47 protein-coding genes (2 of these 47 running past the window's edge) are annotated in these 57671 nt (G+C 72.2%); 19 read left to right on the top strand and 28 right to left on the bottom strand.

All coding sequences use genetic code 11. The features are described from left to right. On the top strand, positions 1-350 hold the 3' portion of the coding sequence (locus tag ACQP00_RS16180) for a TetR/AcrR family transcriptional regulator (protein ID WP_433219788.1). It extends 259 nt beyond the left edge of the window; only the last 350 of its 609 coding nucleotides appear in the window; its start codon lies off the left edge, out of view; it ends in the stop codon at positions 348-350. On the opposite strand, the gene ACQP00_RS16175 is transcribed toward ACQP00_RS16180, so the two are convergent. After that, positions 347-1057, bottom strand: a complete 711-nt coding sequence (locus tag ACQP00_RS16175; protein WP_433219786.1) for a GntR family transcriptional regulator — start codon at positions 1055-1057, stop codon at positions 347-349. The genes ACQP00_RS16180 and ACQP00_RS16175 overlap by 4 nt on opposite strands. Positions 1058-1107: 50 nt before the next feature. Here ACQP00_RS16175 and ACQP00_RS16170 point away from each other — a divergent pair, with 50 nt between their 5' ends. Further along, positions 1108-1494 (top strand): NUDIX hydrolase, encoded by a 387-nt coding sequence (locus tag ACQP00_RS16170; protein ID WP_433219784.1) that lies wholly within the window; start codon positions 1108-1110, stop codon positions 1492-1494. Between the two features lie 7 nt (positions 1495-1501). On the opposite strand, the gene ACQP00_RS16165 is transcribed toward ACQP00_RS16170, so the two are convergent. Further along, the gene (locus tag ACQP00_RS16165) at positions 1502-2302 is read right to left on the bottom strand and encodes a hypothetical protein (RefSeq protein ID WP_433219782.1); all 801 of its coding nucleotides are present in this window, start codon (positions 2300-2302) and stop codon (positions 1502-1504) included. 92 nt (positions 2303-2394) lie between these two features. Further along, a complete protein-coding gene (locus tag ACQP00_RS16160) occupies positions 2395-4578 on the bottom strand; it encodes a CBM35 domain-containing protein (protein ID WP_433219780.1) in 2184 nt (727 codons plus the stop codon). Positions 4579-4707: 129 nt separating this feature from the next. Between ACQP00_RS16160 and ACQP00_RS16155 the strand changes: the two genes are divergently transcribed. Then, positions 4708-5883 (top strand): RICIN domain-containing protein, encoded by a 1176-nt coding sequence (locus ACQP00_RS16155; protein WP_433219779.1) that lies wholly within the window; start codon positions 4708-4710, stop codon positions 5881-5883. Positions 5884-5998: 115 nt separating this feature from the next. Here ACQP00_RS16155 and ACQP00_RS16150 read toward each other — a convergent pair whose 3' ends face one another. From ACQP00_RS16150 to ACQP00_RS16130, 5 genes are all read right to left on the bottom strand, one after another. After that, the gene (locus tag ACQP00_RS16150; RefSeq protein ID WP_433219777.1) at positions 5999-6913 is read right to left on the bottom strand and encodes a cation diffusion facilitator family transporter; all 915 of its coding nucleotides are present in this window, start codon (positions 6911-6913) and stop codon (positions 5999-6001) included. A gap of 55 nt (positions 6914-6968) precedes the next feature. Next, positions 6969-8786, bottom strand: coding sequence for a hypothetical protein (locus tag ACQP00_RS16145; RefSeq protein WP_433219775.1), 1818 nt, complete (start codon positions 8784-8786; stop codon positions 6969-6971). 73 nt (positions 8787-8859) lie between these two features. After that, entirely contained in the window at positions 8860-9558 is a 699-nt protein-coding gene (locus ACQP00_RS16140; protein ID WP_433219774.1) for a hypothetical protein, read from the bottom strand. A 9-nt stretch (positions 9559-9567) separates the two neighbouring features. Then, positions 9568-9948: a hypothetical protein gene (locus ACQP00_RS16135; protein WP_433219772.1), complete on the bottom strand. Its 381-nt coding sequence runs from the start codon at positions 9946-9948 to the stop codon at positions 9568-9570. A gap of 36 nt (positions 9949-9984) precedes the next feature. Continuing rightward, positions 9985-10470: a hypothetical protein gene (locus ACQP00_RS16130; protein ID WP_433219770.1), complete on the bottom strand. Its 486-nt coding sequence runs from the start codon at positions 10468-10470 to the stop codon at positions 9985-9987. An 89-nt stretch (positions 10471-10559) separates the two neighbouring features. Between ACQP00_RS16130 and ACQP00_RS16125 the strand changes: the two genes are divergently transcribed. Next, positions 10560-11357 carry an alpha/beta hydrolase fold domain-containing protein gene (locus ACQP00_RS16125; RefSeq protein ID WP_433219768.1) on the top strand — a complete coding sequence of 266 codons (798 nt, stop codon included), beginning with the start codon at positions 10560-10562 and terminating at the stop codon, positions 11355-11357. A gap of 113 nt (positions 11358-11470) precedes the next feature. Next, a complete protein-coding gene (locus tag ACQP00_RS16120) occupies positions 11471-11689 on the top strand; it encodes a hypothetical protein (protein ID WP_433219766.1) in 219 nt (72 codons plus the stop codon). A 7-nt stretch (positions 11690-11696) separates the two neighbouring features. On the opposite strand, the gene ACQP00_RS16115 is transcribed toward ACQP00_RS16120, so the two are convergent. Next, complete coding sequence (locus ACQP00_RS16115) at positions 11697-12662, bottom strand: LacI family DNA-binding transcriptional regulator (protein WP_433219764.1); 966 nt, start codon at positions 12660-12662, stop codon at positions 11697-11699. Positions 12663-12702: 40 nt separating this feature from the next. Continuing rightward, a complete protein-coding gene (locus tag ACQP00_RS16110) occupies positions 12703-16116 on the bottom strand; it encodes an Hsp70 family protein (protein ID WP_433219762.1) in 3414 nt (1137 codons plus the stop codon). Between the two features lie 159 nt (positions 16117-16275). On the opposite strand from ACQP00_RS16110, the gene ACQP00_RS16105 reads away from it, so the two are divergent. Together ACQP00_RS16105 and ACQP00_RS16100 are read left to right on the top strand one after the other, a co-directional pair. Continuing rightward, positions 16276-17400, top strand: coding sequence for a sensor histidine kinase (locus tag ACQP00_RS16105; RefSeq protein WP_433219760.1), 1125 nt, complete (start codon positions 16276-16278; stop codon positions 17398-17400). A gap of 248 nt (positions 17401-17648) precedes the next feature. Beyond that, a complete protein-coding gene (locus tag ACQP00_RS16100; RefSeq protein WP_433219758.1) occupies positions 17649-18653 on the top strand; it encodes an NAD(P)-dependent alcohol dehydrogenase in 1005 nt (334 codons plus the stop codon). Here the strand turns inward: ACQP00_RS16100 and ACQP00_RS16095 are convergent, their stop codons facing one another. Then, positions 18654-19145 (bottom strand): nucleoside deaminase, encoded by a 492-nt coding sequence (locus tag ACQP00_RS16095; protein WP_433219757.1) that lies wholly within the window; start codon positions 19143-19145, stop codon positions 18654-18656. A 100-nt stretch (positions 19146-19245) separates the two neighbouring features. Here ACQP00_RS16095 and ACQP00_RS16090 point away from each other — a divergent pair, with 100 nt between their 5' ends. Beyond that, positions 19246-20523: a multidrug effflux MFS transporter gene (locus ACQP00_RS16090; RefSeq protein WP_433223871.1), complete on the top strand. Its 1278-nt coding sequence runs from the start codon at positions 19246-19248 to the stop codon at positions 20521-20523. 18 nt (positions 20524-20541) lie between these two features. On the opposite strand, the gene ACQP00_RS16085 is transcribed toward ACQP00_RS16090, so the two are convergent. The 4 genes from ACQP00_RS16085 to ACQP00_RS16070 form a co-directional block, all read right to left on the bottom strand. Then, positions 20542-22899, bottom strand: coding sequence for a putative bifunctional diguanylate cyclase/phosphodiesterase (locus ACQP00_RS16085; protein WP_433219755.1), 2358 nt, complete (start codon positions 22897-22899; stop codon positions 20542-20544). Then, entirely contained in the window at positions 22899-23990 is a 1092-nt protein-coding gene (locus tag ACQP00_RS16080; protein WP_433219753.1) for a type III PLP-dependent enzyme, read from the bottom strand. The genes ACQP00_RS16085 and ACQP00_RS16080 overlap by 1 nt, the downstream gene beginning before the upstream one ends. After that, a complete protein-coding gene (locus ACQP00_RS16075; protein WP_433219751.1) occupies positions 23987-24625 on the bottom strand; it encodes a hypothetical protein in 639 nt (212 codons plus the stop codon). Before ACQP00_RS16075 ends, ACQP00_RS16080 begins: the two co-directional genes overlap by 4 nt. A gap of 304 nt (positions 24626-24929) precedes the next feature. Continuing rightward, positions 24930-26252: an acyltransferase family protein gene (locus ACQP00_RS16070; RefSeq protein WP_433219749.1), complete on the bottom strand. Its 1323-nt coding sequence runs from the start codon at positions 26250-26252 to the stop codon at positions 24930-24932. Positions 26253-26351: 99 nt separating this feature from the next. Between ACQP00_RS16070 and ACQP00_RS16065 the strand changes: the two genes are divergently transcribed. Together ACQP00_RS16065 and ACQP00_RS16060 are read left to right on the top strand one after the other, a co-directional pair. Then, positions 26352-26987 carry a HEAT repeat domain-containing protein gene (locus tag ACQP00_RS16065; protein WP_433219747.1) on the top strand — a complete coding sequence of 212 codons (636 nt, stop codon included), beginning with the start codon at positions 26352-26354 and terminating at the stop codon, positions 26985-26987. Positions 26988-27028: 41 nt separating this feature from the next. Then, a complete protein-coding gene (locus tag ACQP00_RS16060) occupies positions 27029-28015 on the top strand; it encodes a HEAT repeat domain-containing protein (protein WP_433219745.1) in 987 nt (328 codons plus the stop codon). Here the strand turns inward: ACQP00_RS16060 and ACQP00_RS16055 are convergent. Beyond that, positions 28009-28998, bottom strand: a complete 990-nt coding sequence (locus ACQP00_RS16055; RefSeq protein WP_433223869.1) for a S66 family peptidase — start codon at positions 28996-28998, stop codon at positions 28009-28011. The genes ACQP00_RS16060 and ACQP00_RS16055 overlap by 7 nt on opposite strands. 72 nt (positions 28999-29070) lie before the next feature. Here ACQP00_RS16055 and ACQP00_RS16050 point away from each other — a divergent pair, with 72 nt between their 5' ends. Continuing rightward, complete coding sequence (locus ACQP00_RS16050) at positions 29071-29784, top strand: DinB family protein (RefSeq protein ID WP_433219743.1); 714 nt, start codon at positions 29071-29073, stop codon at positions 29782-29784. Positions 29785-29820: 36 nt separating this feature from the next. On the opposite strand, the gene ACQP00_RS16045 is transcribed toward ACQP00_RS16050, so the two are convergent. Further along, on the bottom strand, positions 29821-32676 hold the full coding sequence (locus ACQP00_RS16045) for an Hsp70 family protein (RefSeq protein WP_433219741.1): 2856 nt from the start codon (positions 32674-32676) through the stop codon (positions 29821-29823). 129 nt (positions 32677-32805) lie between these two features. On the opposite strand from ACQP00_RS16045, the gene ACQP00_RS16040 reads away from it, so the two are divergent. Beyond that, positions 32806-33522 (top strand): SGNH/GDSL hydrolase family protein, encoded by a 717-nt coding sequence (locus ACQP00_RS16040; protein WP_433219739.1) that lies wholly within the window; start codon positions 32806-32808, stop codon positions 33520-33522. Between the two features lie 87 nt (positions 33523-33609). Continuing rightward, complete coding sequence (locus tag ACQP00_RS16035) at positions 33610-34467, top strand: ion transporter (RefSeq protein WP_433219737.1); 858 nt, start codon at positions 33610-33612, stop codon at positions 34465-34467. Here ACQP00_RS16035 and ACQP00_RS16030 read toward each other — a convergent pair whose 3' ends face one another. Continuing rightward, positions 34468-35904 carry a M28 family peptidase gene (locus ACQP00_RS16030; protein WP_433219735.1) on the bottom strand — a complete coding sequence of 479 codons (1437 nt, stop codon included), beginning with the start codon at positions 35902-35904 and terminating at the stop codon, positions 34468-34470. 224 nt (positions 35905-36128) lie between these two features. Here ACQP00_RS16030 and ACQP00_RS16025 point away from each other — a divergent pair, with 224 nt between their 5' ends. Further along, on the top strand, positions 36129-36707 hold the full coding sequence (locus ACQP00_RS16025) for an HD domain-containing protein (RefSeq protein ID WP_433219733.1): 579 nt from the start codon (positions 36129-36131) through the stop codon (positions 36705-36707). A 7-nt stretch (positions 36708-36714) separates the two neighbouring features. Here the strand turns inward: ACQP00_RS16025 and ACQP00_RS16020 are convergent, their stop codons facing one another. After that, the gene (locus tag ACQP00_RS16020) at positions 36715-37284 is read right to left on the bottom strand and encodes a GAF domain-containing protein (RefSeq protein WP_433219731.1); all 570 of its coding nucleotides are present in this window, start codon (positions 37282-37284) and stop codon (positions 36715-36717) included. 336 nt (positions 37285-37620) lie between these two features. Then, positions 37621-39273: a methyl-accepting chemotaxis protein gene (locus ACQP00_RS16015; protein ID WP_433219729.1), complete on the bottom strand. Its 1653-nt coding sequence runs from the start codon at positions 39271-39273 to the stop codon at positions 37621-37623. 171 nt (positions 39274-39444) lie between these two features. Here ACQP00_RS16015 and ACQP00_RS16010 point away from each other — a divergent pair, with 171 nt between their 5' ends. The 3 genes from ACQP00_RS16010 to ACQP00_RS16000 are packed head-to-tail and all read left to right on the top strand — an operon-like array spanning position 39445 to position 44486. After that, positions 39445-40812 (top strand): FAD-binding oxidoreductase, encoded by a 1368-nt coding sequence (locus ACQP00_RS16010; protein ID WP_433219727.1) that lies wholly within the window; start codon positions 39445-39447, stop codon positions 40810-40812. Positions 40813-40817: 5 nt separating this feature from the next. Further along, entirely contained in the window at positions 40818-44081 is a 3264-nt protein-coding gene (locus ACQP00_RS16005; protein WP_433219725.1) for a serine hydrolase, read from the top strand. Between the two features lie 21 nt (positions 44082-44102). Further along, a complete protein-coding gene (locus ACQP00_RS16000) occupies positions 44103-44486 on the top strand; it encodes a nuclear transport factor 2 family protein (RefSeq protein WP_433219723.1) in 384 nt (127 codons plus the stop codon). A gap of 144 nt (positions 44487-44630) precedes the next feature. Here the strand turns inward: ACQP00_RS16000 and ACQP00_RS15995 are convergent, their stop codons facing one another. Together ACQP00_RS15995 and ACQP00_RS15990 are read right to left on the bottom strand one after the other, a co-directional pair. Beyond that, positions 44631-46013, bottom strand: a complete 1383-nt coding sequence (locus tag ACQP00_RS15995; protein ID WP_433219721.1) for a hypothetical protein — start codon at positions 46011-46013, stop codon at positions 44631-44633. 101 nt (positions 46014-46114) lie between these two features. Next, positions 46115-49204 (bottom strand): BTAD domain-containing putative transcriptional regulator, encoded by a 3090-nt coding sequence (locus tag ACQP00_RS15990; protein WP_433219719.1) that lies wholly within the window; start codon positions 49202-49204, stop codon positions 46115-46117. Between the two features lie 130 nt (positions 49205-49334). On the opposite strand from ACQP00_RS15990, the gene ACQP00_RS15985 reads away from it, so the two are divergent. Beyond that, the gene (locus ACQP00_RS15985) at positions 49335-50366 is read left to right on the top strand and encodes an alpha/beta hydrolase (protein WP_433219717.1); all 1032 of its coding nucleotides are present in this window, start codon (positions 49335-49337) and stop codon (positions 50364-50366) included. Here the strand turns inward: ACQP00_RS15985 and ACQP00_RS15980 are convergent. From ACQP00_RS15980 to ACQP00_RS15965, 4 genes are all read right to left on the bottom strand, one after another. Further along, positions 50363-53722 (bottom strand): family 16 glycoside hydrolase, encoded by a 3360-nt coding sequence (locus tag ACQP00_RS15980; RefSeq protein WP_433219715.1) that lies wholly within the window; start codon positions 53720-53722, stop codon positions 50363-50365. The genes ACQP00_RS15985 and ACQP00_RS15980 overlap by 4 nt on opposite strands. 175 nt (positions 53723-53897) lie before the next feature. Beyond that, positions 53898-54485 carry a peptide chain release factor H gene (gene prfH, locus ACQP00_RS15975; RefSeq protein WP_433219713.1) on the bottom strand — a complete coding sequence of 196 codons (588 nt, stop codon included), beginning with the start codon at positions 54483-54485 and terminating at the stop codon, positions 53898-53900. After that, positions 54482-55546, bottom strand: a complete 1065-nt coding sequence (locus ACQP00_RS15970; RefSeq protein ID WP_433219712.1) for an RNA ligase RtcB family protein — start codon at positions 55544-55546, stop codon at positions 54482-54484. Before ACQP00_RS15970 ends, prfH begins: the two co-directional genes overlap by 4 nt. 125 nt (positions 55547-55671) lie before the next feature. Further along, the gene (locus ACQP00_RS15965) at positions 55672-56130 is read right to left on the bottom strand and encodes a hypothetical protein (RefSeq protein WP_433219710.1); all 459 of its coding nucleotides are present in this window, start codon (positions 56128-56130) and stop codon (positions 55672-55674) included. A 62-nt stretch (positions 56131-56192) separates the two neighbouring features. Here ACQP00_RS15965 and ACQP00_RS15960 point away from each other — a divergent pair, with 62 nt between their 5' ends. Further along, positions 56193-56894: an alpha/beta fold hydrolase gene (locus ACQP00_RS15960; RefSeq protein ID WP_433219708.1), complete on the top strand. Its 702-nt coding sequence runs from the start codon at positions 56193-56195 to the stop codon at positions 56892-56894. Here ACQP00_RS15960 and ACQP00_RS15955 read toward each other — a convergent pair. Both ACQP00_RS15955 and ACQP00_RS15950 read right to left on the bottom strand, forming a co-directional pair. Further along, positions 56843-57481, bottom strand: a complete 639-nt coding sequence (locus ACQP00_RS15955; RefSeq protein WP_433219706.1) for a hypothetical protein — start codon at positions 57479-57481, stop codon at positions 56843-56845. The two genes, ACQP00_RS15960 and ACQP00_RS15955, sit on opposite strands and share 52 nt — an antisense overlap. Next, positions 57481-57671 carry the 3' end of a hypothetical protein gene (locus ACQP00_RS15950; RefSeq protein WP_433219704.1) on the bottom strand. 712 nt of this gene lie beyond the right edge of the window, so the window shows 191 of its 903 coding nt (coding positions 713-903); its start codon lies off the right edge, out of view; the stop codon is at positions 57481-57483. Before ACQP00_RS15950 ends, ACQP00_RS15955 begins: the two co-directional genes overlap by 1 nt.

Here is a 57671-nt window from a genome sequence, read left to right as displayed (position 1 = left end):
TGGAGCAGCCCCTGGACGACCGCCTGCTCGAGGCGGCCGAGGCGCTGCAGGCCCACCTGGGCCGCATGGGCGCCGTGGTCGGCGCGCTGCACTCGACCGGCATGCACGCCCAGCGCACTCCCCCGGGCCCCGGCTCACCGGCCCCGGACCGCGCCCGCTCCCAGGCCGAGACGAAGGCCGCGGTGGCCGAACTGTTCGAGCCGGACAAGGACCGCCTGCGCCTGCCGGTTTCGGTGGCCACGGACGCGTTCCTGGGCTTCATGTTCGCCCGCGGCCGCTCCCCCCTGGCCCCGGAGGTGACGACGGCCGATCTCGTGGACCTGTTCCTGCACGGGGCCCTGGCCCGCTAGTCGCCGAACGCCTTCAGCAGCTGATCCTCGGCCGCGTCCAGATAGGCCGCCAGCGCCTTGTCGGCCGCCTTGGCATCGCCCCGCGCGAGCAGCTCGTAGATCTCCCGATTCGTCTTGAGATACGGCTCGTGAAACTCCCGCGGCGCCGACATCACCAGAAACACGAGCCGAAGCTCAGCCAACAGCCGGCGCACCGTCTCACTGACCCGGCGGCTGCCCGCCAGTCCGGCAACGGCCTGGTGGAAGCGCATGTTCGCGGTACCCACCGCAACCCAGGCACCCTGCTCCGCCGCCGCCTCGGCCGACTCCACCGCTTCCCGGACGCGATCGACCGCGCCGTCGGGCGCATCCTTGACCCCGCGAACGGCCGCACCCTCCAAAATGCGCCGGATACGGTAGAGGTCGCGTACGTCCTCGGCGGTCAGCTCGCGGACGAACACGCCCCGATTGAACTCGTGCGTGAGCAGTCCTTCGTGCGACAACAACCGAAACGCCTCACGGAGCGTGTTGCGCGAGACCCCGAGCGCCTCGCGCAACGCCTCCTCACTGAGCCGCGTACCGGGCGGAAAGACCCCTTGGGTGATCCGATCCCGCAGCACATCGGCGACGCGCTCCCCATAACCACCGCGATCAAGCTGCGCACGGTCATCGGCGAGCGCAAGGGCCCAGTCCTCGGGAGCAGCAGCACGCGTCACGCCCAGCAGCATCGCACAATGCCGGATCGTTGAACAATCCGTGCCAACGCTAGTCTCGTCGGGTGCCCGTGATCCGCATCGTCGCCGCCGTGGTCCGCGACTCCCAGGGCCGCTGGCTCCTCGTCCGCAAGCGCGGCACCACGGTGTTCATGCAGCCGGGCGGCAAGCTGGAGCGCGGGGAGACCCCGGCCGACGCCTTGGTTCGCGAACTGGCCGAGGAGCTTGGCTTGTCGGTCGACCCCGCGGCGTTGGGCCACCTCGGGCGGTTCGAGGCCCCGGCCGCGAACGAGGCCGGTTTCACCGTCGACGCGGACGTTTTCACCGCCCCGCTCACCGGCCCGGTGTCGGCGCAGGCCGAGATCGAGGAGTTGTACTGGCTCGACCCGGCCCACGCCGACGACGTACCACTGGCGCCGTTGTTGCGTGATCACCTTCTACCGGCCGCCTAGGGCACGCTCAGCCGATCAGCTCGTAGACCGAGTCGGGCGCCTCGATCGCGCCGGAGGGGACGGTGACCTTCTCGATCGAGCCGTACGACGTGAAGGTCAGCTCCATCGCCAGGTTCTCGTCCACCGAGGCGCCGTCGATGGTGAAGACGGTCAGGCGGTTCTGCTCGTCGACCGTGGCCGTGAAGGGCAGCGTCTTCGCGCCCGGCTTCTTCGCGGCCGCGTCGGTCGGGGCCATGATGCCCTCGGCGCCGGTGACGTCGATGGTGCCGGTGTAGTGGGTCTTGTCGGTGCGCTTGACGTCCGCGACGTCGGACAGCAGGTCGGTGATGCCCGTGTCGAGTTTGCCCGACTTGTCCAGGGGGATCTGGGCGCCGGTGATTTTGCTGTTGTCGACGTGCATCCAGGCTGTGGGGTTCATGCCGTAGTGCTGGTTGATCGTGTCGCCGAAGTCGGCCTTGATCCAGAATTCCGGGGCGATGACGGTGTACGCCACTGAGACCCGCGTCTTCGTCCCGTCGCCGAGGCCGAGGTCGACGTCGCCGCCGATGCCGAACGCGCCGGTGCCCGCGGCGGAGTCGACGCGGCCGCCGCCGGTCATCACGCCCTGCTTGATGCTGAAGTTGTACGCCGTCGTGTCGAGCTGCTTGATGGCCTTGGTCAGTGCCTCCTGCGGCGGTACGTTGGCCGCGTTCTGCACGGTCCGGCCGGCGGCCGGCATCGTGCTGGTGCTCGTGCTGGTCGAAACCTGACAGGCGCTCAGCGACACGAGTGTGAGCGCGCCGGCGAACATGACGGTTATGTATTTCATGATGTGTATACCTCCAGAAGTGTTGCTCCCTGGAGGGTAGGAAAGGCGCCGCAGCCGGGACTACGACGCCTTTCACAGTGTCGGGAACGTTCCTAACCCGCGACGCGCAGGAAGTCCAGCTCCGCGTAGCCGGATGCGCGCGTGAGCACGAGCCGATTCGCTCCCGCGCGCAGGGTGACGGTCGCGGTGGCCAGGCCCTCGTTCGCGTCCTGGGCGGCGGTGTCGAACCAGTGGCCGGTCGGCGCGTAGGCGATCGTTCCTTGTTGGGCGCCGTCCACCGCGATGGTGTGCGTCGCGCCTGAGGTCGTGCCGTTGTTGTAGCCGACCTCGATGCGGTACGTGCCGTCGGCCGGGGCGTCCACCACGAATCCGACCGAGCTGTCGGCGTGGTCGATGCCGCCCACGAAGTCCGGGAACTCGTTCCAGCGGAAGCCGTGGATGCCCGCGTGCGTCACGGTGGCGAGCTCGGCCTCGTACCGGTGGGTGTCCGGGCGCACGTCGATGGCGTCGAGCTCGGCGTAGCCCGCGCCCTTGGCCAGCCGGACGGTGTTCGTTCCGGCGTGCAGGCGCAGGCGTTTGGTCGCCGTGCGCAGTTCGGCCGGCGACCAGCCCGCGGCCGTCGTCCGGTACGACACCGAGCCCTGCGCGGTCCCGTCCACCGACACCAGGTGGCTCGCCGCGGACGTGGTCGCGTTCGCGTACCGGATGCGCATGGTGTAGATGCCCGCGATCGGGGCGTTCACGGTGAACGCGACCGAACTGTCGGCGTGGTCGATGCCGCCGACGTACCCTCCGGACGTCGTGGGCGCGGTGCCGTACCGGATCGCATGGGTGACGTTCGCGTTCTCGGCTTCGTACTTCGTGGAGTACACGATGGACGGTCCCGGCGCCGAAATGACGATGCGGTAACCGTTGTAGCCCTCCATGCGCCGGATCGGGACGCGCAGATGGCCGTCCGGGCCGACCGTCATCGCCTTGTCGAACAGGTTGTAGGTGGCGTCCTGGGCGTCGCCGCCGCGCTCGACGGTGCGATCGGCCGCGCCCGGGTCGACGTCCCACAGCGCCGCGTCGAGCTGCACCCGCACGTTCGGGCCGAGTCCGCGCGCGGCCAGGCCGGTGACGTCCACGTCGATGTCCGCGTCCTCGCCGCCGAGCAGCACGGTGAGGCTGCGCGCGCCGGAATCCCAGCTGGCCAGGCCGTCGGCCGCCTGATAGTGCCTGGCGTCCCAGCGGCTGACGAACGCGCGCTGTCCCTGCATCGACTTGTACCAGTGCATCATCTGCCACCCCGCGTTGGGTTTCGCGGTTGTACCGCATGTGCGTCGCAGGGTGTTCCCCAGCAGCCCGGGGTTGGTGTAGATGCCCATCGAGGCATAGTCCACCCCGGAGCGCTCGAACTCGGCCCAGTGCTTGACCATCGTCCCCGGAACGCCCTCGAAGTCGCCGGTCCCGGGACCGTACTCCTCGATCACCACCGGCAGCGGACGCCCGGGCACGCCGAGCTGCGTCTCCAGTGGACGGTAGTAGCGCGCGAGGTCCTCGGGCACGTCACCGGGGCTGGGGCCGAGGCTGTGCCAGCCGATCAGGTTTGGGCTGGTGCCGGTCGCGACCGCGTTGGCCAGGAAGGCGCGCATCCGCTCCTGCTCGGCCGGGACCCAGCCGGAGTAGTGCTCGAAGTTCGGTCCCATGATGGGGATGGACTGATCGATCGCGCGAATCCGCCGGAACGTCTGGGTCCACAGCCAGTTGAACTTGGCGTCGTACGTCGCACCGGGGATGGACGCGTCCGTGCCGAAGCCGCCCTGCAGCTTGTTGTCCGGCTCGTTGAACGGCGCGACGGCGTACAGGACGTCCTTGTAGCTCTGGACGGAGCGGGTGGCACTGTCCACCTTGGACATCCAGTCGTTGAGGCCCTTCCACTGGTACGGCCAGCCGCCCATCAAGTCGTTGTAGCGCCCGATCATCTTCGTCCCGGTGCCGCGCAGGGTCGCGGCGACGGCCTCGGTCGACGTCGGGTAGCTCGCGTCGCCCTGCGCGCTCTGGTGCTGGCTCAGGTACAGCTGCGAGCCGGCGATCAGGTCACGGGGCGTGGTGGGGGTGGCCGCGACGCCGAACAGCGTGCCGAGGCCGGCCTTCTTGAGCGGGCCGGACAGCTGGTTCGCGTCGACGGCCACCACCTCGGCGGTCGCGTCGGCGGCCCGGGCCGGCGGGAGTCCGGCCCAGATCGACGCCGCGACCAGCAGGGTGGCGGCTCCTGCGAGTACGAGTCTCCTCATGGCAGCACAGCGTGCGGTGGGAGCGCTACCGGGACAAGCTGTTTCGAAAACCATGGATGGACTGGGCGCGGCGGAATTAGCGTTCATCGCTGTCCCGGGTACACCGCCATGTCCCATCCGAGGAGTCACATGCTCAAGCGTTTCCGCGCACTCCTGCTCGCCGCGGCCACCGGCGCCGCGGCCGTCACGATCGGGGTCGCCTTCGCCCCGAGCGCGCACGCCGACACCGCCATCTGCGAGAAGTACGGCTCGACGGCGATCGCGGGCGGCAAGTACATCGTGCAGAACAACAACTGGGGCGACGACACGACCCAGTGCATCAACGTGACCGGGTCCGGCTTCAGCCTGACGCGTTCGGACCACAACAAGCCCACGAACGGCGCGCCCGGGTCGTACCCGTCGATCTATGCGGGCTGTCACTACGGCAACTGCTCCAGCGGCTCCGGCCTGCCGATGCAGGTGTCCAACCCGGCGTTCCAGAACGTCAGCACGAGCGTGTCGATGAGCTACGCGGGCGGGCAGTGGGACGCCGCGTACGACATCTGGTTCGACCCGACGGCCCGCACCGACGGGCAGAACACCGGCGCCGAGCTCATGGTGTGGCTCAACCACGCGGGCGCGCCGCAGCCGGTCGGCGGGCGGGTCGCCACGGTGAACATCGCCGGGGGTACGTGGGACGTGTGGTTCGGCAACATCGGCTGGAACGTCGTGTCGTACGTGCGCACCGCCGGCACCGGCTCGATCGCGTTCAACGTGCGCGACTTCTACAACGACATGCTCGGCCGCGGGTACGCGCAGAACAGCTGGTGGCTCACGAGCGTGCAGGCCGGCTTCGAGCCCTGGCAGGGCGGCGCGGGCCTGTCCGTCGGCACCTTCAGCTACAGCACCTCGGGCAGCACCAACCCCGGCGGCGGCCAGACCATCGTCGGCCAGGGCTCCGGCCGGTGCGTGGACGTCGACGCGCAGGGCACGGCCGACGGCACCAAGGTCCAGCTGTGGGACTGCAACGGCAGCGGCGCGCAGAAGTGGGCCCGGTCGGGCAACACCTTCGTCAACCCGCAGTCGGGCAAGTGCCTGGACGTGCGCGGCCAGGGTACCGCCAACGGCACCCAGGTCTGGCTGTGGACGTGCCTGGGCAACCCGGCCCAGCAGTGGGTGGTCAACGGCAACGGCACCATCGTGAACCCGAACTCCGGCAAATGCCTGGACGCCAGCGGCCGCGGCACCGCCAACGGCACGATCCTGCAGATCTGGGACTGCTACAGCGGCGGAACACAATCGAACCAGGTTTGGAGCCTCCGCTAAAACCAGACCCGTCGGACCGGGTGCGGTCTTGAGGGGGTGTGGGTGGAGCGAAGCTCCCCCACCGCTTTTCAGGACATCAAACGGTAACCAAGAGCGCTGGTGCGACCATCCGCCGCTAGGAAGAGCTGTAAGAACTGCAGGGCGTCGCCGTCGCGGCGCCCTGCGGGGTGTGGTCGACCTGCAGGGTGCTGTGCGTGATGCGGTACTCCTCACGCAGCAGTTCCTCGATGGACACTCGCGCGGCGTGGCAGTCGCGGTGTTCGGCCACGAGCACGTGGGCCGACAGCGCCGGCTGCCCGCTCGTGATCTCCCAGACGTGCAGGTCGTGCACGGCGGTGACGTCGGGCAGCGCGGCGAGCCGGCTGCCGAGGGCGGGCGGGTCGATCCCGCTCGGCGCCGCCTCCAGGAAGATCCGCCCGGACGCGCGCACGAGCCCGATCCCGGCCTGGACCATGAGCGCGACGACGATGAGGGTGGCGATCGGGTCCGCGCGCGTGAACCCGGTCGTCACCACGACGAGCCCGGCGACGGCCGTGGCGACGAACGCCCACAGGTCGTTGAGCACGTGCTGGAACGCGCCCTCGATGTTCAGGCTCGAGCGGTTCGCCCGCGACATCGCCCAGGCCGCGGCCACGTTGACGGCGACTCCGGCGAGCGCGGTGACCAGCACGAGGCCGCCCTCGACGGCCGGCGGGTGGATCAGCCGGCGCACGGCCTCGACCGCCAGCCACGCCGCGAGCAGCAGCATCGTGAGCCCGTTGGCCTGCGCGGAGAGGATCTCGGCGCGTTTCAGCCCGAAGGTGTACCCGCCTTTGGCCGGCCGTCCCGCCAGCCGCATGGCCACCAGCGCGAGCACGATCGCCCCGGCGTCGGTGAGCATATGGGCCGCGTCGGAGAGCAGGGCGAGCGAGCCGGCGGCGACGCCCACCACGACCTCGGCCGCCATGAACGCGCCGATCAGGCCGAGCGCGAGCCCGAGCCAGCGCCGGTCGGCGTGCCCGTGTACCGCGTGATCGTGCCCGTGCCCCATCGCTCGCCCCTCACATATGCGCGACTCCGCATATGAGGCTACCCTAACTCCGCCGTCAGGGACAGCGGCTGTCCAGTTCATGCAGCTGGGCGGCGGTCCAGCGCTCCTCGCCGTGCCGGTTGACCAGCACCAACCCGGCCACGGCGGGCGGGCCGGCCGGGCAGAGCGGTCCGGCGGCGCCGCGCAGCAGGCTGACGAACCCGGCCCGGTCGAGGTCGTGCTCGGGGCGGGTCGGTTCGAGGGAGACGACCAGGATCTCGTGGTCCGCGGCGGCCCCCGTCGCCGGGAGCACCCCTTCCCCGGTGACGACCGCCAGCCGGTACGTCGTGTTCGTCCGGACATCCGCCAGCGCCGGCGACCGGTCGTCGAGCCGCAGCCGCACGTCCCCGTCGTTGCGGAGCAGGTTCGCGGCGAACTCGAGCTCGCGCCGGAACGCCAGCTGCTCGGTGGCGGGCGCCGCCCCGGACGCGTTGCGCAGGATTCCGGCGAGCGCGGCGAGGTTCTCCACCCGCCCGGACCCGGTGATCGCCTGCACCTCGGGTATCAGCTGCCCGGACACGCTCAGTTCGAGCGCGCCGATGAACAGCTGCCGGTCCTGCGGCGGGAGCGAACCGCGCCCGCGCACCATCGCGTCGGCCGCACCGAGCAATATCGTCTGCAGCGCCGGGTCGAGCTCCCGCACCCGGCCCGACTGCGACGGATCGAGCCCGAGCGCGGCCAGCCGCTGCCGGGGTGCGGGGTCGAGGCCGTCGAGCGACGGGCAGTACACCTGCGCATGGGTCGTCGTCGTTCGCCCGGGATCGGCGAACGTCATCGCCGGGGTGGTCGCCGCCTGCCCCGGGGCGAGCACGCCGAGCTTCACGGTGCGCGGCCCCGGGCCCGGATCGACGGCGGCGAGCACCGTCACGTCGCACGGCGCGTCCCCCACGTTGACCACGCGCACGCTCCACGAACACTGCCCGCGGGCGCACCCGCCATCGTCGGGCTGCACCGAGAACCGCGGCGCGGTGAGCCGGACGGCGTCCCGCACGGCCGGCGGCTCGGGCGCGTCGGCGGCCGCGGCCCGGTCCGGCGGCGGCAGCACCTGCCCGACCTGTGCCCGCACCTCGGCCAGCGCGGCATCGTCCGGTGTGGACAGTGCGACCCCGACATAGGGCGGCACGGTGCTCGGCTGGTACGCCGGCCCGAACCGCAGCACGGCGGGTCGCACGGCCGCCGTCGCGGGTCCGTGCCGCGCGGCCGGTTGCAGCGGCCCGAATCCGGTCAGATGGCCGCCGAACCACACCACGGTGCGCGGTTCCTCGCGCGTGACGAGTAGCAGCCAGTCGTCATTGTCGATGACGTCGGCGTCCTTGCCGCGCCACGGCACCGTACCGCCGATTTTGGGATGCCCGGCCGCGGCGAACCGCACCGATTCGGCCACGCCCTTGGGCGTCAGCGCGCGGGTGATGTCGATCGGCAGGATGAGCCCGTCCTCCGGCAGGATCCACCGGTCGGCGAGCGCCGACGCCTGCCCGGGCGCGCGCCGCGACCACCAGCCGACATCCGCGCGCACGACCGTCCGCGTCCCGTTGGTGCGCACCTCGGCCCGCCCGCCGCCGGGATCGCTCACCACACCGGCCCCGAGCCCGTCGGCGGTGACGGTGAACTCGGCATCGACCAGTGCTCCATGGCGATCGCCAAAGGTCAAGGCCGCGGTTGTACCGCGAGCGCCCGCGATGTCCCGCACCGCCGCACCGACATCGGTGCCGTCCGTCCGATCGTCGTCACCGAACAGCCCGACGACCGCCACCACCCCGACGGCGGCGACGGCGAGCGCCAGCCCACCCGCGACCAGCCCGGCGCGCAGCCGCCTCGGTCCGCGATCGGCCACGCCGCCACCCCCGGTCACCGAACGTCATCGATGCACAGCGCAGCGATCGTACCGCTCACGAACGGGCCGCCGGTCAGCCGCCGAAGTGCTCGACGTACTCGGCGTCGGCGCAGCTGTCCCAGTCGTCGAGCGACCACCGCGCCCAGGCTCGGCCCGGGCCCGGCCCGACCCGCTGGGCGACCTCGACCGGGCGGCCCCGCGACCACAGTTCCGCCCGCTCCAACGAGTCGATGGTGCTGCCGATCGCGTCGAGCACCGTGTCGGCCACGCCGTAGCTGCGCCACTGGCCGAGGAAGTCGCGCCACGGGTACGCCGACGCCGGCGTGGTCGGGCTGTCCAGCTGGGCGTCGCCGAGGACCGAACGGTCGTTCTCGGCCCGGCGGAGCCACAGCCCCTCGGCGCGCCAGGGTTCGCCACCGCCGGCCGGGATCAGGCGCACCTCGTCGTACCAGTACTCGCAGATCCGCCAGTCGACGGTCCCGGCCAGGCCCGCGGTCCGGTGGCCGATGCGATCGAAGTCGGCGCCGCTGTCGAGGTAGCGCACCCACACCGACCGCAGCCGCTCGCCGATCCCGTCCCAGATCTGCTCGACGGCCGACACCCCGGACCACCGCGCGCCGTACTGCACGTCGACGACCCCGGCCCGATGCCACACCGGCACGTGGTAGCTGCCGCGCCCGGGATCCATGAGCAGCCCGAGCACCTCCTCGGCCGCCACCTCGGCCCCGTCGACCGGCTGGACGCGCACGAACACGGTGGCGATGTTGGCCATCGCCCCTTCCTACCACGGCGACAGGAAGCTGCGCACCGGGTGCGGGTGGTAGGAGTCGAACAGCGCGAAGTTGATGAACGGCGTAGCGGTCACCCCGAGCAGCGCGAAGATGCGGTTCAGCTTCAACATCGATGCGCGCCGCGGCCCGTTTCCGGCCAACAGGTTCGCGGCGCCGGTGAGGACGGTGCCGGCCACGAGCACCTCCTTCGCCGTGACCATGATCTTCGCGTCCTTGGCGAGCGACCGACCGTACAATGTGCGCCGTTCACTGAGCCAACCGGTCGCGATGGCCGCGTTGAGCAGCAGGTCGTGCTTGCCCGGCCGGCCGAACGCCGCCGCGGCCAGTCCGAGCCGCCCGATCGAGGCGGCCGTGCTCTGCGCGATCGTCATGATGATGACCGTCCGTTCCGTCGGATGAGCGGCTCGTCAGGTGAACAGCCGGAAGACCGTTCCGGGCCGGTACGAGCGCAGGACGTTGAAGTTCACGCGCGGCGTGAACCCGATGGCCGCCGCCGCGAAGGTGCGGTTGAGCGTGCGCAGGGCCGTGAACCAGCGGTAGTACATCCGGCCGCGCGCCGACGCCTCCGGTGCGAGGTTGCCGTCGTCGTCCAGCGGTACCCCCTGCGGAAACGCCCGCTCGACGAGCTGCCCGGCGGCGATCCCGGCCAGGTTCGTGAGCGCGGACCCGGCCACGGCGAAGTCCTTCAGCCGCACCGCGTCGTCCGTTGGCCGGTCCAGATGGCGTTGTGTCCGCAGCGTGTGCTGCTCGATCACCCAGCCGCCGGCCAGCATCGCATTCGCCGCGAGGTCGAACCTGCCCCACAGCCCCTTGCCCCGCTGCGGACCGCCGACGAGCGCCGCGGCCGCGCCGAGCTGGTGGATGGACGCCGCTGAAGTCGTGAGCAAACTCATCGGTGACCCCCAAAGCGGAGTGTGGTCACAGGACAAATCTCCACGTCTCGCGACCAACGGTACCCCGCACCGCATGCGAGGATGTCCCGATGTTCCAGCCGATCCCCGCGGTACGCACCACGCTCACCCATGCCAACTGTGTCGTGTCGACGCCGCCCGGGTTCCGGCCGCTGCTGCTCGACCTGCACGTCCCGCCCGGCGACGGGCCGTTCCCGGTCGTGCTGTGGGTGCACGGCGGCGGCTGGATGACCGGCAGTCGCATCTGGACGGTCGATCAGCGGTTCCACGAGCGCATGCTCGCCCGCGGGTACGCCGTCGCCGATGTCGACTACCGGCTCGCGTCCGAGGCCACGTACCCGGCCCAGCAGGCCGACATCGAGGCGGCCGTCCGCTGGCTGCGCCACCACGCGACGGCGCTGCGCATCGACTCCGAGCGCCTCGCGGTGCTCGGCGAGTCCGCCGGCGGACAGCTCGCCGCGATCGCCGCGCTCACCGGCACCGGCGACACCGCGATCCAGGCCGCCATCCTCTGGTACGGCCCGGCCGACCTCACCCACCTGCGCGACCCGGACGACCCGTTCACGAACCTGGCCGTCCTCTTCGGCGGCCCCCTGCGCGAACGCGCCTCCGTCGCACGCCTGGCCAGCCCGCTGTTCAACCTTCGCGCGGACGCGCCGCCGTTCCTGCTCGTCCAGGGCACCGAGGACGACATCGTGCCGTTCTCCGAGGCCGTCGCATTCGCCGAGGCCCTGCGCGCCGAGGGCGTCCGCTGCGACGTCCTGCCCGTGGAGGGCGCGGGGCACGTGTTCGTCGGCGCGTCCGTCGAGGTCGGCACGCTCACCGAGGCCGGCGCCGACTTCCTCGACGACGTGTTCGGCCGGCGCTGAACCCGGATGTGGCCGTGCGACCGCGGGGTCCCGGCCACCGCGCTGTCTGCCGGCCGCCGTGCCGTGCCGGGCCGGCCGGGCTTAGATGCCGCCTGGCCGGGTACACCGTGACTATGGACGACAACACACCGATCATCTCGGGGACCCCCGCCGCGGCGCGCACGGTGGACGCGTCCGGCAACCGCACTGCCCGTACCGGGGCGGACCAGGAATGGACGGCGGAGGACCTGGCCGCCGCGGAAGGGCACGACCCGACGCCGGGCAACGTGCGCAAGGCACAGCAGGAGCTCGACGAGCTCGGGCCGGCGGCGATCGAGCGGACGGTCCCCTAAGCGGGTATCAGCGGGTTTTCAGTCGCGGGGCGAGCATCGTCACGGATGGCTGGGCCTCGTTGTGGAGCAGGCCGGCGAGGCGTTGGACCGCGGTGCGGGCCAGCTCCTCGACCGGCAGCGACACGGACGTGATCGGACGCGCGAGCCGGTCGACGGCGTCGTCCGGACAGATCGCGACGATGTCGATCCCATCGGCGACGCGGTCGACCACGAGCGGCAGCGCCCACTCGTTGTAGACGACCATGGCCGTGATGCCGGGATCCTGGGCGCGCAGCCCGTCGAGCGCATCGGCCACACCCTGCGCGGACGTCACACACGGCGTCCAGGTCGCACGGGCACCGCCGTCCCGCAGCGCGTCGAGGGCACCGTCGCGCGCATGGGCGGCATAGGCGACGCCGCGGCGGTACGTCTCCGGGTGCTGCCCCAGGAACCCGATCCGCGTATGGCCGCGTTCGAGCAGGTGCTCCGCGGACATCCGGCCGCAGGCGACGAAGTCGAAGTCGACGTACGGCAGCCCGTCGGGATCGTCCGGGGTGCCGACGAGCACCGCGGGGCACTTGAGCGACGTGAGCAGATTCGCGCGGGGATCCTGCTGCTGTACCTCCATCAGGATGACCCCGTCCACCAGCGCACTGCCCACCGCGTCACGAATCGCACTCGTACCGTCATCGTCGGTGAGCATCAGCAGCTTGAGCCCCGCGTCCTGAGCGGCGTTGAGCGCGGCCCACACGTACGGCATCTGGACCTCGTTGTGCGGCCCGTGCATGAGCGGCAGCGCCATGGCGATGACGCCGGTCCGTTTCGTGCGAATCGAACGCGCCCCGGCATGCGGCCGGAACTGCAGCTCGGCGATGCTCGCCTCGACCCGCGCGATCGTCTCGGCAGAAATCGAGCGATTGCCGCTGAGCACGTACGACACGGTGCTCCGCGACACCCCGGCGTGCCTGGCCACATCCGCGATCGTGACTGCCATTGCCGGACCGTAGTCTCGGCGCCCGGCGCGGGCAAGACCATCAGCGCCGAGTGACCGGAACCAAACAGAACTGCGCGCCGTCCTTGATGACGAACGGCTGATTCACCTCCGGGCACCGCTCGGCCTTCGGGATCTGCTTGGTGATTTCGAACGCCCCGCGCGCATCGCAGTCCACCACGGTCGCGCGATCCGCCGTCTGCGCCACGCACTCACCGACTTCGAACTGCCGCTCCGGCAGCGACCCGGTCATCTTCAGCGCGACGACCGTTCCCGAGCCGAGCGCCACCAAGGCGACGAACAACGTGAGCGCGGCACTGACCGGCGGACTCAACCGCCTGCGCCGATGCGCCCGCGGCCGCGGGTCCGGTTTCGCCTTGGGCCGGCTCCGCTCCCGCCACCACCGAGCATCGCGCGCCCGGGCCTCCTTGCGCGAGCGATCGGCCAGCGTGAGCTTCGGCGCCGGAAACCGCGGCGCCGGCGAGACGGCCACATCGGACAACGGCGGCTCAGCCTCCGAATCCGCATTGGCGCCGTCTTCCAGCGGATCGGCGAGCGTGCCTTTGCGCGCGGATTGCATATACCGCCGCACAACCCGGACAAGCGCCCCGAAGTCCTCGGCGTCCGGCTCGGCCTCGACCCGCGTCGCCGTGCCGGCCCGACTGTCCTCACTCACCGCCGCGGCGGCGGGCTCGGCCTCCTCAACCGGCGGTTCCTCGTGCCCCTTCGCGCGCAATTGGGCAAGAAACGCCTCGATATCGACATCGACATCCGACTCCGCCTGCGGATCGCTGATGGCGCGCAGGGTGGCGAGCAAATCGGAGTCCTCGACCGCCGCACTGCCGGAGACGGGCACCCAAGGAACAAAATCCTGCTCCTCTTGTTCCGCCTGTGCCGCCTCCCCTTCCCGCCCGTCCCCGAAATGCACGTCAACCAATTCGGGCTGAACGTCCACTTCGACTTCGACTTCCACCGGCTCGGGCTCGAACTCGATGTCTTCGGCCTCAACTTCGGCTTCGGACTCCGCCTCGACAACCTCGGCAACCTCGGCAACCGGCTCTGGTTCGGACTCGAATTCGGGCTCAACGACGACGGCGATGGGCTCCGGCTCAGACTCCGGCTCGGGCTCGACGACGGCGGTGATGGATTCGGGTTCGGGTTCGGAAACGGCGGCGGCGACGGGTTCGGGCTCTGGGTCCGACGGGATCGAGACGGCCGGTTCGACCGCGGGTTCGGGCTGTTCGTATGCATGCAGCGCACGGAACCTGGTCGCCACGAGGTCGAGTTCGGCCTCGAACACCTCCATCTCCGCGCCGGCCGAACGCAGCCCGGCGCCGGCCGCGTCGAGGTCGGTCTCGGCCAGATCCATCTCGCTGCGGAGCCGCATCACCTCGTTGGCGATCGACACCAGATCGGCGCGGAGGGCCCGCGACTCGATCTCGGCCGCCCGGCACTCGGACCGGATGGCCTTCAGTTCCTTCTCGAACCGCCACGGCTTGTCCTGCTCCAGCGCCCACAGTTCGGCCCGGATCTCCCACGGTTCCAGCTGCTTCGGCCGCACCGGCGCCGGCTGGACGGTGGCAACCGCAGGCCCCGGCGCAACCGGCGGCGCCGCAACGGGAGGCGCCGCAACGGGAGGCGCCGCAACGGGAGGCGGCGCAACCGGAGCTGGAGCAGCCGCCGCGCGGGCGTCGTAGAGCACCCGACCCGACCGCCGCGTACCGATCGACGCCGAACCAGCCGCACCCGAACCAGCCGCCCCCGAACCAGCCGCCCCCGAACCAGCCGCCCCCGAAGCTGGAGCGGACGCCGCGGCCGATCCGGTGCGCCACGGAGCGGACGGCCTGGCCTCCCCCGCGCTCTCCCGCCGCAGCGCAGCCCACGGATCCTCCGCTATCGCCGAACCGGCCCGCGATCCATCCGCGACCGAAGCGGCCGAAGCGGCCGAAGTCGTGTGGTCGCCCGTGTCCGTGGAAGAAGTACCCTGCGCGGCTTCAGCGGCCCAGGACGCCGCCGCCTGCGCGCCCGCCGAGGCCGAGGCGGCCCACGTCGGACCGGCCGCGGCCGGATCGACGGTGCGGAATTGCGCCGGCGACACCGAGCGCGCGGCGTCGGGTGACTGTTGTTGCAGCGCGGCCCGCAGCTCGTTCGCATCCACACGAGCACCCGCCGCGGACGTCGCCGCAGAGGACCGTTGCTGCCGTGCCGCCAACAGCTCGTTCGCATCCACACGAGCACCGGCCGCAGACGCGGACGCGGACGTGGAGGGCTGTTGTTGCAGCGCCGCCCACAGCTCGTTCGCATCCACACGAGCACCGGCTGCGGACGCGGAGGGCTGTTGTTGCAGGGCGGCCCACAACTCGTTCGGGTCCACACGAGGGCCGGCCGGGGACGTCGGCGCCGCGGACACCGGGCGTTCAGCGACGGGCGGGCGGGGGCGGCGGGGCACCGGTGAAGGCTCCGCGAGCAGGGCACCCTCGGCGAGGGTCGGGCCGTCGAGGAGTACCGGCAGAACGCCCAGAATGTCGATCAGCAGCTCGGTGACGAGGGGCGTGCGCGCCAGGCCGCCGGTCAGGAGCACGCCCTGCAACTCCGGCACGGCGACCCCGGCGACGAGCGAGGCGACCGTGTGGACCGCGCGTTCGAGCGCCGGGCGGGCGAGGTTCTCGAACTCGGTGCGGGTCAGCGACATGCCCGAGGCCGACCACGGCACCGGGATCGTGGTCGACTTCGCGGTGGTCAGCTCCTCGCGGCCGGCGCGCGCGCCGTCGAGCAGTGTGCGGTCGGGGTTCCAGCGCCACACCTTGCGCCGCGCGAACGTGCTGCCCAGATGCGTCAGGATCGCGGCGTCCAGGGCCAGGCCGCCGGCCTCGGGGATGCTCGCCGAGGACAGCACGCTCACCGAGCGACCCGTCCGCTGCACGACGGAGGCGTCGACCGAGCCCGCCCCAAGATCCAGAACTACCGCCGCGGTACCGTCCGGCAGCGCCAGCACCCCCTGCTCGTCGGCGTGCAGCGCGGCGGCGGCGGGTTCGGGTACCAGACGGAGAGGACGTAATCCGACGAGTGCCGCCGCTTTTTCGAGCACCTGCGTCTGCGGCCGGTGCCAGTGCGCGGGATGCGTGATCGCGACGCTCGACACCGGTCCGCCGATCGTCTTGCGTGCGACCGACGCGATATGGGTGAAAACGGCGGCGAACAGGCTGCGCACCGGGCACTCGACGCCGCCGAGGACGACGGAGCCCTTGTCGATCGTGCGGCGCGGGTGCGGCTCGAAGCGGTCCGGGCTCGCCTCCCCCGCCGCGCACGCCGCCGGCCCGGCGACGAAGTGGGGCGCGTTGTCCAGGCACACCGCGGACGGCTCGAGCAGCAGCAGCTCGCGCCGTCCGTCCGGCCGGACCAGCACCGCGGAGGTGCGGGCGGTGCCGAAGTCGATCCCCAGGTGGTAGCCCCCCACGCCTACCAGTTAATACGAACAAAGTCGGTCAAAGGCCACAGAACGGCGAGGACGGATGCGTACGTTGCGCGACAACCGGACGGCGGTGCTTCGGCCGGACAAATCGCCTCGTACTTTGGTCGGATCCGTCCCGGCCGCACCGCCCATACCATGGGGGTGATGCTGGCTCGACTGCGCTCGTTCTGGGACGAGCCCGGCCCGGCCGACGCCCCCAGGCGGGTGTGGCGGGACTGGGTGCTCGTCGGCGGTTTCGCGCTCGTGGTCGTGCTCGAGGTCATGCTGCGGCCGGGGCTGCCCTACCGCTGGTACGCGGGGATCGTCGCGCTCCTCGTCATCCCGACGCTGCTGATCCGGCGCACCCGGCCGCTGCTCGCCGTCGGCCTGGCGTTCGGCGCGTGCGGCCTGGCCCCGCTGGCGACCGGGCTCGACCTGGGCCTGAACGCGTTCGTGTTCGTCCTGTTCCTCGGATACGCCCTGTCCCGCTGGGGCTCCGGCCGCCAGACGATCCTGGGCGCGGGCATCATCGTCGCCAAGCTGGCGTTCTCGCTGCTGCTGGGCCATTCGGGGCCGAACGACACCATCGGCGGCGTCGGTGTGCTGTTCGCGGTGACCGCGCTGGGTGCCGCCGTGCGCTACCGCGTGCGCGCCCGCAACCGCGAGTTCGACCAGGTGAAACTGCTCGAACGGGAACGCCTCGCGCGCGACCTGCACGACACGGTCGCCCACCACGTGTCGGCGATGATCATCCGCGCCCAGGCCGGCCTGGCCACCGCCCCGTTCAACCCGGACGCCGCCACCGACGCCCTGCGCCTCATCGAGTCCGAGGCGACCCGCGCGCTGGCCGAGATGCGCGGCATCGTGCGCGTGCTGCGCACCGACGAACCGGCCGAGCTGGCGCCGACGCCGGGCCTGTCCGACCTGCACAACCTGGCCGCGCCGCACCGCGTGGGCCCGTCGGTCGACGTGGACATCCGCGGCGACGTGGCGGACCTGCCGGCCCCGATCGGCACGGCCCTGTTCCGGCTGGCCCAGGAGTCGGTCACGAACGCCCGCCGGCACGCCCGCAACGCCACCCGCATCGAGGTGCGCGTGGTGGCCGACGACGCCGCGGTGCGCCTCCGGGTCACCGACGACGGCGAGACCGCCCCGGCCCGCACCTCGCATGCCGGCGGCTTCGGCCTCGTCGGGATGAGGGAACGCGCCGGCCTGGTCGGGGGCACCTGCGAAGCCGGCCCGGGCCCGATCCGCGGCTGGACGGTCACTGCCGTCCTCCCCCGCGCCTAGACCCTGTCCTGCCGATCGTGTCGAGCCGAGACGGAGTCCAGATTCCGGCTGCGTGCGCAGGCCGCCTTGGCCGGGTCGACCGGCGTAGCGGCCGGGCCGGCCTTGGCGTTGGAATCTGGGCCTGGTGCAGGCGGGCATGATCGGCAGGGCCTGAGCCGGCCGGTCGTACCTGGTTCCGCCGAAAGTACGGAAAAATCGCGGCCCATGTTCCGATGAAGGCGATCCCGCGAACGCCGAGCATCGATGGCATGAAGGCGATCGTTCAGCAGCGGTACGGCTCCGCGGAGGAGCTGCGGCTCATCGACCTCGACCCGCCCGTGGCCGGCGCGGGTGAGGTGCTGGTGCGGGTGCGCGCGGCGGCGGTCAACGCGCGCGACTGGCACGTCATGCGCGGCGACCCCTACCTGGCCCGGCTCATGATGCCGGCCAACTTCGGCCCGCGCGGGCCCAGACGCGCGGTGCGCGGCAGCGACTTCGCCGGTGTCGTCGAGGCGGTCGGGGCCGGCGTGACGGACTTCGAGCCGGGCGACGAGGTGTACGGCGACCTGCGCGAGGCCGACGGCACGTTCGCCGAGCTCGTGGCGGTGCCGCTCGGCTTCCTGGAGCGCAAGCCGGAAGGGCTCACCTTCGAACAGGCGGCGGCGGTACCCCTCGCCGGCACCACGGCCCTGACCGCCCTGCGCGACTTCGCCAAGCTCCGGCCGGGCGAGACGATCCTCGTCAACGGCGCGTCCGGCGGGGTGGGCACGTTCGCGGTACAACTGGGAAAGGCTTTTGGCGCGTCCGTCACCGGAGTGTGCAGCACGCGGAACCTCGGGCTGGTCACCGAGCTGGGCGCGGATGACGTCATCGACTACAAACGGGACGACTTCACGCGGTCCGGCGAGCGGTACGACGTCGTCCTGGACCTCGTCGGCAACCACGCCCTGTCCGAGCTGCTGCGCGCCGTGCGGCCCGGCGGTCGCCTGGTCCTGGGCGGAGGCGGCGTCTCCGGCGGCGGCCGCCCGACCGTCTTCGGCCCCATGGCGCTGGTCATCCGCGCCCAGCTGGCCGCGCGGTTCGGCGACAAGCGCGTCATCCCGCTCACCAACGTGCCGCCGAGCCCGGAGGCGCTGGCCACCCTGCGCCACCACCTCGAAGCCGGCGACATCACCCCGGCCGTCGACCGGACGTTCCCGCTGGAGAAGGCGGCCGACGCCATCCGCTACCTGGAGATCGACCACGCCCGCGCGAAGGTCGTCATCACCGTCTGATCAGGTCCAGAAGCCCTGGTGCACGGCGACGGCGCTCGGGAGGGGCACCGGGCCGTCGAGCCTGATCGGGCGGCCGCCGCGGGCGAACACCTCGAAGGCGGGCAGGCTCAGCGGCGGGATGCCCTCCTCCTCGGCGACCATCCGGGCCAGTTCCTGCTCGGAGAGGGCGAACACGACGCGGCCGATGCCGGACCAGTAGATCGCGCCGGAGCACATCGCGCACGGCTCGGTGCTCGTGAAGAGGGTGCTGCCCGCGAGCACCGCCCGGTCCAGCCGGCCGGCCAGGCGGACCAGGTTGGTCTCGGCGTGGCCGGTCGGGTCGGCCCCGGTGACGACGCTGTTGAGCGCCTCGAGCACCGTGCCGTCCGCGGTCACCAGTACCGCCCCGAACGGGTGGTCGCCGCGGTCGCGGGCCTCCCAGGCCAGGACCACCGCCCGCTCCAGGTGGGCCTCGTCCGCCGGAGTGATCGAGCCTGACGTCACGGATGTCATGAAGGCCTCCCGCCCGAACCCTACCGGCCGCTAGAGTGACGGGCGTTACCTTTCGCGGTACAGGGGAAGAGGCCGGAGGCGGCATGGCTTGTCATCAGCTGTGGCCGAGACCCTGACGACGACCCGATCCGACGCCCGGACCTCGCCCGGTGAGCAGTTCCCGCCGTGGCGCCGGTTCCGCCTGGTGCTGCTCCTGGGCTTCCTGACCGCCCTGGGTCCGCTCACGATCGACATGTACCTGCCGTCGCTGCCGACGATCACCAGCGACCTGCACGCCACCGCCGCCGCGGTGCAGCTGACGCTCACCGGGACGCTCGCCGGGCTGGCGATCGGTCAGCTGATCGTCGGGCCGCTGTCCGACGCGTTCGGGCGGCGGGTGCCGCTGCTGGCCGGGATCGGTGTGCACGTGCTCGCGTCCGTGGTGTGCGTGTTCGCGCCGAACCTGGCCGTGCTCGGCACGCTGCGGGTGCTGCAGGGGCTCGGGGCCGCCGCGGCGTCCGTGGTGGCCATGGCGGTCGTGCGCGACCTGTTCCGCGGGCTCGCCGCCGCGCGGCTGCTGTCGCGGCTGATGCTCGTCGTCGGCGTCGCCCCGATCCTCGCGCCCACGATCGGCGGCCTGGTGCTGCGGCTGACCGAGTGGCGGGGTGTTTTCGTGGTACTCGCCGTGGCCGGTGCCGCCATCCTCGCCGCCACGGCCCTCGCGCTGCCCGAGACGCTCCCCGCGGAGCGCCGGCGCTCCGGCGGCGTGGCGGGCACCCTGCGCGACTACGGCCGCCTGTTCGCCGACCGCGTGTACGTCGGGCTCATCCTCGTCGCCGGCCTCGCCATGGGTGCCCTCATCGCGTACGTGAGCGGTTCGAGCTTCGTGTTCCAGGACGAGTACCACATGAGCGAGCAGCAGTTCGCGTTCGTCTTCGCCGGCGGCGCGGTCGGCCTGATCGGGGCGACCCAGCTCAACGTGCGGCTGCTGCGCTGGTGGTCGCCGCAGCGCATCCTGACCACCGCGCTCGTCGCCGGGGTCGTGGCCGGTGCGGTGCTGCTCGTGCTGGCCGCCACCGACACGGGCGGGCTGCTCGGCGTGGTCATCCCGCTGTGGACGGTGCTCGCGATGGTCGGCCTGGCCATGCCCAACGCCCCGGCGCTGGCGCTGTCCCGGCACGGTGAGGCCGCCGGTACCGCCGCCGCGCTGCTCGGTGCGGTCCAGTTCGGCGTCGGCGCGCTGGCCGCCCCGCTCGTCGGCGTGCTCGGCATCGGCGCCGAGGCGATGGCGATCGTGGTCTTCGGCGGCATGACCTCGGCGGCCCTGGTGCTGTGGCTGGTCGTACGGCCGCAGCACCTTCCCGTGGAAAGCCTCGAACCGGTGGCGGTAGCGCACTGACGGGTAGCGCACTGAGCGCTAGCGCATGACCCGCCCGCTGTAGGTCGGCTCCTCGGGCCGCCGCTGCCCCGGCATCCGCTGCTCGGGGGCCGGCCCGAGGGAGCTCAGCCAGGTGCGCAACGCCTCGACGCTCATCGGCTCGCCCGGCAGCACGCCCTGCACCCCGGCGCAGCCGGACAGGGTCACCGCGTCCACCATCTCGCGCGAGTCGACCCCCTCGGCGACGACCGTGATGCCGAGCGAGCGCGCGAGTTCGACCGTCGAGCGGATGACCACGGCGTCCTGCGGGCTGTTCACCATCGGCGCCGCGAACGCCGGGTCCAGCTTCAGCTCGTCGACGGGCATGCTGCGCAACCGCGCGAGCGAGGGTGCCGAGCGGCCGTAGTGGTCGAGCGCGAGCCGTACACCGAAATGGCGGAACTGCCCGAGGGCGGTCTCCGTGCGGCGGGCGTCGATGAGCATGACGTCCTCGGCGATCTCCAGGGTGAGGGCCGAGGGCGGCACGATGAGCTTGTTGACCATCTTCGCGACGTCGTAGGGCAGCCGGGAGTCGAGCACGTCCGCGGCGGACACGTCGGCCGCCACGCCCAGCTCGAAGCCCTGCCGCCGCCAGCCCGCGCAGCTCTCGAGCGCGGAGCGCAGCAGGAAGCGGGTGAGCTGGCGGGTCAGGCCGACCTGCACGGCCAGGCGCTGCAGCACCTCCGGCTCGATCCAGCCGTGGACCGGGTGCCGCCAGCGCAGCAGGGCCTCCAGCGCGACCGGGCGGCGCGTGCTCAGGTCGACCTTCGGCTGGTAGTACACGAAGAACTGCTCCTGCTCGACCGCCCGGAGCAGGTCCGGCAGCAGGTGCGAGCCGACGTCGCCCCGGTGCCCGGGGTCGTAGATCTCCACCTCGGAGCGGGCCGACTTGGCCTCGTGCAGGGCGTCGGCCGCGCACCGGATGAGCTCGGCCGAGTTCGTGGCGTGCATCGGGGCGAACGCGACCCCGGCGCTGAGCTCGATCTGCACCGGCACCGGACCGGCCGGGACCGGCGCGGCGAGGCTGCGCAGCAGCAGCTCGGTGTCGCGCGCGATGCTGTCGGCGGTGCCCGCGGACACCGTGCGCAGGATGGCGATCTCGGCCCCGCCGAGCCGCACCGCGACCGCCTCCGCCGGCAACGCCTGCTGCAGCCGGTTGCCCACGGTGTTGAGGATCATGTCCCCCGCGGTGTACCCGAGGATGCGGTTCATCTCGTGCAAATGATCGACGGCGACGATGGTGAGCGGCAGGACCGCGCCCGGCGGCAGTTCCTCGAGCATGCTGGGCAGCGCCGAGTCGAGCACGCGCCGGTTGCCCAGGCCGCTCAGCTCGTCCGTGGCCGCCTCGCGCCGGGTGCGGGTGAGCTCCCGGGTCTGCTCGAAGGTGAGCGCCGTGCGCGCACCGGCGGCCAGCAGGCACGCGCTGGCCATCACGATCGTGAACGGGTGCAGGTGCACGAACGTGCCCACGATGAGCACCACGAGCGCGCACAACGAGAACAGGATCGGCACGAGCAGGGCGGCGAACCCGCGCACCTCGTCGATTGCGCGGCGGCGGTACACGGAACCGGCCAGGGCCATCATGGTCAGCCCGATCATCCAGGTCCCGTCGACCCAGCTCCCGTCGGTGTAGGAGTTGTCCGCGAGGCCGAACAGGTAGGCGGTGTCGGCCACCGTGAACGCGGCCGCGCCGAGGCCCGCCATCCACCAGACCGGGTCGTTGCGCCACCGGACCATCGCCAGCGCCGCGACCGCGACGACCATCAGGATCAGGTCGCCGATCGGGTACGACAGGCTCGTCACGGTCGCCGCGAACGGCTTGCCCGCGTTGCCGTCGAGCAGGCTGTTGAGCGTGAACGCGGAGAACGCCGCGCCGGCCGCGAGCGAGGTGACCACCCCGTCCAGCCAGACGGAGGCGGGCAGGCGGCGGACCGAGGCGCGGGCGAGCAGGATGAAGCCGATGTACGCGAGCGGGTACAGCCCCACGTAGAACACGTCCGCCAGGGACGGGATCGGGATCGCGTTCGCGTCGACGTCAGTGAAGCTGGCCTGCCAGTAGATGTCGCCGGCGGCCCAGGACGCGACCCCGCCGCCGACGAACGACCAGGCCAGCCGGTTGCGCCGGACGAGGACGGGCCGGGCCAGGGCCAGCAGCGACGTGGCGATGAGCACGGCCGAGTAGAACCAGGTGTCCAGCAGGGCCGGGCGCTCGCCGCCCATCGGGAACAGGGTGCTGAGCGCGTAGACGACGCCCAGACTGGCGACGACCGTCTTCACCCCGCGGTACACCGGCGAACCGAGAATCGCCAGGTCGGCGTCCACCTCGACGGCGGGCTCGGCCGCATGGCTGCGTGTCATCAGAGTTCCCCCGCTTGTTCGACGATGTCCACTACCGGCGGCTCGAAGCCGTTGAAGCTCGATGCGTAGACGGTCGTGTACGCCCCGGCGCTGCCGAGGTGCACGCGATCGCCCGTAGCCAGCCCCTCCGACAGGTCGACATCGAAGAGGATCGTGTCCTGGCTGTCGCAGGTCGGCCCGGTCAGCTGGCAGCGCCGCAACCGCGGGCCGCCGAACTCGTCGCGGACCGGGAAGCGCAGCTGGTTGCCGGTCTCCAGGCTCTCCATCAGCGCGTTGAACGCGCCGACGTCCAGGTGCACCCAGCGCTTGCCCATCCGGTCGGCGACCCCGATGACGTTCGCGATGAGCGTGCCGGCCTCGGCGACCAGCGCGCGCCCGGGCTCGATGACCGGGTGCACGGCATACGGCAACGCGGCCAGGCCGGCGTCGATGACCGCCGCATAGTCCCGCAGCGGTGGCGGTTCTCCCTGGTACCGCGCCGGAAAGCCGCCCCCCAGGTCCACCAGCCGCAGCCGGACGTCCTCGGCGAGCAGCTTGTCCATCAGCTCGGCCACCAGGTCCAGCGGCTGCGCCCACGCGCGCGGGTGCATCATCTGCGAGCCGACGTGGAAGGTCACGCCGTGCGGGTCGAGCCCCAGGTCGCGGGCGGTCAGCAGCAGCTGGGCGGCGCTGCCGAGGTCGACCCCGAACTTCCCCTCACTCGGTACCTCGCTGTGCAGGTCGGGCACCGCCAGCCGCACGTACACCGAGGCGCCGGGGGCGGACCGGCGCAGCTTGTGCAGCTCGTCGACGGAGTCGAAGGCGAACCGGTGCACGCCCGCCGCGAACGCGCGCGCGATGTGCGTCTCGGGCTTGACCGGATTGCTGAACAGCACCTCGCCCGCGGGCACCCCGATGGCGAGCAGCTGCTCGAGCTCGGCCGCCGAGGCGATCTCGAAGCCGCACCCGAGGCCGGCCAGGTGCGCGATCACGCGCGGGTGCGGGTTGCACTTCATCGCGTAGTGCACGGCCACGTCCGGCAGGGCCGCGCGCAGGTTCCGGTACGCCGCGCCGACCCGGGCCAGGTCCATGACGAGCCGCGGCGCGCTCACGCGGAGCTCCGCACGGTCCGGCCCGGCAGGCCCTTGCGCGCCTTGGCCCGCGGTCCGGCCTTGCGTTGCGCGGGAATGCGGGCCGCGCCCGGCTGGAGCGGGATCGGCTGGGTGATCTCGTCCTCCACCCGCCTGGTCAGCTCGACGGTGTCCTCCTCGGCGCCGGCCCGTTCTTTGCGCCGGCGGCGGATCAGCTCGTAGCTGACGATCGCCACGCCGTAGAAGGCGACGTCGGCCATGAGCTTGCCCAGCAGCGTGCCGGAGCCCATGCCGCCGGTGAGGCCGGGCCCGAGGTACATGAAAAAGGGCCGCAGGATTGTCGAGTCGAGCACCTCGATCACCCCGAATTCGGCCAGCAGCAGCCGCGCGGTCGAGGTCGTGGTGCGCCGCAGACCATAGCCGCGGGCGCGTTCCCGGCGCCATTCGACGGTCGCGATCAGCCCGTAGAATCCGACGATCTCGCCCACCGTGCCGGCCACCGCGGCCAGCACGCGATCGGTGAACAGCCCATAAATGACAGCGGTGCCGATAAATGCACAGACGGTGCCAGCAATTTCCGCCGGGACATAACGGCGGGCCCACACGATCAATTTTTGGCGCCATCGTCGGCGCAGCCCAATGACTTCGGTCGCCATCCCTTTGCTCGCCCCGTTCGAGCCGGCCCCACACGCGACCGCGCCCAGGGTTGGATTGCCTGCCTCATTGCCGCGGGGAAAGCTATCACGGGAGTTCGATATCTACAAAACGATGCCGGTCCTGACTTTCCGTAGTTTTCGACCGGGCCGCGGGGAGCTCCGGCGAAAGAGTCTCATGTTCGAGACATAGACGCTGTTCAGCCGCGCGGACCCCGCGCGCAAGTCGGACGTTCGGCCGGGACACGCGGTCCGAACGGGGCCCGATTCCGGCTCCCGTAATTGCCCGAACATTGTTAAGGGCGATTTAACCGTGCGCCGTGCGGCCACCGCCGATTCGCAAGAGCACGAGCCCGGCGAGCAGTCCGGCGACGCCCATCCACGCCGCCGGCGTCACGCCGTTGACCTCTTCCGGCCGGCCGAGGAACAGCCCGTCGAAGCCGACCTGCGACACCACGAAGATGCCGACCCCGCAGAGCACCACCCCGAGCGCCGCGACCACCGCGCCCCCTCCCCCGGCGGGCGGCCCGGGAATGCGCTCGGCCCGGCGGAACAGCGCGACGAGCCCGGCCAGCGGCATCGCGCACGCGACAATCCACAGCGGCAGGATGGCCCACCATCCACCGGTGCCGGCGGCCGGCGGTTTCCCGCCGATCAGCAGCAGCACGCCCTGCACGACGAACACGGCCGACAGGTGCCAGCAGAACAGGGTCATCACCACGCCGTTGCCGTACACCACGCTCAGCCACACCCGCGCCCGGCGCAGCCAGCGCTCGGCCGGCGCGCGCACCAGCAGGACGAGGCCGAGCTGCCCGATCGCATAGGCGAACAACGCCATGTTCGGCGGGGCCATGTTCGACGCCGGGCTGCCCGGAAGGCCGACCATGAGCACCGGATACCAATGCGCGCCATAGGTCACGGTCACTGCCACCCCGATGCCGGCGACCGCGCAGGCGGCGGGCATCCAGCCGCGGGTCAGGACGCCGTCGGACCAGAAGAATCCCAGTTGGTGAATGGCCAACCAGATGACGACGAGATTGACCACGCCCGCCCAGAGCTGCCCGTATCGGAATTCGAGCAGATCGAAGCCGATCGCGAGCGCGACGAGCACCGCGAGCACGCCCCAGCCGAACCGGCGGTGCGCGAATTCCATGAGCGGTGCGAACAACACCACCATGAGGTACACCCCGATGAACCACAGCGGCGTGGTCACGCGATCGACGGCCAGTCCCACCGGTCCGCGCTCCCAGCCGCCGGCCTCCAGCACGCCGGCCAGGACCGCCCACACGCCGAGCAGTACGAGCACCGGCGGCAGCAGACGGGCGGTGCGGGAACGGTAGAAATCACCGAGCGATCCGCCCTTGCGCCGCAGCGACGCGAGCGTCATCGCGTGCGCGAATCCGCCGACCGCGAAGAACAGCGGCATGACCTGCAGCACCCAGGTGATGATCTGGAACGGCAGGCGGAACGGGAGTTCCCCGGCCCCGTACAGCGTCACCATCGCGAGCAGCCAGTGCCCGACAATGACCGCACAGATCGACACCACGCGAATCAGATCGACATACCGGTCCCGACGGTCCGGCGTCGCGGCGGCCAGCTGCGCGGCCGACTCCGGGACGACGGCGCTCATGCCGCGGCATTCAGCGGAATCATTGCCACATCATCAGTTGGACCGCCCGCCCGGGCAAGGGCTTGACCCTGACACTGTGACAAGGTCTTGACTGGGGCCATGACGCTCTCCCACACCAACTCGTCGGTGCGGCTGCAGGCGGCGCTGGCGATCGGGACGCATCCGGACGACCGGTTCGTCGAGCCGCTCATCGCCCGGTGCGCGATCGAACCCGACTTCTACGTGCGCGACATGCTCACCTGGGCGCTCACCCGGCACCCGGCGGCCCTCACCGTCCCGCGGCTGATCGCCGAGCTGCGCGACGAGCGGGCCCAGGCGCGCAGTCAGGCCCTGCACACGCTGTCCAAGATCGGCGACCGCGCGGCCTGGCCGGCGATCACCCGCGCGCTGCTCACCGACGCCGACGACCAGGTCGCGCGCACGGCCTGGCGGACCGCGGTCGCGCTCGCGCCGGAGGATGACGCGGACGAGCGTTCCGCACTCGCCGCCGTGCTGGCCACCCAGTTCGGCCGGGGCGACCGGGAGACGCACCTGAGCCTGAGCCGCGCGCTGGTGGCGCTCGGTGACACAATCGAACCGGTGCTGGACACCGCGGCGAACCACCGCGACCCCGGCGTCCGCCGGCACGTGGCGGCCACCGCGCGCCTGCTGCGCGACCCGGAAGCCGCGTTCGAGCTCGGCGTCGAGGCCGCGAAGCGCGTCTACGCGCTCGGGCCAACCAACCAGGAGCACTGACCAACCGGGAGCACTGACCGACCAGGAGGCGTGACGAGCTCGTGTTGATCGGTGATGTGGCGCGGCGCTCCGGGGTCAGTGCGCGCATGCTCCGCCACTACGACTCGCTCGGCCTGGTGCGGCCGACGGGCCGTAGTGGTGCGGGCTACCGCGAGTACTCCGAGGACGACATCCGCCGCATCTTCCACATCGAGAGCCTGCGCACGCTCGGGCTGTCGCTGCGCGATGTCAAACGGGCCCTCGACGATCCCGCGTTCGCACCGGCGGCGCTCGTCGACGACCTGATCCGCCGGACGCGCGAGCGCATCGCGCGGGAGACCGAACTGCTCACCCGGCTGCAGCGCATCGACGCCGCCGAGCCGAGCGGCTGGGAGGACGTGCTGCAGGTCGTCGCGCTGCTGCAGGCGCTGGGCTCGGAGAGCGCCGGCCGCCGGCAACGCGCCGCGCTCTCCGCCGAGGTGCCGGTGGCGGCCCTGGTCGAGGCCGCGCTGCACGAGTCGGAGCCGAACGTGGCCGGCGCGCTGCAGTGGGCCCTCGCGCGTTCCGGCGACGCCGGCCTGGCGCTGCTGGCCGAGGGGCTCGCGTCGCCGTCGCCCGAGGTGCGCGAGCGCGCGGTCCAGGCCATCGCCGAGATTTCCGAAGACGCCGCCACGGTACTGCTCGAAGGCGCCCTCACCCACGCCGACCGCGCGGTCCGCCGCCGCGCCGCCCTCGCCCTCGGCGCGCGCGGCGTCCCCGCCACCGTCGGCACGCTCATCGAGATGGTCGTCGACGAGGCCAACGACGTCGAGGCGGCCGACGCCCTGAGCGCGGTGGCGAGCGATCCCGCGCAGGCGGAGGCCATCGCGGGCGAGCTCGTGCACCGCCTCGCGCACGTCACCGACTCCGGCGCCCGCCGCCGCCTGACCCAGTCACTCGCCGGCATCCCGGGCGCCACGGCCGACCGCGCGCTCGATGAGCTGTCCGGTGACGGGGACCGGGGCGTCGCCGTCACCGCGCAGTACATCCGCGGGCTTCGGGCTCAATAGTCGGCGTGGACGCGCCGGGCGACGCCGTCGACGGTCATCGTGCCGCCGTGCGGAAGGATCCACTGTGGACGGGTGTGGCCGAACGGGACGCCGGCGCACACGACGGCGTCCGGGTTGTAGCGGGCCACCTCCGCCACGACCGCGTCGCGCTGCTCCGCCCGCAGCCGCGCCCGCTCGTCCGGGCCCGGCCGGCTGGTGAAGTCCGAGACCGGTGGGCGCGCCAGCAGTACCGCGGAAACGGCACCCAGCAGGCCCCGCTCCCCCAGCGCGCGCACGATCCAGGCGACATTGCGCGCCGGGAGCAGCTCCTCCGACGTCTCCAGCAGCATCACCCCGCCGTCGAGGACGTCCGGTGCGAACGGGAACCGGCCGGCGGTGAGCACCCACTCGAGCACCTCGACGCAGCCGCCCCAGGTGCGGCCGGTGACCGTGCGCGCCGGGCCGTGCCAGCTCCACGGTTCGGTCGGCTCGCGCTCGCCGTACTCCGTCAGCGCCCGCGGGTCGTCCCAGCGCTGCCCGATGTCCTCGGACTCGCCGGGATCGGTGACCTCCAGCCGGCCGCCGGTGAGCAGCGCCGCGCGCAGCGAGCGCTCGTGCACGTCGTCGACGGCCGGCCCCGGGCCGAGGTGGACCTGGCTGGAGCCGCCGTAGAAACTCGCGATGCCGTGGGCCCAGAGCCACTGGTGCAGGTTCGTGTTGTCGCTGGTGCCCAGGAACGGCTTCGGATCGGCGCGGGCCAGGTCGGGGTCGAGGTGCGGCACCACCGTGATCTGGTCGTCGCCGCCGATCACCGCCAGGATCGCACGAATGGACGGATCCGCGAACGCCGCGTTCAGGTCGTCGGCGCGTGCCCGCGCGGACGCGCCGACCTGCCGCGTCGTCGGGAACTCCACCGGCATCAGGCCGGTCACCCCGTGCAACCGGCGCATCGCCTGTTCGTGCACGGCCGGAAACGCACCGGCCGCCGCGAACGACGGCGACAGGACCGCGATGCGGTCACCCGGTCGCGCCTTCGGGGGCAGTATCAGCTCGGACACGCTGCTAGCCTCGGCGGCATGACGGAGTTCGTCAATCGAGATCTGCGCGGCGCGCACTTCAGCCAGGTCGACCTCACGGGCGCGACCTTCCGTCATGTCGACCTGCGCGACGCGACCATCGAGGGCGACGTCGACCGCCTGGTGATCAACGGCGTCGAGGTCGCGCCGCTCATCGAGGCCGAGCTGGACCGCCGCGAGCCCGAGCGGGTCACGATGCGCCCGACCACCGCCGACGGGTTCCGCGAGGCCTGGGATTTGCTGGAGCGGCGCTGGGCCGAGACCGTCGAGCGGGCGCGGCGGCTCCCGCCGGAGCGGCTGCACGAGTCGGTCGGCGGCGAGTGGTCGTTCATCGAGACGCTGCGGCACCTGTCGTTCGCCACCGAATGCTGGGTCCACCGGGCGATCCTCGGCGACCCCGCACCCTGGCACCCGCTGTCCCTGCCGTGGGACCAGATGGAGGACACGCCGGGTGTACCGCGTGATCGCACCGCCCGCCCCACGCTCGACGAGGCGCTGGCCCTGCGCGCCGACCGCGCGGCCACCGCGGGTTCGCTCATCGCGGCGCTCACCGACGAGCGGCTCGCCGGGACGACCACGCCGGTCGAGGGGCCGGGCTGGCCGCCGGCGCACGCGTTCCCGGTGTCCGAGTGCCTGCTCGTGCTGCTCAACGAGGAGTGGTACCACCGCAAGTTCGCCGAGCGCGACCTCGCCGCCCTGCTCGCCGGTTCATGAGGCGGTTCGTCGTCGCCGTCGTGCCGGTGCCGATGCTCAGAAGTTGGACAGCACGTCGTTGAACACGTCGCGGATGTCGAGCGCGTTCGTGGCGTCGTAGCTGCCGCCCCGCGACGCGCTCGCGATGCGGTCCAGCGCGGCGTTGTCGGCGTCCGAGCCGTACGCGATCGTGAACACCCGCACCGGCTTCTCCAGGCTCCCCTTGCCGAGCTCGTCCACGAGCTTGTTCAGGTCGTTGTCGGCCGGGTACTGGTTCTCGCCGTCGCTGAGCACCACGACCGCGTAGATGCGCCGATCGTTCTGGACGTCCTTCATGCGGGCGACGGCCGATCGGATCGTCGCGTACAGCGCGGTCTCGCCATGCGCGCGCAAGACTTGCACGGACTGGCGGTACCTGTCCTTCGCCGCGCCGGCCGGGCTCAGCGGCATCAGCTCCCGCCACGGGTCCGCGCCGCTCGTCTCCGGCCCGCTGAACGCCCACAGCCCGATCTCGTCGGTCCCGGCGAGGGTGTCGACGGCCGGCGTGGCCGCCTCCTTGGCCAGCCGCAGCCGGGTCTTGTCCGAGTCGCCGACCTCCTGCGCCATCGAGCCGGATTCGTCGACGACGATGAGCACGCTCGCCGGCTTGCGCACCTGGTTCCACAGCGCGAGCAGCGTCTCGACGGTCTTGGCGTCCGGCGGCGCGACCGTGGTGAACGACGGCTCCGACTGCAGGCCCGGGTCCGCCAGCAGCCACTTCCCGGCGTGGTCCTCGACGTCGCGGAACCCCTGGTCGAGGAACAGGGCGGCCTGGGCGGGCTCGTGGACGTACCGGAGAAAATCCTCGGCGGCGGCGGACTGATCGGCGCTGACCCAGGATTCGCGCAGGATGGCATAGGGGTCGTCGGACGCGATCGTGCCGTCGGACGGGTAGATGGCGACCAATGGCGTCTTCGGTGCCGCCTGTTGTCCGCCGTCGAGCAGATTTCCGCGGTTGTACTGGAAGATGACCTGCTCCTCCAGCGCGATCGCGCTCACGTATTCGAGTCCGCGACCGACCTGATCGGCCTGATACAGGTTCTTGGTGAACGTGGACGAACTGCTGCCGTAGTGCACGGTCGCCAATTCCAGGCTGCGCAGCCGCTCGGGCGCGGAGCCGAGCGCCTTGGCGGTCGAGGCGAACGAGAGCAGGCCGGTCGTCGAGGTGTTCGGATTGGTCTTGCCGAGCGTGAACGGCCCCCACTCGGGGTGCCCCTTCGCGCCCCAGCCGCGCGGGTCGGCGGCGAGTGCGGCGAGATCGGACCAGCCGATCCTCGCCCGCGGCCAGCCGAGCGCCTCGGCCATCGGCTTCGGCATGCCGATCACCACCGGCGTGCGCGTGACCGACGGCAGCTCGCCCGGCGGCAGCACCGCGGGGCGCGCCGCGCGCAGCCGCTCGGTCCACACGCTGGAGGACGGCGACCAGATGTCGGGCCGCGGGCGGCCGTCCCACGACGCCCCGTTCGCGAGCGCGTCGGCGACCATGCGCGAGCTGCCGATGGTGACGCCGATGTCGACGCAGCGGCCCGCCGTCCGGCGGCCGGAATCGCGGTACTGCCGGGCGAGTTCGGTGAGCACGGGCGCCTTCTCGTCCGAGCTGACGAGGCTCAGGGTGAGGCAGCGGTCGAGCCAGGCGTTGCTCGCGTAGACGGCGCCGGCTCCGAGCAGTACGAGCACCGCGAGCACGGCCGGCCAGCGGCGCCGCTGCTTCGGCATGATGCCCGGCCCGGTCGCCGGCCGCGTCCGCGCTGCCGCTGGGGACTTCGGCGGCGGCGGTGTCGCTCCCGGTGTCAGCGTCGCGCCCTCGGCCACGATGAGTTCCGGTCGCTCGGTCGAGATCGGCGTCCGGCCCAGCCGGCGGTGCAGCATCGTGGCGACGAGGGACAGGCGGCTTCCGCCGCCGACGAGCAGTACGGCATCCAGGTCCTCGGCTCGAATGCCCGCCTCGCGCAGCACCGCGCGCGCCTGGTGCACGGTCCGGTCGAGAATCGGCGCGGCGAGCGCATCGAGTTGTTCGCGTCCGAACGGTGCGTCGTCCGCGAACAGCGGGACGTGGATGACGGTGGCGGTGGCGCGCGCGAGGCTCTCCTTCGCGGCGCGCACGTCGTCCCAGAGCTGCCGGGCCGCGCGTCTGTCCTCATTGGACTGCGGATGGGTGAGCCGGCGCCAGGTCTGCGCGTCGCGGCCGGAGTAGACCGAGCCGAGGTACGTCACGATCGCCGCGTCCACCTCCAGCCCGCCGGCGTCGTCGAGCCCCGCCTCGGCCAGGACGTCGAACCCGCTCGCGGTGCGGCGCAGCACGGACACGTCGAACGTGCCGGCGCCCAGGTCGTAGATCAGCGCGGTGCCGCCGGGCCCGAGCCCCGCGCTGGTGATCGGCTCCCCGTCGGCGCCGGCGCGCAGCCCACCGTGTGCGCGGGCGGCCGCGATCGGCTCGGCGACGAGCTCGGCCCGGTGCATCCCGGCCTCGCCGGCCGCCTCGAGCAGCACCCCGCGCCGGCGCGGCCCCCACCCGGCCGGGCAGGCGATGGTCACCCGCGCGGGCCGCTCACCGGCGACCCGCGCCGCCTCGTCGAACACGCGGCGCAGCACGGCCCCGATCACGGCCGTGACCGGCACCTCGTGGCCGCCGAGCACCACGGTACCGTCGTCGATGCACCGTTTCGGATGCGGTTCGAACGCGCTCGGATCGGTGCGGGCGGCCCGGATCGCGTCCCGCCCGACGAGCAGCGTCCCGTCGACCGCCCGGCAGACGGCCGAGGGCAGCAGCTCGGAGCCGTCGAAGACGAGCGATCGAGTTGTACCGTCGGCGAGTCGCAGCACCGCCGCGGTGTTGGATGTGCCGAAGTCGATACCCAACCGAAGCCCGGTCACGCCGGACACAGTAGGCGCCGCACGCAAGCCTCCACGCCGGCGACCGCGATGTTCACCGACCGGTCACCCCAGCGACTCCCACCGATGCGTTTCGGGCGGGACGCGCCGCGGTCTGGCACCCTTGCTCGAATGCACATCGTGGCGTTGGGCAGTTCGTTCGCGGCCGGCCCGGGGATCGAGCCGGTGCTCGACCGGCGTACGGGTCGATCGGGCCGCAACTATGCCCGCCTGCTCGGGGACCGTCTCGGCGCCCGGGTGACCGATCTGTCGGTCTCCGGGGCCACCACCGGCACGCTCCTCGCCGACCGGGTCCCGGCCGACGCCGACCTGGTCACGATCACGGCCGGTGGCAATGATCTCGGCTACGTCGGCGGCCTGATCCGCACCGCGATCAGCGGCCGGCTCCGCGCCCACTGGCCGACCCGGCTCCTCGGGCGCCGGCTCGCCCGCAACGCCGTGCCGCCCGTGCGGGAGGCGGACCTCGAACGCGTCGCGGCCGGCCTCGCCCGAGTGGTGATGACGGCCCGCGAGCGCGCACCGCGGTGCCGGGTCGTGCTCGTGGACTACCTGCCGCTGCTCGGCCCCGAGACCGCCTGGACGCGCGCGACCCCGTTCGATCCCGCGCAGATCGCCGCCTTCCGGCACATCGGCGAGCAGCTGGCGGACGCCTTCGCGCGCGCCTCCGCGCGGACCGGCGCCGACCTGCTGCGCGCCTCGGAGCTCGGGGCCGGCCACGCGCTCGGGTCGCGCAACCAGTGGGTGACGGGCCTGCGGCGGCCGGCCCCGTTCCACCCCAACGCGGCCGGCATGCAGGCCATCGCCAACGCCCTGGCCCTGCTCGTCTGAGTGATCCCCGGCTTGCCCTCAGACCGCGCAAAACGGTGAGATCGACGCATGGTCGACATGGCGCGAGTGGCGAGCCGGTGTTCCGGGGTGACGAGGTCGCGGGCCTTCGAGGTGGCGATCGTGCTGCTCATCGGGGCCAACGCGGTGGTGCTGGCCATCGAGACCTATCCCCATCCGGGCGCGATCGGCGACGTGCTCGACGAGCTGGAGTGGGGTTTCCGCATCGCGTTCGTGGCCGAGATCGTGATCCGCATCCTGGCCCACGGACGGCGGCCGCAGGACTTCTTCAAGCAGGGCTGGAACGTGTTCGACTTCGTCGTGATCGCGGCGGCGTTCGTGCCCGGCCTGCACGGCGACTCGGCCGCCCTGCGCGTGATCCGCATCGCGCGCGTGTTGCGGCTCGTGCGTTTCTCCCCCGGGCTGCGCACGATCGTCACCGCCCTGCTGCGCAGCCTGCCCGGCGTCGGCGGCTTCCTCGCCCTGGCCCTGGTGACCCTGTACGTGTACGGGATGGCCGGCTGGCTGATCTTCGGCAACACCTACCCGGAGGAGTACGGGACGATCGGCGCGGCCGTGCTCACGCTGTTCGTGCTGCTGTCGCTGGAGACCCTGCCCGACCTGATCCGGCAGGGGCTGGACCTCTCGCCGTGGACGCTCGTGTACTACGTGAGCTACGTGCTGCTCACCGCCAACCTCCTGATGAACATCCTGATCGCCGTCATCGTCAACTCGATGGAGGAGGCCCGCCGGCTGGAGATGACCGACGGGCTGGCCCCGGACTACGACGTCGACGGCGACGGCGTACCGGACGAGATCGACCGCATCGCGATCAGCCAGCGCCTGGACGACCTGCGCGCCCTCGTGCAGGAACTGGAACGTGACCTGCGCATCGACCGCGGCCCGGGTGGGCCCGGCGCGGTCACCCAGCGCCGGGCCCACGAGTGATCAGCTGATCTGCACGGCCGCGTCGTCGAGGACGAACGAGGTCTGCAGCGAGGAGTCCTCGGTGCCGTTGAACTTGAGCGTGACCGTCTGGCCGGCGAACGCGCTCAAGCTGTACGACTTCTGCACGTAGCCCGTCGCCTTGTTCAGGTTCGACAGCGTCCCGAGCGTCGTCGAGCCCGCGGTGATGGTCAGCTTGTCGTAGGCCGTCGACGTCGTCGTCTCCGCGCTGTCGATGTGGACGTAGAACGACAGCGTCGCCGTGCAGCCGGACGGGATCGTGACCGACTGCGACAGGCTCTCGGTGTGCGTCGAGCCGTAGCCGAGCAGCCAGGCGCTGTACGAGCCGCCATGCGCGGCCTGGCCCTGCGACGCCCACTGGCCGATCGCGCCGGTGGTGCCCGACCAGCCGGTCGCGCCCGACTCGAAGCCGGGGTTGGTCAGGACCTGCGCGGACGTGCAGCCGGTCGGCGGCGGGGTGGTCGTCCCGCTCACCGAGGTGGCCCAGATGGTCGAGGCGACCCCGTCCGCCGCGCGGTTGAGCAGCGTGGCGTTGATGTTGCTGGTGGTGTCGCAGGCCTGGTGGTAGCACGAGTCGTACGCGCTGTTGGCGGTGCCGCCCCACTTGGCCGCCTGCGCCGAGGTCTTGCGCGCGCTGGCGCCGGCCGCGTAGCCGGAGGTCGGAATGCCCACCCGCTCGAACGAGTAGTCGTCGGAGCGGCCCGCGCCCTCGGTGTTCTCCTCGGGCTGCAGGCCGAGCGAGTCCCAGTACGCCTTCATCGGCACCGCCGCCGAGGACGTGATGTGGTTGATGAAGTAGCCGCCGTTGGTCGAACCGACCATGTCGAAGTTGTAGTACGCCTTGATCTGCGTGCGCTGCGTGCTCGTGAGCGCATTGGCGTAGAAGGCCGAGCCCTGCAGGCCCTGCTCCTCCCCGGCCCACCAGGCGAACCGCACGTGCCGGCTCATCGTCGGGTGCTGCTGGGCCAGGACCAGCGCGTTCTCCAGCAGCGTGGCCGAACCGGAGCCGTTGTCGTTGATGCCCGGCCCGGCGGCCACGCTGTCCAGGTGCGCACCGAACATGGTGATCTGGTCGGACGGCCCGCCCGGCCAGTCGGCGATCAGGTTGTTCGCGCGATACGTGCAACTCGTGCACGTCTGCTCGGCCACCGTGTAGCCGGCGGCCTGCAGCTTGCCCTTGATGTACGCGACGGATGCGGTGTATCCGGCGGTGCCGCTGCGCCGGGTGCCGCCGTTGCTCGAAGCGATCGTGCCGAGCTGTGCGAGGTGGGCCTGCACGTTGGCCACCGCGATGTCGGGCGCGGCGGCGAGCGCGGGCGTGAGCTGGACCGGGGGCGCGGCGCCGGCCGGGAGGGCCAGACCGGCCCCGATGAGCGCGGCGGACACGGTCAGTGTCAGCGCCACTGCACGGGATCTCATGGGAGAGCTCCTCGATCTCGGGGAGAGGGGTGGCGCGAGATTCGCACGCGTCGATTCCCGAGATCAAGGAGCAGTTCCATACCACCTTGGCCATACCGCGCCCGAACGACACGGCCCTGACCTGCGCATACGCCCGCCGACCGGCCGGCGCCCACCACCCGCGCAACACCCTACCGCGCACGGGGTGACGCGGGCCGGGGCGGAGGGGCGGCAGGATTGCGGCAATGTTGCCGGACACTCCCGCGATCGCGGCCGCGCTGTCGGTGGCCGAGCGCCACTTCTCGCCCGCGATGCTCAATCACTCCGTCCGCTCGTACGAGTGGGCGGCGGCCTACGGCACGGCCCGCGGGATCGACCGCGACGACGAGCTCGTCGGGGTGGCCGCCCTGCTGCACGACATCGCGCTGGCGGCGTCGTTCGACAGCCACACGGTGCCGTTCGAGGAGGCCGGTGGCGACCTCGCTCGCGTGTTCGGGCGGGCCGCGGGGTGGTCGGCGGCGCGGTCCGACCGGGTGGCCGAGATCATCGTGACCCACATGCGCGACGACGTGTCCGCCGCCGACGACCCGGAGTCGCACCTGCTGCAGGTGGCCACGAGCTGGGAGATCGTCGGGCGGTGGCAGGAGGAGTTCCCACCGGACGTACGGGCGGCGACCCTCGACCGCTATCCCCGGCTCGGCTTCGCCGAGGAGTTCCTGGGCTACTTCGAGGACCAGGCCCGCCGCAAACCGGCCAGCGCCGCGGCCGCCTCGGTGCGCCGCAACCTCGCGATGCGCATCACCGGCAACCCCCTCGACACCTGACCTTCTTTCAGTGCCGGATCCTCAGTGCCGGTTCGCGGTGAGTGCGTGGGCGGCGCTCGCGGCCACCAGGTCCGCCGCGCCCGCGGCGGGCGCCGGGCGCCGGGCGCCGGTAGTGCAGCGACAGCACGCCGTGGATGCGGCCGTCCGGGGTCAGCAGCGGGTACGAGCGGATCGCCCGCGAGCCCGCCGCGCGGATCGGGGCCAGGGTGGGCTGGCCGGCGAAGATCGGGTTGCGGGTGACGTCGTCGACCACGACGGCCTGGCGGGTGCGGACGGCGGCGGCGCAGGCGGTGGGCTGGCCGGCGCCCACGGTGGCGAAGTACTCCAGGAAGTCGTCGCTGAAGCCGCGGTGCGCCTCCATGCGCAGGGCGGCCGTCACCGGATCGTAGATCTGCAGGTCGGAGAAGTCGGCGCGGCCGACGGTACGGGCGACGTCGAGCATGGCGGCGACGATCGTGGGGCGGTCGGCCACGGCCAGGAAGTCGTGGTCGATCAGGGCCAGGGCCTCCGCGCCCGCTCGGCGGCGCAGGGCGTCGAGCAGGATGCGGCGGGTGGCGCGGACCTCGGCGTCGATCACCCCTTGTTGCTCGCGGGCGCGGATCTCGCCGACCTGTTCCTCGATGCGCCGGCGCTCGGCGGCGGCGCGGTGGTAGTCGGCCCGGGCCGCCAGCAGACGGCCCAGCGGCGTCTCGTCCCGGCGAGCGGCGGCCGTCTCTCCAGTATCTCCCCGCGACGCCTCCCTGGCGACGCCTCCCTGGCGACGTCTCCCTGGCGACGTCTCCCTGGCGACGTCTCCCTGGCGACGTCTCCCTGGCGACGTCTCCCTGGCGACGTCTCCCTGGCGACGTCTCCCTGGCGACGTCTCCCTGGCGACGTCTCCCTGGCGACGTCTCCCTGGCGACGCGGAGCGGCGTCACACCCGGAAGCGGCTCACCGTCGCCTGCAGGTCGCTCGCCACCCGGTTCAGTTCGTGCACCGTCTGGTCGACCTCGCTCAGCGTCGTCGTGGTGGACTGGGCCGCCTCCGCCACCCCGGCGATGTTGCCCGCGATGTTCGTCGCGCCGTGCGCCGCGTCGCCCACGCTGCGGCTCATCTCGCCGGTCGTGGCCGTCTGCTCCTCGACCGCCGAGGCGATGGTCAGCTGGTAGTCGTTGATCCGCGCGATGATGCGGCTGATCTCGCCGATGGCGTCGACCGCGTTGGCCGTGTCGGACTGGATGGCCTCGACCCGGCGGGAGATGTCCTCGGTGGCGCGGGCGGTCTCCTGGGCCAGGTCCTTCACCTCGCTGGCGACGACCGCGAACCCCTTGCCGGCCGCACCCGCGCGGGCCGCCTCGATGGTGGCGTTCAGCGCGAGGAGGTTGGTCTGCTCGGCGATCGAGGTGATCACCTTGACCACGTTGCCGATCTCGGTGCTCGAGTCGCCGAGCTTGGACACGGTGTGGTTGGTCGTCTCGGCCACGCCGACCGCCTCGGAGGCGACCCGCGCGGCGTCGTTGGCGTTCTGCGCGATCTCGCGGATCGAGGCGCCCATCTCCTCGGAGCCCGCGGCGAGCGTCTGCACGTTCTGCGAGACGGTGCCCGCGTCCCCGGCGACGACGTTCGCGCGCGCGGCGGCCACCTGCGCGCTGTCACCGATGCGCGCCGTCACGCCGGTCAGGCGGTTGGTGCTGTCGCCGAGGGTACGGGCGGCGGTGGCGAGCGTGTCGACGGTACGGCCGATGCTTTCGTTGGCCTGGTTGACCGCGACGGCCATCCCGCCGAGCTCGTCGCGGGCCAGCACGGCCGCACGCCTGGTCAGATCGCCGTCCGCGGTGGCGCGCAGGGTCTCGGACACCGTGCGCAGCTGACGGTTCATCCGCCGTCCGATCAGGCCGGCCACCGCGAAGGCGAGCAGCAGGCCGATCACCAGCGAGCCGACCGTCCAGTTGCGCGCGGTGTGGTACGCGCCCAGGGCGTTGCTCGCCTCCGCCGACGCCTCGGTGTTCTCCAGCGCCTGCAACTGCGCGAGCGCGTCGTTCATCTGCGCCTCGAGGCTCTGCCACAGCTTGGTCCGCTCGGCCGCGTCGCTGGTGACGCTGGTGCCGGCCCTCGGCTGCTCCTGGAACACCACGACGTTGCGCAGGTTGGCGTAGCCGTCCCAGGCCGTCGCGAACTTGTCCAGACTCGCCGCGCGCGCCGGAGAGTCCGAAATACGCATCCGGTACTGCTCAATCGCACCACTGATCAGCGTGTCACCATTGGACCGGGCCTCTTGCGCGCGCGGGCCGAGCGTCGGGTCGTACGACGCCCAGGCGAACAGCGACTGCGCACGGTAGTTCTCGGCCACGCCCTGCCGGATGACCACCAGCTCGGCGACGCTCTCCAGATGCTCGGACTTGAGGCTCCCGAGCCGGTCGTTGATCCGGCCCATGCTCACGATGGACAGCACCCCCACCCCGACCGCGACGAGCGCCACCAGCGCCACGCCGATCATGGTCTTCACGTTCACGGACCGGTCGGCGACCAGCGCGGCCACCCGGCTGCGCCGGACGGTCACCTCGATCGGCGTGGTGTTCGCGGTCATCCCGGTTTCCGTCCCATCGGGCCAGCTGCTGTCGTGTACAGCGGATGTCCGTGACATCGGCACCGAATGTCCGAGGTTTAGGCATGGCCACATGGCGGAATGGGGCGGGCGCGGGGCCGGCTGGGCCACCGTCGCCGGGGCCCGGTCGTTGCGCAGTGATGTACTGGGTCGATGGCGGTACTCACCGAGCTCGAACGACGCCTGCCGGCCGATCGGGTCGTCACGGACCCCGACGTCCTGCGCTCCTACGCGCACGACGAGGCCGAGTGGGCCCCTTACGCGCTGCCGGTCGCGCTGGTGCGGCCGCAGTCGGCACAGGAAGTACAAGCGACGGTCCTTGCTTGTATCGCCACCGGAACGGCGATCGTGCCACGTGGGGCGGGCACGGGGCTGTCCGGCGGGGCCAATGCGATGGCCGGGTGCGTCGTGGTGTCGCTGGAGAAGATGGCCGCGGTCGTCGAGGTCGACCCGCTGGAGCGGCTGGCCGTCGTGCAACCCGGCGTCGTCAACGATGCGCTGCGGTCCCACGTCGCACGTTTTGGTCTCTGGTACCCCCCTGACCCCGCCAGTTCGCCCTGGTCCACGATCGGCGGGAACGTCGCGACCAACGCGGGCGGCATGTGCTGCGTGAAGTACGGGGTCACCCGCGACTACGTCCTCGGGCTGCAGGTGGTGACCGGCACCGGCGAGCTGGTCCGGCTCGGGCGCCGCACCGCGAAGGGGGTCGCCGGCTACGACCTCACCTCGCTCATGGTCGGCTCGGAGGGCACCCTCGGCGTCATCACCGAGGTGACCGTGCGGCTGCGGCCGGCCCGCGCGTCCGAGCGGACCGTCGTCGGGTACTTCGACTCCGCCGCCGACGCCGGCCGGGCGGTCACCGCGGCGGCCGCGGCCGGGCTCACGCCGTCGGCGCTGGAACTGGTCGACCGGCACTGCCTGGCCGCCGTCGACGCGTGGAAGAACATGGGCCTGTCCGCCGACGCGGCCGTGGTGCTGCTCGGCCGGGTGGACACGCTCGGCGCGGAGGGCGACGGCGAGGCCGAGCGGCTGCGCGAGGCGTTCGCGGCCGGCGGTGCCACCTGGTCGGCCGTCTCCACCGATCAGGAGGAGGCCGACGCGCTGTTCTCGGCCCGCCGGCTCGCCTACCCGGCGCTGGAGCGGCTCGGGCCGGTGCTCACCGAGGACGTCTGCGTACCCAAGGCGGCCGTCCCGGAGATGCTCGCCCGCATCGACGCGATCGGGGTCGCGCACGACATCCGGATCGCCAACATCGCGCACGTCGGCGACGGCAACCTGCACCCGCTGCTCATCACCCCGGCCGGCGACGACGCGGCCCGCGGGCGCGCCCAGGCCGCCTTCGCCGAGATCGTCGCGGCCGCGCTCGACCTCGGCGGCACCGTCACCGGCGAGCACGGCGTCGGGCTGCTCAAGCGCGAGGGGCTCGAACGCGAGCTCGCGCCGGCGGTCCGGGCGATGCAGGCGGCGGTCAAGGCCGCGCTGGACCCGCATGGCCTGCTCAATCCGGGCAAGGCAATCTGAACACCATGACCGGACGGATCGAGATCGACGACCTGTACCGCATCGCGCTGGTCGAGCAGCCCGCCCTCTCCCCCGACGGCGCCCAGGTGGTCTACGTCCTGCGCACCGCCGACCGCGAGGCCGACCGGGACGTCCGCTCCCTGTGGCGGGTGGCGGCAAGTGGCGGGGAACCCCACCGGCTCACCCGCGGCCCGGCCGACAGCACCCCGGTCTGGTCGCCGGACGGCACCTGGCTCGCGTTCCTGCGCTCCGTGGACGGCCCGGCCCAGGTGTGGCTGCTGCCGGCCGGCGGCGGCGAGGCCGAGCCGCTGACCGCGCTGCCGCTCGGCGCCGGGACGCCGGTGTGGAGCCCGGACGGCAGCGCGATCGCGTTCGCCGCGCCGACCGACCCGGCCGGCGGCGAGCGGTCCGCGCCCGTCGCGACCGACCGCCTCGGCTACAAGGCCGACGGTGTGGGCCTCATCGGTACCGTCCGCCGGCACCTGCACGTGCTCGACCTGGACAGCCGCGAGGTCCGCGCGGTCACCGACGGCGACTGGCACGCGAGCGACCCGGCGTGGTCGCCCGACGGCACCATGCTGGCCTTCGCGTCCGCCCGGGACCCCGACGCCGATCTCACGATGCGCTCGGCGGCGTACGTCGTCGAGGCCCGCGCCGACGCGCCCGAGCCGCGCCCGGTCGGAGCGGCCGACGGCCAGGCCGGCCCGGTCACCTGGACCCCCGACGGGCGGGCGCTGCTCGTCGTCGGCCGCCGGGACACCGCCACCGGCCACGCCGGGCTGCTGCGCGTCCCGCTCGACGGCGGCGACCCGCTGGACCTGGCCGCGCCGCTGGACCGCAACGTCATGCCCGGCGGCCCCGGCTACCCGGGCGCGCTCCCGGCCGTCTCCGGCGGCGAGGTGTACTTCTGCGTCCGCGACCGCGGCTGCTCCCACCTCTACGCGACCGCCCTGGACGGCGGCGCGCCCCGGCGGGTCCTCGGCGGCCCCGGCGACGTCGTGCAGGGCATGTCCGCCGCCGCCGGCACCGCGGCCGTCGCCCTCGCCACACCGTCCTCCTACGGCGAGATCGTCCGCGTCGACCTGCGCACCGGCGAGCGGACCGTGCTCACCGCGCACGGCGCGAGCCTTGGCGACGCCGAGCTGTTCACGCCCGAGGAGCGCGAGTTCACCGTCTCCGACGGGACCGTCGTGCACGGCTGGCTGATCCGCGACCCCGCCCGCACCGGACCGCGGCCGCTGCTGCTGGACATCCACGGCGGGCCGCACAACGCCTGGCATCCGGCGGCCGACCCCGCCCACCTGTACCACCAGGAGCTCGCCGCCCGCGGCTGGACCGTGCTGCTGCTCAACCCCCGGGCCAGCGACGGCTACGGCGAGGCGTTCTTCACCGCGGCCCTCGGCGGGTGGGGCGAGGCCGACGCGCGCGACCTCCTGGAGCCCATCGACCAGCTCGTCGCCGCCGGCAAGGCCGACCCGGACCGCCTCGCCATCGCCGGGTACAGCTACGGCGGCTTCATGACCTGCTACCTCACCAGCCGCGACGACCGGTTCAGCACCGCCGTCGCCGGCGGGGTGGTCGCCGACCTGACGAGCGAGGCCGGCACCGCCGACCTCGGGCATCATCTGAGCGCGGCGGAACTCGGCGGCACCCCGTGGGCCGACCGCGCGCGGTTCGCCGAGCTGTCGCCGCTGGCCGCCGTCGAGCACGTCCGCACGCCGACCCTGGTGCTGCACGGCGCCGACGACGAGCGCTGCCCGGCCGGCCAGGCCGAGCAGTGGTTCACCGCGCTGCGCGAGCGGGGGGTGCCGAGCCGGCTGGTGCTGTACCCCGGGGCGTCGCACCTGTTCATCCTCAACGGCCGCCCGTCGCACCGCGCCGACTACAACCGCCGCGTCGTGGCGTGGGTCGAGCGGAAGGCCCCGATCGACGCCGCGCACTGGCAGCGGCGGCTGGACCGGCTCGCCCGCCGGCACAAGGTGCCGGGGGCGGTGCTGGGCGTGCTTCGGATCGGTACCGACGGGGCCGGGGACGAAAGCATGGTGGCCGCCACCGGCGTGCTGAACACCCGCACCGGCGTCGCCGTGACCGAGGACTCGCTGTTCCAGATCGGCTCCATCACCAAGACGTGGACCGCGGCCGTCGTCATGCAATTGGTCGACGAGGGCCTGCTCGACCTCGACGCGCCGATCGCCGACGCCCTGCCCGGCCTGCGACTGTCCGATGTGGACGTGGCCGCGCAGGTCACGATGCGCCACCTGCTGAGCCACACCAGCGGCATCGACGGCGACATCTTCACCGACACCGGCCGCGGCGACGACTGCCTGGAGCGCTACGTCGCCGAACTGTCCACCGCCGCGCAGAACCACCCGCTGGGCGCGACCTTCTCGTACTGCAACTCCGGCTACACCCTGGCCGGCCGCGTCATCGAGCACCTAACCGGCATGACGTGGGACGCCGCCCTGCGGTCCCGGCTGATCGCCCCGCTGGGTCTGGAGCACACGGTCACGCTGCCGGAGGAGGCCCTGCTGCACCGCACCGCCGTCGGCCACCTCGACGCCGCCGACGGCCCGCGGCCGGCTCCAGTGTGGACACTCCCCCGCTCGGCCGGCCCGGCCGGCCTGATCTGCGCCTCGGCGGCCGACGTGCTGTCCTTCGCCCGCACGCACCTGACCGGCGGCGCGGCATCCGAGGCCATGGCCGCACACCAGGCCGACGTCCCGGACAAGCACAGCCTCGGCGACTCGTGGGGCCTGGGCTGGATCCGCTTCGGCTGGGACGGCGCGCGGCTCATCGGCCACGACGGCAACACCCTGGGCCAGTCCGCGTTCCTGCGGCTCCTCCCGGAGCAGGGCCTCGCGGTCGTCCTGCTGACCAACGGCGGCAACACCAAGGACCTCTATCACAGTTTGTACCGTGAGATCTTCGCCGACCTCGCCGCCCTCACGATGCCCGAGCCACTGTCCCCGGCTGACGTGCCCCCGACGGTCGACGCGTCCCGGCACCTCGGCACGTACGAACGCGCCGGCGTGCGCCTCGAGGTGTTCCTGTCCGACGACCGCCTGCGGTTGCGCCAGACCACCACCGGCCCGCTCGCCGCGCTGGTCCCGGAACCGGTGCAGGAACACGACCTCGTGGCGATCGACGACTCCCTGTTCGTCCTGCGCCCGCCCGGCACCCAGACCTGGATTCCGGTCACCTTCTACACCTTGCCGACCGGGGAGCAGTACCTGCACACGGGCTTGCGCGCCAACCCCAAGGTCTCCTGAGCGGGGGCTACCGTTGGTGGTGTGGACGCCGACCAGCGGATCAGGGCAGCGATCGAGGCACACTGGCGAGCCTCCGACGCGGGTGAGGTCGAGGCCGAGCACGCCCTCTACGCGACCGATGCGGTGCTGGACTACCCCCAGTCGGGTGAGCGCTTCCGGGGCCGCACCGCCATCGCCGCCCAGCGCGGCGGACATCCGGCCGAGCGCCGGTTCACCGTCCAGCGGATCAGCGGGGCGGGTGAGCTGTGGGTGAGCGAGTGCATCATCACCTACGACGGCGCGCCGACGCACTCGGTGAGCATCATGCAGTTCACCGGCGAGGAGGTCGCGCACGAGACGCAGTACTTCGCCGACCCGTTCCCCGCACCCGAATCCAGAGCCGGCCTCGCCGAGCGAATGCGCTGAACCGGTCTCACGCGGAGCGATCCGACGGCCGATGGTCACCGAGCGTATTCCGGGAATGGGCCGGTGGTCCGGGCCGTGGTTCGGGAGCCGGGCGGTCCCGGCAGTCCCCGACGGTCCGGACCACCAACCTTGAGCAGCGTCGGATCAGCCGAGGCTGCCGCCGATCTTCGTCCAGGACCAGGAGCTGCCGTTCCAGGCGTTCTGCCACAGCGCGTTGTCGGCGCCGCGGGCGAAGACGCGCAGGTAGTAGCCGTCGGACGTGGCGCCGGCGCCGCTGGTGACGGTGCCGCCCAGGCTCTGCAGGGTCCAGGTGTCGTTGGCGAGGTAGTACTGGTACAGCGAGCCGTTGCCGGCGCCGCGGGCGTAGACGCGGACCACGCCGCCCAGCCAGTAGGCGCCGAAGCCGCTGGTGAACTCGCCGCCGATGCGTTGCTGGCGCCAGCTGTCGCCGTCCCAGTAGTACTGCCACATCGCGCCGTCGGTGCCCTGGAAGAAGACGCGCAGGTAGGCCGAGTCGTCGACCGCCGCCGGGTTGTCCAGCATGTAGCCGCCGATCTCCTGCGACGTCCAGTGTCCGCCGGAGAGGTAGTACTGCCACAGGGCTCCGTCGGCGCCGCGGAAGAAGACGCGTACGACGCCGTTCTTGACCACCGCGCCGGTGCCGCTGGTCAGGGTGCCGCCGACCTCCTGCTGCTGCCAGGTCGAGCCGTTCCACCAGTACTGCCACAGCGAATGGTCGGTGCCCTGCGCGAACACCCGGATGTAGTTGTTGCTGGGGTCGAACACGGCCGAAGGGCTGCCGATGATGGCCCCGCCGATGCGCTGCGCGGTCCAGTGGCCGCCGGCCAGGTAGTACTGCCACAGCGCACCGTCCGAGCCGCGGTAGAACACGCGGGTGGTGGTGCCGTCCTGCACGACGCCGACGCCCGGCGACGTGTCCTGGATTCGGGTGTACCGGTAGGCGTTGTAGTGCGACGCGAGGTGGCCGGCGATGGACGCGCCGGAGGCGAAGCTGCCGTTCGAGTAGTGCGTGACCGGCGTGTCCCCGAAGCTGTAGTACTGGAACGTGGTCTTCGCCGCGTTGTTCCAGCCCTGGAAGATGACCGCGTGGTGCTCGCTGCCCACGTTGTCGACCAGGATGTCTCCCGGCTGCAGCTCCGATCGGCTGATCGGCCGGGTCGGGCCCTCGCCGTCCTGCAGGCCCCAGGTGTTCGGCTGGACGGAGTTGTGCCAGGCCATGGCGACATAGCCGGAGCAGTCCCGCCGGTACCGGTGGTCGCCGTCGACGTCCGTGGCGGTCCCGGTGCCGGAGTCGCTGTACGTCATGTCGGCGTCGTCGCCCCGCCGGTGCCAGTCGCGGGTCCGGCTCAGTACCTCGGACCGGGTGATGGCGGTGCCGTACGTGGATGCGGCGTGCGCCGCGGCGGGCCCGGCGACGAGGTCGGTCACGACGGCGCCGGCCAGCCCGACGACCGGCGCGAGCAGGACGGCGGTGCATCGCCGTACCAAGGCTGAACGTGTGGTCATGGTGCCCTTTCGCGAAGGGGAATGAGGGAGGCGTTCTACGGCCACGAGTGCAGGCGCCACATCTCGTTGACCCTCGAAATGAATTCGGCCCGGTCACGATGTCAGGGGGCGGTTGGGACTTTGTTGGGCGTTTGTTGGGTGAGCCCCCGCACGGCCGCGAGCACCGCGCGGGCGTGCTCCTCGCCCGGGCGGTGGCCGGTGTGGACGCACGCGCGGCGGGCGTGCCGGGCGTGCGCCGCCGCGGTCGCGTGGTCGCCGCGCAGCAGCGCGATCTCGGCCAGGACGAGGACGGCGCGCGCGGTGTAGACGGCCATTGACATGCTCGCGGCCTCGGCCCGGGCCGCCTCCGCCCGCCGCTCGGCGGTGTCCAGGTCGCCGAGGCCGCGGTGGGCCACCGCGGTGCCGAGGACCGCCTCCACCGCGTACGGCCGGATGCCCATCGCGTCCGCCACCGACGCGGCCCGCTCGTAGCGGCGCAGGGCGGTACCGAAATCGCCGAGGTGCACGTGGATGGCGGCCACGGTGATGGCCGCCTCGGTCTCGGCGTTGCGGTCGGCGATCCGCACCGCCGTCTCCAGCGCGGTCTCGGCCCGGGGCAGCCCGTCGCCCGGCCGGCCGTGGTGCAGCGCCTCGACGAGGGCCAGGCGCAGGTTCGCCCGGATCTCGGCGTCGCGGAAGCCCAGTTCGTGGGCCAGCGCGACCGAGCGCGCGAAGTGCTCGGCGGCCCGCTCCGGCCGGCCCAGTTCCCAGTAGACCCAGCCGAGGCTGTGCAGAGCGGTGGCCTGGCTGCTGAGGTTGCCGGTCCGCAGGCCGAGGTCGAGCGAGCGCAGGCCGGTGCGCAGGGCCTGGCGCAGCTGGCCCAGGCGGATCTGGATCAGGCAGAGGTTGTTGGCCAGGTTGACGTGCAGCAGGCCCGACTCCTCGCTCAGGCCGATCGCCCGTTTCATCACCGTGCCCGCCGCGATGAGCCGGCCGACCTCGCGGTGCACGATCCCGAGGTTGGCGGTCAGGGCCGCCTCGGCCATCGCCCAGCCGTCCTCCCGGGCGAGCTCGGTGGCCTCCCCGAGGTACGTCTCGGCGGCCGGGTACCGCCCCATGACGTAGTTCGAGTGGGCCGCGCTGTGCAGCATCGCGACCACGGCCCGGCGGTCGTCCTCGGCCCGCGCGGCGGCGAGCCCGGCGTCGGTCGTGGCGGTCCAGTCGACGATGTGCCGCAGCCGGTCGAAGATGCCGCGCAGGGCGTCGGCCAGCAGCCAGGCGGTACGCCGGGGCCCGTGCTCGGCGCAGTGCCCGACCAGCGCCACCAGGTTGGCCCGCTCCTCCTCCAGCCAGGCCCGCGCGGCGGCCCCGGTCTCGAACCGCATCACCCCGGCCGGTGCCTCCTCGGGCCACAGCGGCAGCCGCAGGGAGTGCCGGTGCAGGTGCTGGGCGGCGGCGTCGACCGAGTGCAGGTACCAGTCGCACACCCGCTGGAACGCGGCCGGCCCGTCGGGGTCGTCGGCCGCGTGCTCGGCGGCGTACCAGCGCAGCAGGTCGTGCAGCGTGTACCGGCCGGCCGCGGGATTGGTCAGCAGGAACCCGGCGGTGAGCCGGTCCAGCAGCAGCGCCGCCTCGGCCACCGGCGCGCCCGCCAGCACCGCCGCCGCGGTGGTCGGGATGTCACCGGTCGGCAGCAGCCCCAGCAGCCGGAACATGCGCCGCACGTCGGTCGTCAGCGAGGCGTAGGAGGCGTCGAACGCGGCCCGGATCACCGCGTCCCGCTCGCCGTCGACCGTCATGCTGCGCAGGCCCCGCGCCCGCAGCAGCTCGGCCTGTTCGGCGACCCCGCGGAACGGCGCGTCGAGCAGCTGCGCGGCCACGATCCGCAGCGCCAGCGGCAAATACCCACAGACCCGGGCCAGCACCTGCACCGACGCGGCCGGATCGGCACCCCGCCGATCCCGCAGCAGCGTCGCGAGCAGCGCGGACGCCTCGGCCGGGGCGAGCACGTCGACGTCGAGCCGGCGGGCCCCGTCCTGGACCGCCAGCCCCGAGAGCCGGTGCCGGCTGGTGACCACGACGTGACACCCGCCCCCGCCGGGCAGCAGCGGCCGCACCTGCTCGGCCGACCCGGCGTTGTCGAGCACCACGAGCACGCGGCGGTCGGCGAGGACCGTACGGTACAACGCGGAGGCTTCTTCGACCTCGAGCGGAACGGCCTCCGCGGCCACCCCTAGCCCGCGCAGCATGCTGGCCAGGGCGTCGATCGGCCGGACCGGCGTGCCCGGCCCGAACCCGCGCAGGTTCACGAACAGCTGCCCGTCGGGGAACCGGCCGACCAGCCGGTGCGCCCAGTGTGCGACGAGCGTGGTCTTGCCGACCCCGGCCATCCCGGCCACGACGGTCACGCCCGCGGGCAGATGCGCGTCGAGCGCGGCGAGCAGGCCGGCCCGCCCGGCGAACTCGGCGGTGTCCCGGGGCAGCTGCAGCGGCGTGCCCGGCCGCAGTCGCGCGGAGGCGCCGGCCAGAATCTGCTGATGGAGTTCGTGCAGGCGAGGCCCGGGGTCGAGGCCGAACTCGTCGGCGAGTAATCGGCGGGTCTGATGGAACACGACGGTGGCCTCGGCCTGCCGCCCGGACCGGGCGAGGGCGGTCATGAGATGGGCGGTGAGGTTCTCCCGCAGCGGGTGCTCGGCGGCCAGCGCCCCGAGCTCGGCGCACAGCTCGGCGTGCCGGCCGACCGCGAGTTCGGCCGCGGCACACTCTTCGAGCACGTTGAGGCGGGCCTCGTCGAGTGCGGCCGCGGCGGCCTGGATGACGGGGTGATCCCGGAGGTCCGCGAACGCCGGACCGCGCCACAGCGCCAGTGCCTTCCGGAAGAGTTCCCCGGCCGCGGCCTCGCGGGCCTGCGCAGCCAGGCCGCGGAAGCGGTCGGCGTCGGTCTCGCCGGGCGCGACGACCAGGCGATACCCGCCGGGGGCGCGCAGGATCCGGTCCCGGCCGAGGATCTGGCGGAGCTGGTGCACGTAGACCCGCAGCGTCCCGGCCGCACTCGGCGGCGGCTCGTCACCCCACAGCACCTCGGCGAGCAGGTCCCCGCTGACCGGCGCGTTCGGCCGGGTGAGCAGCGTGGCGAGCACGAGCCGCCACTTGTACGGGCCCAGCTCCAACGGACCGGACCCGCCGACTTCCACGCACAAGGGCCCGAGCACGCCGAACTCCATCGAATCCCCCCGATCCTCCGACTGGGGGACAACCTACCTGGACCGGAGCTGAGCGTGCGCGGGACGGCGCCCGGACCGGGAGAGCATGATGGAGGCGACAACCCACAGGAGGTGCCGCATGCTGCCCTGGTCCTCACCGCTCGCCGGCCGGTTCGAGGAGCTCGTCGTCGACAGCACCGCCCTGCGCGGCAACCCGCTGGGTGATCCGCACGAGCGGCCGCTGCTCGTGTACCTCCCCCCGGGCTATGACGAGGATGAGGCGAAGCGGTATCCCGCCGTCTACGTGGCGCAGGGCTACACGGGGCACATCGGCATGTGGTGGAACCGGGTCCCGTTCCGCACGCCGTACCCCGAGCTCGCCGACGCCATGTTCGCGCGGGGTGAGGCGCCGCCCGCCATCGTGGTGTACTTCGATGCCTGGACCTCGCTCGGCGGCAGTCAGTTCCTCGACTCGCCCGGCACCGGGAAGTACCACACCTATCTTTGCGACGAAGTCGTGCCGTTCGTCGACGGCCGGTTCCGCACGCTTCCGCGCCGGGAGCATCGGGCGATCACCGGGAAGTCCAGCGGCGGCTACGGCGCCATGGTGACCGCGATGCTCCGGCCGGACGTGTTCGGGGCGCTCGCCACGCACGCCGGGGACGCGTTGTTCGACGTGTGCCATCGGGCCGACTTTCCGCGGCGGGCGCGGCAGTTGCGGGATCAGTTCGGCGGGTCGTACGACACGTTCTTCGCCGAGTTCCGCAAGCGCGCGATCCCCAAGGACGGCGACATCGAGCTGCTGGAAATGTACGCGTACGCCGCGGCCTACTCGGCCGAGCCCGACGGGACCGTGCTGATGCCGTTCGACGCCAACGGGGCGGTGATTCCGGACGTGTGGCAGCGGTGGCTCGACCGCGATCCGGTGGTGATGGCCGGGCAGGAGCAGTACGCCGAGGCGCTGCGGTCCATGCGCGGGATCTGGATCGACGCCGGGCGCCGGGACGAGTACTTCCTCGACCTCGGCGCCTCGGCGTTCCTCGACAAGGTGCTCGCGGCCGGCGTCCAACAGCAGCAGGTGTACTTCGAGCTGTTCGACGCCGGCCACGGCGGGATCGAGTACCGGTACCCGCTGGCGCTCGCCTGGCTGTGCGAGCGCCTCACGGACTAAACCGGCTCGATCCAGATGTTCCGGTACCGCACGTTCGCGCCCGCGTCGCCGTGGTCCTGCAGGCGGATCGGCAGCGCCGCGGCGCTCTCGGCGGCGCCGTTGCCGGTCGGGCCGTCGACGGACACGTTGTTGTGCACCGTGACGCCGTTCCACACGAGCGTGACGCGGGCGTTCTCGGTCTTCGTGGTGCCGTTCCAGCGGGCCGCGCGGAACGTCATCTCGTACGTCTGCCAGGTCTCCGGGGCCGTGCCCGCGTTGCTGTCGGGCGCGCGCTTGAGGTAGATCCCGGCGCAGTCGTCGCTCGCGAGCGGCGACTTGCCGTACGTGTCCAGCACCTGGACCTCGTAGCGGTCCTGCAGGTACACGCCCGAGTTGGCGCGGGCCTGGCCGGTGACGTCGGACGGCAGGTTCGGCAGCCAGAACTCCACGTGGAGCTTGAAGTCGCCGAAGGTCTGCTTGGTGCGCAGGTCGCCGCCGAGCACCTCGGCCGAACCGCCCGAGACGGGCCAGGTCGGGGCGGTGCCGTCGGCGTTCTGGAACGCGTTGAGGCTGCCGCCGTTGAACAGCGTCACCCGCGACACTCCATTGTGGACCCACTTCTGCTGGGGCACGTTCGCGTTGTCCCAGATCTGCAGCTGGGTGCCGTCGGCCGAGGCGCCGCCGGCCGCGTCGAGCACCCGGCCGGACTGCGGGTTGCGCAGCGTGCCGTCGGACTGGGCCTGCCAGACCTGGGCGGCCGAGCCGTTGCAGGTGTACAGCTGCACCTTCGTCCCGTTCGCGGTGCCCCCGTTGTCGATGTCCAGGCACTTGCCCAGGGCGCGGAGGGTGTCGCCGGTGCGGGTCCAGCTCTGCGCGGTCGAGCCGTTGCAGGTCCACAGCTGGATTTTGGTGCCGTTGGCGGTGCCGGCGTTGCTGACGTCGACGCACTTGCCGCCGATGCCGGTGATGGTGCCGGTGTGGTCGGCCGTGGAGCCGCCGCCGGCCGGGGTGACGACGATGTTGTCCAGGTTGACGTGGCCGATGTCACCACTGTCCACCTTGTACGCGATCGTGTTGCCGCCCGCGCGCAGGGTGAGCGTTTCCGTCTGCGTCGCCCAGGTGTCCCAGTTGCCGGTGTCGGCCAGCGCGACCTGTTTCACCTTGGCATTGTTGAGGTACAAGCTGACGGTCTTGGATCCCGCGGACGGGTTGGGTCCGTTGCTGAACCGCAGGGCCACGTTGTAGGAGCCGGCGCTCGGGGCGGCGACGCTGAACGTGGCGGCGGCGCCCTGGTTGCCGAACCCGGCAACGAACCCGCTGCCGGTGTATCCACTGTGGTCGGTCGCGACGCCCGCGCTGCCGCTGAGGCCCGAGTGCTCGGCCTCCTGCTGGCCGGTCGGCGGGAGCGTGCCGTCGGCGAGGGCGTTGAGGGTGTACCACGCCTCGGTGCTCCACAGCGACTCGCCGCTCGTCGACGTGAACGGCCGCGGCGAGCGCACGTGGACGACCCGGCCCGGCTTGAGCCCGGCCACCTGCACCGTCACCTTCAGCCGGTCGGACGACAGGGTGGCCGAGGTGACCTGCAGCGACTCCTCGTCGACCTTCGGGCCGCCGTAGGCCGGCGTCGAGACGTACCGCCACTGCTTGAAGGTGTAGTGCGAGGCGAGGTTGGCCGCCGTCTCGGTCGAGACCGGCTGCGTGTACTCCAGCTCGAAGCCGCCCGGCTTGACCCGCATCGCCTTGAAGTCGAAGGGGTTCGCGCCGTTCGGGGTGATCTTCTGCAGGCCGTAGGTGAGCTTGCCCTCCTGGCCCCAGTTGCCGCCGGCCCCGAGCCCGCCGGCATAGAGCGCGCCGTCCGGCCCCTCGCTGATCCGCAGGACGCCCATCTCCAGGCCCTGCGTCATCCGGAAGACCGCGCCCTGGTACTCCCCGTTGACCTTCTCCAGCGATGCGCGCTGGATCCCGCCATACGTCACGTCGCCGAACGCGAGCTGGCCCGCGTAGGGTCCACTGTGGAGTACCAGCGGGGTGCTCGGTGAATTGGCGATCTCGTTCTGCGGCAGCCACAGCACGGGCTGGGTGATCGGCTGGTTGTCGAACGGGCCGTCGGGGTTGGTGTAGTGGCCGAAGAAGCGGTCCTGCTTGATCTGCACCAGCTTCGAGGCGGGCAGCCAGCCGCCCTGGTTGTCGGTCACGAAGATCTCGCCGGCCGGGCCCCAGCCGATGCCGTCGGGCGTGCGCAGGCCGCCGGCGACGTACTGCACGGCCCCCGTCGACCGGTTGATCTTCAGGCTGGTGCCGCGGTTCGCCGAGCCCTGCGGCTCGGTCGTCGCGCCGCCCTCGTTGATCGAAACGGACAGGTTCATGTAAAAGAAGCCGTCCTGGTACAGCAGCCCGAACCCGAACTCGTGGAAGTTGCCGTCGAACGGCCAGGTCGCCACCGTACGGTACCGGTCGATCTGCCCGTCGCCGTTGGTGTCGGTGAGCTCGGTCAGCTCATGCTTCTGCGAGACATAGATGATGCCGTCGACGATTTTGAGCCCCATCGGCTCTCTGAGCCCGCTCGCGATCCGGGTGTACTGCACCTGCCCGGGCGACGTAGCGCCCGTCACGTTGCGCAGGATGTAGACCTCGCCGGTGGTGTTGAGGCTGCCACCCCAGGTCGCGATGGCCAGACGCCCGTCGGGGAACCAGTCCATGGCACTCACCTGCGGATTGAAGCCATTCGGCCGCAAATTCGTGAGGGTGTACCCCGGGTGCACCGACGAGAGCGGAAGCCCGTCGCCCGGCGCGTCACCGCTGCCCTCGCACTCCTTGCGCCCGGGCGCGGTCACCCGCACGACGCCGGAGTCCGTGCTCAGCACCGAGTTCGGCACGACGGCGAACGCGGTGGCACCCGGCGGCCGCCACTCCAGGGTCAGCTGCTGGCCGCCGTCGCGCTCGAAGTAGTCGATGCGCAGCGCGTGGTACCCGGTCGTCAGGGCGACGCTGCCCTCGACCGCGGTCGCCCCGTGCAGCCCGTCGTTGCTGATCACGGTCGCGCCGTCGACGGCCAGGCGCGAGCCGTCGTCGCTGGTGAGCCGGAAGGCATAGGTGCCGGCCGTGGCGATGTTGACGTTGCCGAGCACCTGGGCCTGGAAATAGTTCTCCAGCCCGAAGTCGGCCGCGGTGGACCAGTTGACGGTCGGCATGAGCTTGTCGATGTTGGGCGTCTGGCCCGTCTTCAGCACGCAGATGGAGCTCTGCGGGGTCTGCAGGTCGAAGACGCGCAGGGTGACGCCGGGCTCTTGCGGTGGCACGGCGGCCGCGGCCGGAACCGCGGGCAACAGGCCGGCGCCCACGAGCAGCGCGGCGAAGAGGGTCGTCCATCGCTTCATGGATCGCTCCAGGGAGGGTAGGAGCCGTCACGGACTCCCGCGCGCGCTCGCCGAAGACGGGCACGGGTCAGCGCCGCTCATCGGTACTGGCGGAACCGATGAACGTCGATGTGGTACGCCACGCTAAAGGACTTCCGCCGAAATGTCGACAACTTCTGTCGGGCTCAGCGAAAGTTTAGGGACGCTCGGTCCTGATCGGATCGCCCCGGATGATCTCGTCATGGATCTGCCAACGGGCCGTGACCAGCGCGTTCGCCGCGTCTTGATCGCCGCGTTCCAGCCGCTCGCGGAGCTGGCGCAGCGCGAGGCCGCGGTTGAGCCCGAAGTGCCGCTCGGTGTCCACCACCACGACCAGCCCGGTCGGCCGGTGGGTGGCCCGCACGGCGGTACTGACCTTGTTGCGCCGCTGCCCGCCCGGCCCGCCGGTCCGGCACGGCACGATGTCCACATCGGACTCCCGGAACTCGGTGCGCGGGGCGTCGAGCGTGCAGGGCCGGGCGATGACGTACCAGTTCTTGCGGCCGTGATTCGGCCGGTACGGGCTGTTCGCCTGCCAGCACAGCGTGCCCGTCCACGCTTTCGCGCACGCCTCGGCTCCGGGCCCCTGCAGTTCCACCACGACGGATCGGGGAGTGCTCTCGTGGCGTTTCGTCGGGATGTTTCGGTGGGCCGCGTCCCGCTCCAGGCGCTTGGCCAGCTCGGCCACGGCCCACTCGCACTCGCGCGGGCCGCGGCCGGCGGACAGCATGAGGTACACCGTCATCGGCGCCGCTTCGGCTCGGCCGTCTTGTAGGTGACGACCGGCACCGTCACCGCCACGGGTGTCGCCAGCCCGTGCGTGACGAGGTCGGCGATCACCTGCTCGATGCGCTTGTACGCGGTCGGCGCCTCCTCGAACAGCAGCTGCCGGTCCCCGCACACCACGTACGACCCGACCGGCGTGCGCCGCAGCTCCTCCACGGTGTGCTTGGCCTTCCCACGCTTGAGCGCGTCGGCCCGGGACATCTTGCGCCCGGCCCCGTGCGCGACCGACCACCCGGCCTCGCGACCGGCGTGCGTGGCGACCACATAGGACGGTGTCCCGCGGGTACCGGCGATGAGCACGTCCTTCCCGTCCCCGGGCGCGGCCCCCTTGCGGTGCAGGTACTTCGACCCGTCCACGACCTCGACGAGGTTGTGGCACTGGTCGACGATGGGCTCGGCCGGCTCGGCCCCGAGCGCGAGCGCGACCCGTTCGGCCAGGAGCCGCCGGTTGAGCGACCCCCACCGCACCGCCTCGTCGTGGGCCTTGAGGTAGGTCTCGGGATCCGCCGCCGGCCCGGCCCCGTGCACCTCGGTGTGCTCGCGGAGGATCCGCTCACCGAGCCCGCGCGATCCACTGTGGACGATGAGCACGAGGTCGCGCTCGCGCAGCCCCGCGCGCTCCGCGAAGGCGGTCTGCACGCGGGCGAGCTCGACGAAGTGGTTGCCGCGCCCGACGGTGCCGAGCCCGTCGGTGTACCCGGCCGGGATGTCCTCGCCCGGCTCGGGCGCGACCGGGACGTCGAGGTCGGGGAAGCGGGCCGCGAGCTTCTCCGGCACCGGCTTCTTGAGCGCGATCGGGAACACGGCGATCCCGCACCCGATGTCGGAGCCGACGAGCAACGGGTACAGCACGGACGAGAGCATCGCGGCCCCGATCGGCGCACCCTTGCCAGGATGCAGATCGGGCATGCCGGCGACGTGCTCCATCCCGTCGAGCGCGGCCACCTGGTGACACTGCGCAACGGCGTCGGACTCGATCCAGCTGTGCGGGGACGCGAAAAGGGAAACGCTGGCAGCCAAAAGGAGAGGTCCTTCGAAGACGACACGGACGGATGAGGGGTGATGCCACTGGGGTGGTCCGTCAGTACGTCATGCCGCCCAGGATGCCCGGCCGCCCGCCGGCGCGGCAACCGAATTAGCGTCGCTCAGACCTCGCCGAACGCAATCTCGAGGTCGAGGGGCGCTACCGGGGATGTGATTGCCCAGGCCCAGCCGGGAAGCGCGACGGCCTCGGCGAAGAACTCGTCCAGGGAGGTGTCGAAGGACCACAGCTGCCCGGAGCCCAGCCCTTCGGTCGCGGCGCTGGGAGCCCAGTGGAGCGTGCAGTGCAGCTGCCAGATCACCTGGTCGTCGCCAGGCTCGATGCACTGCCGGGTGAGTACGGCGCAGAACTCGTCCCGGCCGCGGAAGCCGAACGTCCCGTACTCGGCCAGAACTCCGTCGCCGTCCTCCTCGATCGGGGCGGCATCCTCAACCGGAACGCCCGCGAAACGCCGGAAGACCTCGACGATCGTCGGCACGTCGGCCGCGGCGACCGCGCCGGGCCCGACACCGGCCTCGGCCAGCATCGCCGTCAGCACTTCCGCAGCCGCACGGATCATCATCGACGAATCATCCCGCTCCGCGGATCGATTGTCTCGAGGCCCGCCGCCCATACACTGCGGAGATGCTGCTGCTGTTGCTCCACGGGCTGGGCGGGACCGGTTCGGTCTGGGACGGTTGGGGGCCGCTGCTCGCCGACCGGTGGCCCGGCCGCGTCGTGGCCCCCGATCTGCCGGGCCATGGCCGGGCGGGGGAGCTCGCGGAGTACACCTTCGAAGCAATCGCCGACCACGTGCTGCCGCTGGTCGAGGAGCCCGCACGCACCGTGGTGCTGGGGCACTCCCTCGGTGGTGTGGTCGGCCTCGCGCTGGCCGCACGAACGCCGCTCAAGGCGGTCGTCGGGCTCGGCATCAAGGTGGCCTGGACCCAGGAGGAGCTCGACCGCTCGCAGGCGCTCGCGCAACGGCCCGTGCAGTGGTTCGACACGCGCGAGGAGGCGGTCGCGCGGCACCTGAAGGTGGCCGGGCTGGCCGGGATCGTCGGCGCGGACGAGCCGGCGGCGCTCGACGGGGTGCGCGAGGAGGACGGGCGCTGGCGGCTCAACCTCGATCCGCGGGCGTTCGCGGTCGGGGCGCCGGACATGGATCAACTCCTGCGGCGGGCGAACACCGCGGTCACCCTGGCCCGGGGCGGGGCCGATCCGATGAACACGGACGAGCAGCTGACCCGGTTCGGGGTGGACGTGGTGAGCATCGACGGGCTCGGGCACAACGCTCACGTGGAGAGTCCGGAGCGGTGTGTGGCGCTGCTCGAACGGTACAGCTGAGACTCGCGGGTGAGCGTCACCGCCAGCGCGGCGAGCGCGGCCGCGCCGGTTGCCGTCCAGCCGGTGCCGCTGGCCGTCCAGTTGCCGTAGTCGCCGCCGGAGGCGTACGGGAAGACCGGCAGGTGGCGTTCGAACGGGCGGACCAGGGCCCAGACCGTGACCGCCGGGATGACGGCGATCGCCCAGCGCTGCCCGGGGGTGGCCTCGCCGCGGGTGCGGCGCCAGGTCACCCAGGCGGTCGCGACGGCCGCGGCCGCGTAGCCCTGGCCGAGGACGGCCCAGGGGTGGCCGTACAGCTCGGCCCGCGCCCACCACACGGCGGCGGACCAGGCCGCGAGCAGCGTCGCGGTGCCGGTCGTCCGGGCCAGGGTGCGCCAGGCCAGGCCGCGCGGGGCGGGGTCGACGACGGCGGCGGCCGGCTCGTCCAGGCACCAGCCGACCGCGCCGGCGAGCAGGCCGACCGCGGTGCCCTGCAGCGGCCAGAGGGTCCAGTTGTCGAACCGGACCGCCGCGAACAGAGCGGCGATGAGCAGGGCGGCCGCCGCGACCAGGGGCCACGGGACCGCCCGGGCGGCGTGGCGGAGCATCAGGCGGCGGGGCCGGTGAGCGGGTTGTACACGGCCGCGGGCAGGCCGAGCAGCATGGTGAGCACCAGGGCGGCCACGGCGACGGCGAGGGTGGCGGCGATCAGCAGCCGCAGCCGGGTCCGGGGCGACTCCGGGTCGTGGTAGAGCGCGACGAGCAGGCCGAGGGCGCACAGGGCCAGGAGGTAGACGA

The organism is Dactylosporangium sp. CS-047395, assembly GCF_050942185.1.
Lineage (GTDB): Bacteria > Actinomycetota > Actinomycetes > Mycobacteriales > Micromonosporaceae > Dactylosporangium.
This window is presented reverse-complemented; position numbering and strand designations above follow the sequence as displayed.

Coding starts and splice junctions, on each gene's coding strand:
- ACQP00_RS16175 (WP_433219786.1), bottom strand. CDS start 1,057: ATGCTGCTGGGCGTGACGCGTGCTGCTGCTCCCGAGGACTGGGCCCTT.
- ACQP00_RS16165 (WP_433219782.1), bottom strand. CDS start 2,302: ATGAAATACATAACCGTCATGTTCGCCGGCGCGCTCACACTCGTGTCG.
- ACQP00_RS16160 (WP_433219780.1), bottom strand. CDS start 4,578: ATGAGGAGACTCGTACTCGCAGGAGCCGCCACCCTGCTGGTCGCGGCG.
- ACQP00_RS16155 (WP_433219779.1), top strand. CDS start 4,708: ATGCTCAAGCGTTTCCGCGCACTCCTGCTCGCCGCGGCCACCGGCGCC.
- ACQP00_RS16150 (WP_433219777.1), bottom strand. CDS start 6,913: ATGGGGCACGGGCACGATCACGCGGTACACGGGCACGCCGACCGGCGC.
- ACQP00_RS16140 (WP_433219774.1), bottom strand. CDS start 9,558: ATGGCCAACATCGCCACCGTGTTCGTGCGCGTCCAGCCGGTCGACGGG.
- ACQP00_RS16135 (WP_433219772.1), bottom strand. CDS start 9,948: ATGACGATCGCGCAGAGCACGGCCGCCTCGATCGGGCGGCTCGGACTG.
- ACQP00_RS16130 (WP_433219770.1), bottom strand. CDS start 10,470: ATGAGTTTGCTCACGACTTCAGCGGCGTCCATCCACCAGCTCGGCGCG.
- ACQP00_RS16125 (WP_433219768.1), top strand. CDS start 10,560: ATGTTCCAGCCGATCCCCGCGGTACGCACCACGCTCACCCATGCCAAC.
- ACQP00_RS16120 (WP_433219766.1), top strand. CDS start 11,471: ATGGACGACAACACACCGATCATCTCGGGGACCCCCGCCGCGGCGCGC.
- ACQP00_RS16115 (WP_433219764.1), bottom strand. CDS start 12,662: ATGGCAGTCACGATCGCGGATGTGGCCAGGCACGCCGGGGTGTCGCGG.
- ACQP00_RS16105 (WP_433219760.1), top strand. CDS start 16,276: ATGCTGGCTCGACTGCGCTCGTTCTGGGACGAGCCCGGCCCGGCCGAC.
- ACQP00_RS16100 (WP_433219758.1), top strand. CDS start 17,649: ATGAAGGCGATCGTTCAGCAGCGGTACGGCTCCGCGGAGGAGCTGCGG.
- ACQP00_RS16095 (WP_433219757.1), bottom strand. CDS start 19,145: ATGACATCCGTGACGTCAGGCTCGATCACTCCGGCGGACGAGGCCCAC.
- ACQP00_RS16085 (WP_433219755.1), bottom strand. CDS start 22,899: ATGACACGCAGCCATGCGGCCGAGCCCGCCGTCGAGGTGGACGCCGAC.
- ACQP00_RS16075 (WP_433219751.1), bottom strand. CDS start 24,625: ATGGCGACCGAAGTCATTGGGCTGCGCCGACGATGGCGCCAAAAATTG.
- ACQP00_RS16070 (WP_433219749.1), bottom strand. CDS start 26,252: ATGAGCGCCGTCGTCCCGGAGTCGGCCGCGCAGCTGGCCGCCGCGACG.
- ACQP00_RS16065 (WP_433219747.1), top strand. CDS start 26,352: ATGACGCTCTCCCACACCAACTCGTCGGTGCGGCTGCAGGCGGCGCTG.
- ACQP00_RS16050 (WP_433219743.1), top strand. CDS start 29,071: ATGACGGAGTTCGTCAATCGAGATCTGCGCGGCGCGCACTTCAGCCAG.
- ACQP00_RS16040 (WP_433219739.1), top strand. CDS start 32,806: ATGCACATCGTGGCGTTGGGCAGTTCGTTCGCGGCCGGCCCGGGGATC.
- ACQP00_RS16030 (WP_433219735.1), bottom strand. CDS start 35,904: ATGAGATCCCGTGCAGTGGCGCTGACACTGACCGTGTCCGCCGCGCTC.
- ACQP00_RS16025 (WP_433219733.1), top strand. CDS start 36,129: ATGTTGCCGGACACTCCCGCGATCGCGGCCGCGCTGTCGGTGGCCGAG.
- ACQP00_RS16015 (WP_433219729.1), bottom strand. CDS start 39,273: ATGACCGCGAACACCACGCCGATCGAGGTGACCGTCCGGCGCAGCCGG.
- ACQP00_RS16010 (WP_433219727.1), top strand. CDS start 39,445: ATGGCGGTACTCACCGAGCTCGAACGACGCCTGCCGGCCGATCGGGTC.
- ACQP00_RS16005 (WP_433219725.1), top strand. CDS start 40,818: ATGACCGGACGGATCGAGATCGACGACCTGTACCGCATCGCGCTGGTC.
- ACQP00_RS15995 (WP_433219721.1), bottom strand. CDS start 46,013: ATGACCACACGTTCAGCCTTGGTACGGCGATGCACCGCCGTCCTGCTC.
- ACQP00_RS15985 (WP_433219717.1), top strand. CDS start 49,335: ATGCTGCCCTGGTCCTCACCGCTCGCCGGCCGGTTCGAGGAGCTCGTC.
- ACQP00_RS15980 (WP_433219715.1), bottom strand. CDS start 53,722: ATGAAGCGATGGACGACCCTCTTCGCCGCGCTGCTCGTGGGCGCCGGC.
- prfH (WP_433219713.1), bottom strand. CDS start 54,485: ATGACGGTGTACCTCATGCTGTCCGCCGGCCGCGGCCCGCGCGAGTGC.
- ACQP00_RS15965 (WP_433219710.1), bottom strand. CDS start 56,130: ATGATGATCCGTGCGGCTGCGGAAGTGCTGACGGCGATGCTGGCCGAG.
- ACQP00_RS15960 (WP_433219708.1), top strand. CDS start 56,193: ATGCTGCTGCTGTTGCTCCACGGGCTGGGCGGGACCGGTTCGGTCTGG.
- ACQP00_RS15955 (WP_433219706.1), bottom strand. CDS start 57,481: ATGCTCCGCCACGCCGCCCGGGCGGTCCCGTGGCCCCTGGTCGCGGCG.